37 protein-coding genes and 3 pseudogenes (1 of these 40 running past the window's edge) are annotated in these 52,201 nt (G+C 54.6%); 9 read left to right on the forward strand and 31 right to left on the reverse strand.

Annotated features, from left to right (window positions below; genetic code table 11):
- From D3H35_RS01650 to zwf, 21 genes and pseudogenes are all read right to left on the reverse strand, one after another.
- Positions 1-1,219: the 5' portion of a PfaD family polyunsaturated fatty acid/polyketide biosynthesis protein gene (locus tag D3H35_RS01650; RefSeq protein WP_119147483.1), read on the reverse strand. 395 nt of this gene lie to the left of the window's left edge; the window shows 1,219 of its 1,614 coding nt (coding positions 1-1,219); the start codon lies at positions 1,217-1,219; the stop codon falls past the left edge of the window.
- Positions 1,203-1,502, reverse strand: a complete 300-nt coding sequence (locus D3H35_RS01655) for a hypothetical protein (RefSeq protein WP_119147484.1) — start codon at positions 1,500-1,502, stop codon at positions 1,203-1,205. The genes D3H35_RS01650 and D3H35_RS01655 overlap by 17 nt, the downstream gene beginning before the upstream one ends.
- Positions 1,492-2,598, reverse strand: coding sequence for a lysophospholipid acyltransferase family protein (locus D3H35_RS01660; RefSeq protein ID WP_147355706.1), 1,107 nt, complete (start codon positions 2,596-2,598; stop codon positions 1,492-1,494). The genes D3H35_RS01655 and D3H35_RS01660 overlap by 11 nt, the downstream gene beginning before the upstream one ends.
- Positions 2,598-3,137 carry a hotdog family protein gene (locus D3H35_RS30225; RefSeq protein ID WP_147355707.1) on the reverse strand — a complete coding sequence of 180 codons (540 nt, stop codon included), beginning with the start codon at positions 3,135-3,137 and terminating at the stop codon, positions 2,598-2,600. The genes D3H35_RS01660 and D3H35_RS30225 overlap by 1 nt, the downstream gene beginning before the upstream one ends.
- Complete coding sequence (locus D3H35_RS01670) at positions 3,049-3,642, reverse strand: polyketide synthase dehydratase domain-containing protein (RefSeq protein ID WP_158593895.1); 594 nt, start codon at positions 3,640-3,642, stop codon at positions 3,049-3,051. The genes D3H35_RS30225 and D3H35_RS01670 overlap by 89 nt, the downstream gene beginning before the upstream one ends.
- Positions 3,540-6,142 (reverse strand): annotated as a pseudogene (locus D3H35_RS01680) (hypothetical protein). The gene D3H35_RS01670 and the pseudogene D3H35_RS01680 overlap by 103 nt, the downstream one beginning before the upstream one ends.
- Positions 6,109-10,095: a beta-ketoacyl synthase N-terminal-like domain-containing protein gene (locus D3H35_RS01685; RefSeq protein ID WP_119147489.1), complete on the reverse strand. Its 3,987-nt coding sequence runs from the start codon at positions 10,093-10,095 to the stop codon at positions 6,109-6,111. The pseudogene D3H35_RS01680 and the gene D3H35_RS01685 overlap by 34 nt, the downstream one beginning before the upstream one ends.
- A gap of 3 nt (positions 10,096-10,098) precedes the next feature.
- Positions 10,099-11,982, reverse strand: coding sequence for an SDR family oxidoreductase (locus D3H35_RS01690; protein WP_158593898.1), 1,884 nt, complete (start codon positions 11,980-11,982; stop codon positions 10,099-10,101).
- Positions 11,895-12,350: a hypothetical protein gene (locus tag D3H35_RS30550; protein WP_158593899.1), complete on the reverse strand. Its 456-nt coding sequence runs from the start codon at positions 12,348-12,350 to the stop codon at positions 11,895-11,897. The genes D3H35_RS01690 and D3H35_RS30550 overlap by 88 nt, the downstream gene beginning before the upstream one ends.
- Before the next feature lie 77 nt (positions 12,351-12,427).
- The gene (locus D3H35_RS01695) at positions 12,428-16,360 is read right to left on the reverse strand and encodes a type I polyketide synthase (protein WP_119147491.1); all 3,933 of its coding nucleotides are present in this window, start codon (positions 16,358-16,360) and stop codon (positions 12,428-12,430) included.
- A gap of 331 nt (positions 16,361-16,691) precedes the next feature.
- Entirely contained in the window at positions 16,692-17,378 is a 687-nt protein-coding gene (locus tag D3H35_RS01700; protein WP_233567706.1) for a response regulator transcription factor, read from the reverse strand.
- A gap of 4 nt (positions 17,379-17,382) precedes the next feature.
- Positions 17,383-19,518, reverse strand: coding sequence for an ATP-binding protein (locus D3H35_RS01705; protein WP_158593900.1), 2,136 nt, complete (start codon positions 19,516-19,518; stop codon positions 17,383-17,385).
- Positions 19,519-19,788: 270 nt separating this feature from the next.
- On the reverse strand, positions 19,789-20,337 hold the full coding sequence (locus tag D3H35_RS01710; RefSeq protein ID WP_119147494.1) for an NADPH-dependent FMN reductase: 549 nt from the start codon (positions 20,335-20,337) through the stop codon (positions 19,789-19,791).
- Between the two features lie 214 nt (positions 20,338-20,551).
- Positions 20,552-20,986, reverse strand: a complete 435-nt coding sequence (locus D3H35_RS01715) for an SRPBCC family protein (RefSeq protein WP_119147495.1) — start codon at positions 20,984-20,986, stop codon at positions 20,552-20,554.
- A gap of 458 nt (positions 20,987-21,444) precedes the next feature.
- The gene (locus D3H35_RS01720; RefSeq protein WP_158593901.1) at positions 21,445-22,446 is read right to left on the reverse strand and encodes an LLM class flavin-dependent oxidoreductase; all 1,002 of its coding nucleotides are present in this window, start codon (positions 22,444-22,446) and stop codon (positions 21,445-21,447) included.
- A 432-nt stretch (positions 22,447-22,878) separates the two neighbouring features.
- Positions 22,879-23,979, reverse strand: a complete 1,101-nt coding sequence (locus tag D3H35_RS01730; RefSeq protein ID WP_119147498.1) for a Ger(x)C family spore germination protein — start codon at positions 23,977-23,979, stop codon at positions 22,879-22,881.
- Between the two features lie 30 nt (positions 23,980-24,009).
- Positions 24,010-25,080, reverse strand: coding sequence for a GerAB/ArcD/ProY family transporter (locus D3H35_RS01735; RefSeq protein ID WP_119147499.1), 1,071 nt, complete (start codon positions 25,078-25,080; stop codon positions 24,010-24,012).
- On the reverse strand, positions 25,077-26,402 hold the full coding sequence (locus D3H35_RS01740) for a spore germination protein (RefSeq protein ID WP_119147500.1): 1,326 nt from the start codon (positions 26,400-26,402) through the stop codon (positions 25,077-25,079). The genes D3H35_RS01735 and D3H35_RS01740 overlap by 4 nt, the downstream gene beginning before the upstream one ends.
- A gap of 161 nt (positions 26,403-26,563) precedes the next feature.
- Positions 26,564-27,229, reverse strand: a complete 666-nt coding sequence (gene fsa, locus D3H35_RS01745) for a fructose-6-phosphate aldolase (RefSeq protein ID WP_119147501.1) — start codon at positions 27,227-27,229, stop codon at positions 26,564-26,566.
- 43 nt (positions 27,230-27,272) lie between these two features.
- Positions 27,273-29,264 (reverse strand): annotated as a pseudogene (gene tkt / locus D3H35_RS01750) (transketolase).
- Complete coding sequence (gene zwf / locus D3H35_RS01755) at positions 29,242-30,771, reverse strand: glucose-6-phosphate dehydrogenase (RefSeq protein ID WP_119147502.1); 1,530 nt, start codon at positions 30,769-30,771, stop codon at positions 29,242-29,244. The pseudogene tkt and the gene zwf overlap by 23 nt, the downstream one beginning before the upstream one ends.
- A 121-nt stretch (positions 30,772-30,892) precedes the next feature.
- Between zwf and D3H35_RS01760 the strand changes: the two are divergent.
- The 7 genes and pseudogenes from D3H35_RS01760 (at position 30,893) to D3H35_RS01790 (ending at position 38,300) form a co-directional block, all read left to right on the forward strand.
- Positions 30,893-31,770 (forward strand): annotated as a pseudogene (locus D3H35_RS01760) (LysR family transcriptional regulator).
- 68 nt (positions 31,771-31,838) lie between these two features.
- Entirely contained in the window at positions 31,839-33,416 is a 1,578-nt protein-coding gene (locus tag D3H35_RS01765) for a spore germination protein (RefSeq protein WP_119147503.1), read from the forward strand.
- Between the two features lie 6 nt (positions 33,417-33,422).
- Positions 33,423-34,631 carry a Ger(x)C family spore germination protein gene (locus tag D3H35_RS01770; protein WP_325049986.1) on the forward strand — a complete coding sequence of 403 codons (1,209 nt, stop codon included), beginning with the start codon at positions 33,423-33,425 and terminating at the stop codon, positions 34,629-34,631.
- A 6-nt stretch (positions 34,632-34,637) separates the two neighbouring features.
- Positions 34,638-34,889, forward strand: a complete 252-nt coding sequence (locus D3H35_RS01775; protein WP_233567703.1) for a hypothetical protein — start codon at positions 34,638-34,640, stop codon at positions 34,887-34,889.
- Between the two features lie 20 nt (positions 34,890-34,909).
- Positions 34,910-36,010 (forward strand): GerAB/ArcD/ProY family transporter, encoded by a 1,101-nt coding sequence (locus tag D3H35_RS01780; RefSeq protein WP_119147505.1) that lies wholly within the window; start codon positions 34,910-34,912, stop codon positions 36,008-36,010.
- A gap of 2 nt (positions 36,011-36,012) precedes the next feature.
- Positions 36,013-37,110, forward strand: coding sequence for a GerAB/ArcD/ProY family transporter (locus tag D3H35_RS01785; protein WP_119147506.1), 1,098 nt, complete (start codon positions 36,013-36,015; stop codon positions 37,108-37,110).
- Positions 37,111-37,262: 152 nt separating this feature from the next.
- Positions 37,263-38,300, forward strand: coding sequence for a trypsin-like serine peptidase (locus D3H35_RS01790; protein WP_119147507.1), 1,038 nt, complete (start codon positions 37,263-37,265; stop codon positions 38,298-38,300).
- A 715-nt stretch (positions 38,301-39,015) separates the two neighbouring features.
- Here D3H35_RS01790 and D3H35_RS01795 read toward each other — a convergent pair.
- Together D3H35_RS01795 and D3H35_RS01800 are read right to left on the reverse strand one after the other, a co-directional pair.
- Complete coding sequence (locus tag D3H35_RS01795) at positions 39,016-39,348, reverse strand: FGGY-family carbohydrate kinase (RefSeq protein ID WP_147355709.1); 333 nt, start codon at positions 39,346-39,348, stop codon at positions 39,016-39,018.
- A 210-nt stretch (positions 39,349-39,558) separates the two neighbouring features.
- Entirely contained in the window at positions 39,559-41,271 is a 1,713-nt protein-coding gene (locus tag D3H35_RS01800; protein WP_119147509.1) for a proline--tRNA ligase, read from the reverse strand.
- Between the two features lie 459 nt (positions 41,272-41,730).
- Between D3H35_RS01800 and D3H35_RS01805 the strand changes: the two genes are divergently transcribed.
- A complete protein-coding gene (locus tag D3H35_RS01805; RefSeq protein WP_233567704.1) occupies positions 41,731-42,321 on the forward strand; it encodes a DUF2238 domain-containing protein in 591 nt (196 codons plus the stop codon).
- 132 nt (positions 42,322-42,453) lie between these two features.
- Positions 42,454-44,136: a ribonuclease J gene (locus D3H35_RS01810; protein ID WP_119147510.1), complete on the forward strand. Its 1,683-nt coding sequence runs from the start codon at positions 42,454-42,456 to the stop codon at positions 44,134-44,136.
- Here D3H35_RS01810 and D3H35_RS01815 read toward each other — a convergent pair.
- The 8 genes from D3H35_RS01815 to D3H35_RS01860 form a co-directional block, all read right to left on the reverse strand.
- Positions 44,127-45,266 (reverse strand): amidohydrolase family protein, encoded by a 1,140-nt coding sequence (locus tag D3H35_RS01815; RefSeq protein ID WP_119147511.1) that lies wholly within the window; start codon positions 45,264-45,266, stop codon positions 44,127-44,129. The genes D3H35_RS01810 and D3H35_RS01815 overlap by 10 nt on opposite strands.
- Positions 45,267-45,471: 205 nt before the next feature.
- Positions 45,472-46,482: a hypothetical protein gene (locus tag D3H35_RS01820; protein WP_119147512.1), complete on the reverse strand. Its 1,011-nt coding sequence runs from the start codon at positions 46,480-46,482 to the stop codon at positions 45,472-45,474.
- On the reverse strand, positions 46,464-47,363 hold the full coding sequence (locus D3H35_RS01825) for a caspase family protein (RefSeq protein ID WP_119147513.1): 900 nt from the start codon (positions 47,361-47,363) through the stop codon (positions 46,464-46,466). The genes D3H35_RS01820 and D3H35_RS01825 overlap by 19 nt, the downstream gene beginning before the upstream one ends.
- Before the next feature lie 16 nt (positions 47,364-47,379).
- The gene (locus tag D3H35_RS01830) at positions 47,380-48,447 is read right to left on the reverse strand and encodes a hypothetical protein (RefSeq protein ID WP_119147514.1); all 1,068 of its coding nucleotides are present in this window, start codon (positions 48,445-48,447) and stop codon (positions 47,380-47,382) included.
- A 963-nt stretch (positions 48,448-49,410) separates the two neighbouring features.
- Positions 49,411-49,614: a hypothetical protein gene (locus D3H35_RS01845; RefSeq protein WP_119147517.1), complete on the reverse strand. Its 204-nt coding sequence runs from the start codon at positions 49,612-49,614 to the stop codon at positions 49,411-49,413.
- Positions 49,615-49,647: 33 nt separating this feature from the next.
- Positions 49,648-51,210 (reverse strand): hypothetical protein, encoded by a 1,563-nt coding sequence (locus tag D3H35_RS01850; protein ID WP_119147518.1) that lies wholly within the window; start codon positions 51,208-51,210, stop codon positions 49,648-49,650.
- Positions 51,211-51,241: 31 nt separating this feature from the next.
- On the reverse strand, positions 51,242-51,586 hold the full coding sequence (locus D3H35_RS01855; protein ID WP_119147519.1) for a hypothetical protein: 345 nt from the start codon (positions 51,584-51,586) through the stop codon (positions 51,242-51,244).
- 336 nt (positions 51,587-51,922) lie between these two features.
- The gene (locus D3H35_RS01860; RefSeq protein WP_147355710.1) at positions 51,923-52,147 is read right to left on the reverse strand and encodes a hypothetical protein; all 225 of its coding nucleotides are present in this window, start codon (positions 52,145-52,147) and stop codon (positions 51,923-51,925) included.
- Between the last annotated feature and the right edge of the window lie 54 nt (positions 52,148-52,201).

Genomic DNA, 52,201 nt, shown 5'->3' on the forward strand with positions numbered 1-52,201 from the left:
CCTCTTTCTCCAACTTGAGACGCACGCTCTCCGGTATGTCCTCGATCCGGTTATGGCTGCGGTACAGCTCCAGCAGGTGGAAGCCGCGGGCGCTGAACAGCGTACCGCGTTTAAGCACCTGCACTTTGACGCCTTGTTCGAACATGTCGGCGGCGGGTGCCATGACGACGTCGGCGAGTCCCGCGATAGCCAGCATGGCGCGCCCCTCATCGGATAGACCCGACTCGATTGCCGATTGATTGACGGAGCCGGTCATCACATACGCCGCCCCAAGCGCAAAAGCCGCGGCCACGGCAGCAGGCGTTCCGAGTCCGCCCGATGCTCCCACCCGGATTGGCGACGCATACCGGTATTCCCGCTGCAGATCGTCGCGCAAGCGCATAATCGCCGGGAACAGAGCCGTCAGCGGACGGTTGTCGGTATGTCCGCCGGAGTCCGATTCGACCGTAACGTCTTCGGCAAGCGGAACGTATGCGGCAAGCCGCGCTTCCTCTTCGGTGAGTAGTCCGCGGCTTACGAGCTCCGCAAGTATTTTTCGCGGCGCCGGAGACATGAACGGTCCCGCTACTTCGGGCCGCGAAATTTTCGCGAAGAGGTGGTTCCGGCGGCGGATCGTGCCCGAGTCATCGAGAGTCAGACCGCTGCACGCATAGCGGACGATGCTTGGGGTCAAGCCCATAAACGCGGAAGCCGACACCCGGCGTACGCCTCGTCGAAGGTACAGATCGACGATCCGCTCCTCCATGGCCGGCTCGTTCGGCGTATGGATCAAATTGATGCCCCACGGCAGTCCCAACGGATCAAGCTCGGCCTGGATATCGTCCAGATTCATCTCGACGCGCTCCAGCGGCAGGCCCGCAGCGCCGAAAAATCCGAGCATACCGGCCTTGGCCATCGCAATGACCATACGCGCGGTCGCAATACCGTTCGCCATCTCGCCGGCGATATACGCGAAGCGTACGCCGTGCGCCTGCCTGAACGAGACGTCTCCCAACCATTCGGGATAGAGCGCCGGCAGCATCGCCGCAAGCGGATAGCCTGCCGCGTCCGAGCCGATTGCCGGAGCCGCGGAGCCCCCCAGACCGAGGCCAAAGGCGCCATTCTCGCCGTAACGGACAATATAGGCAGGCTCGCGCACGCGCGCGGCAAGGACCGTCATTTCGTCCGGCCGAAAGGCTGGCGCTTCGTCGCCGGGCGTCCATCTAAACATTGTCTGCATGCATGGATTTCCTCCGTTTCGTGACTTGGACCTTCGGTCCGGCGGGACCGTACAGCCAGCTCGCAATCTCTGCGAGCCATCGGCTTGCGGGCTCGTCCGGCAGTCGCAGCCTCCCCTTCGACAAGCCTTGCAGCAACGTTTTCCCTTCCTCGCTGCATATATTCAAGCGCGCAAGCGCCGCGAGCATCACCGCTTGCTCGTATGGCATGCCGCCTTCTTCCGTCAGGGCGCGAATCTTCTCCTCCAAGCCGGGATTGCCGATTGTTCCGGACTCAACCCGCACGGGCAGGCGCCCCCGTTCCATTCAGCGCATCCAGAATTATCAGTTTGCGTGCCGGCAAAGGGAGCGCTCTAAGCTCGTCCGGAAAGATCGGCCGGCCAATCAGGTAGTCCTGCTTGCCGTATCCGACCGGGAACTCAAGCCGAGTCGCCGCCGCTTCCTCGGGCAAGCCGCCCATAAACCGAACGGGCACGATCGGGATATTGGCATGAATCGCCAAATCCGGCCAGACGGCGCTTAGGACAGAAACGTCCTGCCCCTCGGTTAGCGCGCGCGTCCCCTCGACATGTACGAGAATGGATTCCTTCCCCTCTGTCATCCGATCGGCAAGCTCTTTTACGGTTTGCAGCATCGATCCCTGGTTCTCGCGATCGACGTAAATGATCGGGGACGGAAACCGTGCATCGGGGTATGCTCCCATATGGGAGAGAAGCTGACCGATCCATGACTCGCGATGCTCTTTTTTGGCGATAGCTGCCACAGGCCTTTCGGTAAGCCCTTCTGCCAAACAAGCGAACAGGAGCGATTCCACGGCTGTCTGATGGTTCGCGAGATAGAGAACCGGACCGCGGCTCGCTTTTTCGAACTGGACGGGGTCCTGCACGACAAATCGGCCGACGAAGCTGCCGATCATAGCGCGATAAAGGTCCTCTCCCAGCCAGCTCTCGCTTCCGAGTCTTCGCCGCCAATATGCCATAGCTTGTTCGATGTCGTTTTCGGGCGTTTTCGAGGCGACGCGGAATTCCCCTTGCAGATCCTCCGCCGCAATCGGAAACCGAACGTACGGATAGACAGAGCTGGAAGCCGAGCGAAAGCTCTCGTCGGGGATTACCGTAGACGGATGGACCTCTGCGATACGCGCGACATGATCTTTGATCGCCGCCAGCCGCGTCAAATCCCGGTAGCTCGCCGCGTGATCGACGCCGTATACGGCCGCCACAGTGCCCGCGAACCAGTCGGATCCGCGAACCTCGGTTTCCGTCAGCTTCGTAAGCTCCCCCTCATGACGAGACAAGCCCATTCCCTCTATATAAACGCCCTCCTGCAAAAAGGCTTTCCGATCCCGTCCATCGCCACGGCTAATCTGTCCCTTGGGCATCAGCACCTCGACAAGCCGAAGCTCGGCCCACAGCTTTTCTTGCTCATAGAGACGGATCCGGAACGCCGGGTAACGTTCTTCTCCTCCTCGAAGCCGTCGAAGCGAACCTCGCAGCGAACCTCGCCCGACGCCGGCGTCTTGCCGTAGAAACGGCAAGACGTCAAACGGTGCGGGTATCCTACCGTATCTTTGGCGACCGCATCCGACCACAAGGTCAGTTCGTCATGCGGAATGGCATGGGTGGCCCCGTCCAGCAGGAGCGGATTCAGGCAGCCCGTCGGAATGGCCGTACCGCCAGCGCCTCCGTCAGCCGCGAGAATCGAAGACGCCCCGTTCGTCCCAAGCGTCCATTCCTTCGCGATCCAAAAAGCAGGTCCGTGAAACAGCCGTCCGGATCGGTAAGGATCGTCGCCGGCAGCGAGTTCGTGAGCGGTTGAAGCGCTGCTTCGGCTATAGCCGGGTAGCGGAGTGCCAGAGCGAATCGGCCGGCGGCCACTTCCTCGAACCGCGACAGCCGGGGGTCTGCCGCATCCCGCCAAGCAAGAAGAACGGCCTCATACCATGCGGTGCCGTCGTCATCGACCTGATTGCCGCCCGGCGCACTTCGGTGCGCAGCCGGCGGGGACGATCGCAAATCAGCCAGCGCTTAAACTGTACGTCCGCCACGCCGACGATCCGAAGATTCGGCTCTTGCTTTTGCACGGCGGCTGCCATGAACTCCAGCATAAATGTCGACGGCATGGCCGGCGCCGTGTAGGTCGGACAATGATCGCGAATCCACGGCTGTTGATTGGGATCGAACAGCGACTCGGCGATTGCGGGCTCCGCCTCGTTCGTGAGCGTCGACAGCTTCGCGCCGCTTCCGTCGTCCTCTACTAGCCGCATCCCCATGCGCGGCACGTAATAAATTTGCAGCCCATCCGCCCATAGCGACGCTTCGGCTATGGCATAAACACCATGATCGTCGCGGCCCGTCTCCAGAATATCGAGGTCAACAACGATTTTGTCGTTCCGCGGCGTGACCTGGCCTCTGTATTTCCACACGATCTCCATCCCCGTACGAGCGGCTCAAAGCGCGCCCGTGTCATACCCGCGTCCATCTCTTCTTGCAGCATATGAAACTGTAGAAGCTGGAGCATCGCCTCGATGCCCAGCGATCCCGGCTGCACGGGTCCTGATAGAAGTGGGCTTTGAAAAACCAATCGCCCGTATCGACCCGTTTTTCGGCTCTCGACCGGCCTTTGCCATGCTTGCCTCCCCGGCTCCAATGTCCGGTCACGCGGTCGATCATCCTGAGCTTGCCATTAGCCAATTTCGCCGCGGAAGCGGGTCGGCCGGCGATCAGGGTGTCCGCGCTTCGCAAATCCGCATCGAAATCGGAAGGCTCCCGCAGCCGCTCCAGTTCGGCGGCATCCGCGCCGAGGCCGACCTGATTGGACAGGTCCGCAAGCGTGAAGTGGCCAAATACCGTCGACATCGTGAAGATCGGCGTTTCAGGCGCGTCTTTGACGAAACATTCGACATGGAACGATTCGATATAGGTATGGCCCATTCGCGACAGACTTGTCAGGATCACGCGGGTTCTCAACGTTCCCGCATGCGGGAAAATCTCGCGGTGCAGCGTCGCCTTGCCGTCCAGGTTGCGGAAATAGGCATCCTGCTCCGGCGATTCCGGAATGCCGAGATAAGACGTCAGCCAGCCGCACGGCTGCAGCGCCGCTTCCAGCAGAACGCAGAACGGCATCGTCCGGCTTCCGTTCTCCGCAAAATACCAGGCATCCGGCGGGATGTCGTATTCCGCTTCGATGACCGTTCCGGTCTTCGGTACGCCGAGTTGTCCTCCCGCCTCCGTAACCCGCGTCATAAAATGATACGGCGGACCGGGCAGACGAGGAACGTGTTTCCCCCCGTCGTAGGCGGCGTAACGGCTGCCGAATGCGTGCGACGGTTTGCCGAAGGCGCAAGCCAGCAACGAGTAATAATCGAACGTCACGCCTTCCGCCGAAGCCGCCCGGGGATCTCCGGACGCACCCGCCGCCAGATGCCGCAAATCCGTATGCAGCGGAAAATCGGCAACCAGGCGGACGGCGAGTCGGCTGCAATGGAACGCTTTGAGCCCGTCCACCGTCAGCAGCACGTCCGCCACCACCGTCGGCTCCGCTCCGTCGATGACCTCCTGAACGAACACCTCGTAGCGGAGCTTCCGGGATGCCGGCGTCACCTGGCCGCGGCAAATCATTCGGTACGGCATATCCGGCACCGGCTCGAAGCGCCAGCCGTCCTTGCGCAGCGTGTACCCAAGTCCCGCCAGGTAGAAGGACATCGCCTGAACGCAGCCTTCCAGCATAAGCGTTCCGGGCATGGCAGGATCATTCTTGAAGTGTCCGGCAAAAAACCACTCATTCCCGCTCAGATTCGTCTCCGCGCGGAGATAGCCGCGTCCCAGCGGTCCGCCATCCGGCGCGAACGCCGTCACTTCGTCCAGCAGCAGCATACGCCCGTTCTGAATCGAGGGCGAGCACGTATGGGTTTGAGCGAAAGCGTAGCCTTCGCCAAAGCAGCCGTACAGGTCTCCGTCCGCGAAAGCGCGGACTTCTTCCGGAACAAAGCTCGTCTTGGTCGAGCGGACGTGCGGCGGGTCAAGCCGGGCTTCCGGGCCGACCTCCGCCGCTGCCGGATCCCAAATGACCCCGCCGGATTCTCTCAGCTCCTCGTCGGTGAAAAAACCAGCTTGCCCGTGCCGCATGGTCATCCGCCGTCGGCCTTGATCATCCCTGCAATCGTACTGGAAGAAAAAGAGGCGAATATCCCCGTGCTTCGCATGGGAATCAACGCGAATATCATAGCGCAGCGTTTCCCCTGGCGCGGGCAGCGAGCCGTGAAACGTCAGCTCGCAGCCGAGCAGCCGGTAGACCCGCTCGCCCCGGTTCAGCCGGTCGATGCCAAGCCACGAAATGAGCAGAAGATCGGCCTGCCCGGATTCAATCATGATTCCGAACGGCATGCGTCCCTTGTGCAAATACCAAGAATCGGGCCGAACGTCGGTTTCGGTCTGAATCGAGCCAAGCCCCATGGACAGCGGCTCGCCGTACAGCTGGACGACCCGATCCGCCAGCAGCAGCGGCGGCTCCGGCATGCGAACCTGCCGCGCGAAGCCGTCCTGCTCTGCGAAAGCAGGCCCGAATACGGCCGAGATGTTCCCGGAAGCCAGCACTTCAAGCTCCTCGCGGGTAAACCGGACGGCCGGCGGCGCCAAGGACGGCAACTCTGGGGAAAGAGCCGTACGCGTCACGTCAACCAAAGCCGATACAGGGACAGGAGCCGCGTCCGGCAAGAGGACTGCAGCACGCAACGACGAATCGGCTGGCGACAGGACGAACCCCCTGTCCGTCTGCCGTTCCGGTACAACCGGTTCCGGCGGGGCGAACGTCGCAACCGTTTCGCGTGCGGCTTCTCCCGTTGCATGCGGAGCCTGAAGCAAAAGCGCCCTATTGCGTGCCAGCATTTGCATCAGTTGTCGCTGCACAACGCTTTGCAGCTCCATGTAATGGCGATGTGCGGCAGCGATCCGGGCATATTGACCAACAAGCGCGACGGCGGAGGCCGACTCCCCGACATTGGTGCTCGGGGGGCTGGCGGCAGGGGCGCCGTTTCTTCGGTTTTGTTCAATGGCTTGACCTCTTCCTGTCGATTCGGACGAACGGCGTCCGGTTTTCTTGTTTGCAGACGCGGCAGAACGACCGGAGGCAGATGTGCCGGAAACGTCATCCCTCTGCCCCGTACGTCTTGCGATATGCCGGAGGCAAGTTCAGAGAGACGCTCCTGAAGACGACCGGTATCCAAATTCGTTCCGGAGGCGAATAAACGGGCGGCCGACGACGCAGCCTGCTCTAGCGGGTTGACCCCAGGCTGATCCAACGCGACGCACAGGTGCTCGCGGCCGGCTAGAATCTGTCCGATCCAACCTGAGCAAAGGCTGCGTGGTCCATGCTCGACGAAAACCCGTACCCCATCCTCCCACGCCTGCAAAATCGTGCGCGGGAAATCGACTGTGCCGCTCGCCATTTCAAGAAGCGCGTCGGCCGCGCGGTCGATGTCCGGCGAGTAATGCTTCGCCGAGACGCCGGAGTAAAAGCGAACGCCGGGTACGGGCGCCGTCGGTCGGCGGTGAATGTCCTTCCACAGCTCCGAAATGCCCGTAAGTTCCGGACTATGCACGACCATGTCGTAACCGAGCGGGTAGGACAGCGCCGGCTTGAGCTTGTTCAGTACGCGACTGCACGCAGCGGGGTCGCCTCCGATTACGCAGTCCTTCGGCGCATGAATCATCGTAAGATGGACGCGCTCTTCCGATGACAATGCTTCGCGCACCGCGCTTGGCGACGCCAAGACGCGCCAGTTTGTCCACTGTGGATTAGGCTCTCCCCAGGCGTCTTGCAGGACGCGATACGTCCCGGCGAGCTCCCGGGTATAGATACCGTGACTCTTTAAATCGCGGAACAATCCGTCGAGTTCGCGCCAAGCTCCCATCGCCGCCAGCGCGTTCGTCTCGCCCGACGACAGCCCGATGACAGCCTGCGGCCGCAGCCCCAGCCAACGCTGCGTAAACGCCGCATGGATCTGGGTCAGATACGACGCTCCGCCGAGCCTGGATAGCGGATCGGGCTCGCGATTCGGATACTCTTCATACGCCCAACCAGCGGCTTCCGCGGCCGTGCGGAAGCGATCGTGAATATCGTCGCCCAGCTCGGGAATCGCCGCTAGCAGCTCGCCGCCCATGCCCGCGTATGCAGAAGCCGCACCGGAAAAGACGAAAGCAAGCTCCCCCCCGGCCGGTTTGTCGCCATAATAGATTCCAGGCGCTTCCCTGAACGTCGAATCCGGGTCTCCGATAAGCCGTTCCAGCTCCGCAGCTGCCGCTGCGAGCCGATCCGAGAGCTCTTTCGCTCCGCTGGCGACAATGGCCAGACGGACAGCGCCCGTGCGCGATTCCTTACCTTCGCGAAGCGACTGCAGCAACTCGCGGCGGTTAAGAGCCGAATATGTATGCAGCTGATGCAAGCGGGAACCGTGCTGTACGAATGAAGCGGCGCCGCCTGCTCTTTCCTTGAGCAGCACCGTGCCGGAGACTTCGCCGAGAGCGCGAACGACGACACGGGCTGAGCGCGCTTTTTCTCCGCGCAGCCACGGCCGCATATTCCGTCCGGCGCCGAATGGCAGCAAGCCATAGTGAAGAGCCAGCGCACCGGCGGCGACATGCAGCAGACCGGAGGCCGCATGCGGGTGACCAAAGCTCGATGCCAGACGAACGGCATCTTTCTCTCCCCAGCCAAGCAGCAAATCGGGGTCAGCCGCAGCTTCCGCATGTCCGGGCAACACAGCATACACGGTGTTCCCGTCCCGCAGGGCATCCTCAAGCCGCTTAAGCGCCAGCATGACGGAGGCGTCGCCCGGAATCTGACTCCCGCTCTCCAGCATGGCCTGCGCCGCCGCTTCGTGCACGGTCTCGCAGCTCAAATCGACCGCTCCTGCCAATGCGGCGTCCAATTCGCCGTTGCGCAATGCTCGGGACGCGAGCTCCAACGCCGTAATGCCCGACAGTTCTTCGCTGGAGACGGTAAAGCCCGGACCTGCAAGCTTCAGATGCTTGTTCAGACGGTTCGCCGGCACATTCGGCAGCAGGCCGACGACCGTCGATGATTCCAACGGCCCGTAGAATGCATTCTGCAACGAGGAGGCGAACAGCGCATCCGGATTATCGGCGTCGAACAAGTCCTCATGCTTGAGCGCCCATTCGCCAACCCTCACCCGCGCAATATGGCGGGCGATCTCGGCATCGCATTGCATGCCGACGTAGACGCCGGTACGCTCGCCGGACAGCCCGCCCGCTTCTGCCGCGGCCGCTGCCGCAGTCTGCAACAGCGTCACTTGCTGGGGCAGCGCCTGTTTGAGATCGACGGGCGGTACAGTGATTTCCTTTAAAGAGAGCTCGATTTCCCGGGAGCGGGCCGCTGCCGGTTCCGCTTTTCCGTTGCGGGCGCCCAATAACGCCGCAGCCCATTCGCCGGCCGTCGAGCAGTTGCCGGCGCTTACGCCAATGCCGACGATGGCAAGGTCTGCGTCTTTGCGTATCGCGGCTTGGTTTAGGGGGTTGCGAATGGATTTCGCGATTCCGACAGGCTCATATCGCTCCACGATTAGGTGCGCGTTGTTGCCGCCGAAGCCGAAGCTGCTGAGCGCGGCCCGGCGCGGAGCCCCCTCCGCCCACTTCTCCCCGGGAGCCGGCAGCCGGAACGGCGTTCCTTCCAGAAGCCTAATCGGTCCCCCGATTTGCCGGGTGGAAGGATATACGCCTTCGTCCATCGCACGAATGACTTTCATCAGACCGGCCATTCCGGCCGCGGTCACAGGGTGACCGATATTGCCCTTGATGGAGCCGATCGGAATGCCGCTTCGTCCGGAAAAGACGTCGCTCATGCTCTGAATCTCCACGGCGTCCCCAAGCGACGTACCCGTGGCGTGGCATTCGATTAGCGAAATATCCGACGGCGCGAGGCCCGACATGTCGTAGGCCTGCCGCATGGCGCGAATCTGCCCTTCTTTGGCGGGCGCCAGCAAACCGCCATGTCCCCCATCGTTGGAAAGTCCAATGCCGCGAATGACGCCGAGAATGCGATCGCCGGTCCTCTCGGCGTCGGCAAGCCGTTTTAGCGCTATGAAGCCGCAGCCTTCGGACGGCACAAGGCCGTCAGCTTCCGAATGGAACGGTCGGCTGCGCCCCGTCGGACTGATCGCTTTGAGCGCGCGAAAGCCTGTATGCAGAAACAGCGGATCCGTTGCATTCACGGCGCCGGCAAGCATCAGATCCGCTTTGCCGTCGTGCAGACGGTCGCAAGCCAATTTGATCGCATATAGCGATGAAGCGCAGGCAGCATCCAGACAAAACGCCCCGCCTCCCAAGCCGAGTGCCTCCGCCAGAAAATGAGCCGGGTATCCCGACATGAAACGGTTGACCGCATGCGACGGTTCGCCGATCTCTTGCTCGATCAGCGCATCCGGAATACGCCCTTCCTGCCCCATCAGCCAGACGTGCTCCGCATAGCGCGACAGGGATACCGTCGGCAGAGACAAATTGCCGATCACGGCGCCGGTTCGGGCAAGCGCGGCAGTACCGGCGGCTGCTCCGCCGAGCGCGTCCGAGGCCGCATGGAGCAGCCAGTGCACCATACGGTCCATCCGGAGAACCTGTTCGGGATCAATCTTCAGTCCCATTCGGTCAAACGCGGGCCTGAAGCCTCTGATGTACCCGCCGCGGATAGACCACTCGTTTCCGTCCGGGTCCCGGCGAGACGACTCGCGGGATAGACGCCATTCGCCTTCTTCGGGCTCCGTGAGCGTCTCTCGCGACTCGGCGACGATCCGCCATAACTCCTCCGGACTCGTCGCGCCGGGGAATACGCACCCCTGACCGACAATCGCGATCGGCTCAAACCTCATGCTTTAATCTTCCTTTCCATGGTTGGCGACAATATGCATTTCAACGTCCCGCAACTCGGCAACGATTTCCCCGGCCTCGTTCAGCCATGTCAACTGCGACACCGTCTTGTAGCGTCCTCGACGCTCGCTGCGAATCCGGCAGACGACAGGACGATCCTCCGGCAGGCTTCCGTATGCGCCATACGATCCGATCGTTGTCGGAAGAGTCGGCTCGCCGAAGGTGCGGAGCCCCCACAGTCTCGCGAGCTGCAAGCCTCCGTCGATCATGGCCGGGTCGATGCCGCCTTCGCGAAGCGACCAAGCCGTCGAGTCGTCATGCCAGAATATCGCCTCCGCGCCTTCGTCAACTAAACCTGTCAGCTCCCGGATTACCCGGAAGCCTGGGCCGTGAAACAGACGGTTGCGGTCATAAATGTCGCTTAGACTCCAGCCCCAATCCGCGCCGCCGGAAGTTGATTCCGCCGCGCGGCACGTCGGGGCAACTTCGGCCTTGATGCCCATTTCGACGTCCGCCGTATAGTGCAATTGGCCGTCCGCTCCCCGCAGCTCGAAGCTCAGCGTGGCTTGCGCCAAACCGTCGCTGCGGTCTCTGCACGTTAAGATCAGTCGTTTCTCCGTGCTGCCGTTTTCGCCGGCAACGATGCCCTTCTTAACTGACAGGTTCTGACATTGCAGCACGGCAAGGTGTGGATAAGCGGCCGATGCGGCGCGCACGAACCAGTCCAACGCGATTACGGCGGGAACAACAGCCTTGCCGCCAATTCGGTGGTCGTCAAGCCACGGCGGAAGCGGCTGCTTCGGGAGAAACAGCTCCGCGCTCCATTCCTTTTCCACGGCGCCTTCGATCAAGGTTTGCCTGTCGGCGGAGCCTCCCCCTATGACGACCTCGACCGGTCCGTTCGCGTTAGACGTCTCGGCCACAAAAGCCGCGGTCCCTTCCTTCAGCGGAATCAGATTAACGCCGCGCTGCTCGAAATGCTTCTTTAGAAGCGGACTGACCATGCCCCCGTCCCACGGCCCCCAGTTGATCGACTTGACGGTGCAGCCGGGTCCGCGCCGCTTGGCTTCCGCCTGGGCGCACTTGTTCAGCACCTCGTTGGCCATGGCGTAATCCGCCTGCCCGGCGTTGCCGCTTCGCGCGGATACCGAAGAGAACAGGCAGATCAGCGCGAGCGGATCCTCCTCCGTGACGGCAAGCAGCGCCCTCAGGCCGCCTACTTTCGTATCGAACACATAATCGAACTGCTCCACGGACTTGTCCGCGATCGCTTTGTCGGCAAGCACGCCTGCGCCATGTACGATGCCGGTAATAGGTCCCCACGCGGCGCGGATCGGACGGAGCGCTTCCCGCAGCGCCGACGTATCCTGCACATCTGCCGGCACATAGACAACCTCGGAGCCGAGCTCCCGCAACGACTGAAGATTTGCGGCAATCTCCCGATTCATCAAGATGCGCTGCACGCGTCTTCCGAGCTCGGGCAGAGCCACAGCGGCTCCTTCCGCTTTGACCTGTTCAAGCAGAGCCCGCTTAAGCCCCGCATCGTCTTCGATGCCCCTGCAGACAATCGGCTCCTCTTCCAGCGGCGTCCGGCCGAGCAGAATGAGACGCAGCCTTTCCGCGCGGGCGAGTTCCGTAACGGCCGAGGCCGTTACGCCCCGAGCGCCGCCGGATACAAGCAGGACGGCAGGGCCGCCTGTGCGCGCGCCGACCTCGGCTTTTAAAGGAGCAAGCTCCAGCGCCGGCGTCATGCGTCCGCCGTCGATCTGCAAGCCGACCTCGTATTCGGGCCCGCCGGCGATCAATTCCCGGAAAATACGTTCCGCGGCATCCTCCGCCGACAGCCCTGTCCGGTCGAGGTCGATTGCCTTAACGGATGCCTTCGGCACTCGCGAGCCGCCGTCTTGACAAGTCCCGTCAGCCCGGCTGTCCACACATTTCGTTCGGGCAGCGAACCCGATAGACCGAACGAGCCACCGGTATCCTGTACGGTGACAAAGACGCCTCCCTTCTTCGCGCATTTTTCGGCGATCGTCTTTGCAGCCTCGAAGGCGCGTCGGTTGACCGAGATTGCCTCCTCATCCGTCTCCATCGTCTTAAGAGCATCCAGCCAGACGACCGCATCGGCTTCCGGGGAAATGCGGGGGACTACCTGTGCATGGGCGCCTGCTTCGCGCATGCGGCGAACGAGCGCTTCTGCTATTCCGTTTCCGTCATCCATGATTTCAACGGCCGCTCCATCCCACAGACCGGGCATCGCCAAGCCGGCGGCTGGCGATGAGGCGGCTTTCACCGCATATCGGACGATGGAGGGCTGATTGCCGTCATGGAAAACTACTTTTTTTCCGCAGACTCCCCGCCCTTGCCGAGCGCACGATTCATATAATCCACGATTTCGCCCAACGTATTGAGCGCCGCGAGCTCGCCCGGCTGCACGTCCGGCAGTTCCGGCAACCGATCCTGCACGGCGGATAAAATCTCGACGCGTTTGATAGAGTCTATCCCAAGTCCTGCCTCAAGCTCCGTATCGAAATCCAGCATTTCCACCGGATAACCCGTTTTCTCCGCTACCACTTCGAGCATGACCGATCGCACATCGCCGGCTCCGGCATCCGAAGCCGCTCCGGCAATGTTCGGAGCCGCGGATGGCGATACCGGCTGTTCAGCCGCAAGCGGCTGTGCAGTCACGGCTGCAACGGGCTGCACGAATGCCGCAGCCGCAACAGGCGGAGCTGCGGGAACAACCGGCGCAGCCGGCACGAATGCGGCAGGCGCGGGATTCGGCGCTGCATAGACCGGTGGCGCAGCCAACGCCGGAGCTGGGGCCATAAAGATCGGCGCAGGCGGAAGAACGGGTGCGGCAGGCAGGCGCTCCACCACGGACGCGGGCACAGGCGTATGCGGTGTAGCCGTCAAGGGAGCCGCCAGCTGCGGCGTATAGAGGGCAGGAGCCGCCGGAAGGGCAGCTCCGGCGCCGAATCCCCCGGCAGCAAGCGCGTTCAAACCGGCGAGCGATACTTCCGCGGTACGCAAGAATGCAATATGGCTGTTTGCCATTGCGCTCTGATAAGCGGCATGCGCTTCGACCGTTTGGCGCTGCAGCTCGGCGATGGCGCTGAGCAGGACGGATTGGTTAGTAGCCTGATAGTAGTTGGACATGGGTTCCTCCTGATATTCGTAATAAAGGGGCATAGAAGTAGATGAAGCGAAAAAAGGCTGCTCCGCAGGATCGGCTCCGGCGGCAAAGACGGCGTTCGCCGCAAAATCAGCCCCCCCGGCCGCGATTCCCGGTTCCGGCCATGCTGCTTCGGGCTGTGCTCCGTCTGGCTTGGTGACCGAAGGAGTCGTCTTCCCCTGCGTCTCGAAAGCCGGCGCCGCGAAATCGGGCACGCTCGCCGCGTTCGGTTGCGGCAGCGCTGCCGCGCCGCCTTCGGGCGGATAGGGCCGACCGACGTTGACGCCGCTGATCGAGATCGTAAAGCCCGGCTTTTTCCGGCTGCGCGGGTCGTCTTCGGGCTTGTAATCCGCCCAGAAGCGCTTTAAATCGAGCTCGACTCCCGCAACCGCAAGGCGGCCCAATGCATGCCACAGAGAATGGGCGCCATGCTGCCCCTTCCGATCGGTCGGCACGACCAGAACGTCTCTGCCCTCCAGGCACTGTTCTACGAGTCCGGACAGCACCGCGCCCGGACCGACCTCGATGAAGGTACGAACGCCGCGCGCATAGAGCTCCTCCACCGTCTCTGCGAACAGGACCGGCTGCGCGATTTGCTCCGCAAGTCTATTACGCACGCCATCCGGCGAAGAAGGAAACGGCTGGCCATCCGCGTTCGACAGCACCGTTAAACCGCCTTCCCCTACGGGACATTCCGTCAGATAGGCGCGGAAAGCCGGAACGGAGGCCGCAACCAGCGGCGAGTGAAACGCCGTCGATACCGGCAGCCGACTATAGCGAATGCCTGCGGCAGACAACTTTTCCTCCAGTCCGCGTATCTCTTCCGTCTCGCCGGAGACGACCGACTGGCTGGGACTGTTGTGATTCGCCGCCGTCACGCGCAGGCCGCTTTCGGCTATCAAGCCGCGTATTCGCTCCAACGGTGCGAATACCGCGCTCATGGCACCGCTGCCGGATGCGGCCTCCGATGCGGCTGCCATCAGCTCGCCGCGCTTTCTCGCCGCTCGCAGCATGTCCGCTTCGGCCAACATGCCCGCCGCGCACAGTGCGCTTAGCTCGCCGAAGCTGTGGCCGGCAAACAGATCCGACCGTACGCCCGCCGTACGCAGCACTCGTAAGAGAGACAGGCTCATGGCTCCAATCGTCGGCTGCGCCCATTCGGTCGCCTGAAGGCGGCTTCGCTGTCCATCCCGCTCTTCCTTTGTGAAGACCGGCCGCGGGAATACCGCCTCTTGCATCGTACATCTGTCGTTCGTCTGGAGGTCAGCCGCGCAGTCCCAAACGGCCCGGGCTTCGTCGAACGCCAGAGCCAGCTCGGCCCCCATTCCTACATACTGGCTTCCTTGTCCGGGAAACAACATCGCTACCTTGCCGGGATTCGCGCCGTATGCATAATACATTCCGCTGCCATCATCGATTCCTCGCTCCGGATGGCTGCGCAGCTCCGCTATCGCCTTCTCCAGCTTTAAACGCAGTTCACCCAGGTTTGCAACCACGAAAGCCAGCTTGGCAGGCAGCTTCGGATCGAAGTCCGTTTGCGTCTTACGAGCCTGATATGCGAGCAGTCCCTCATCGTCTGTCAGGCCGGCCAGCAGCTCCTCGCACTGCGCCAGCACCGGCGCCGGGGCGTTCGCGCTGAACAGAAGCAGCTCGGACGGCATCGTCCGCAGCTTCCATGCCTTCTTGCCCGGTCCGACGTATTCCTCCAGAGTGACGTGGAAATTGCTTCCTCCAAACCCGAATGCGCTAACCGACGCCCGTCTCGGATGCGAAGAGCCGCGGATCCAAGGCCGTGCGGCCGTATTGAGATAAAACGGGCTATTCGCTATATCGAGGCTCGGGTTGGGCCGCACGACTTTGATCGTGGGCGGCAATGCTTTGTGACGCAGCGCCATAATGGCCTTGAACATCCCCGCAGCGCCCGCCGTGCCCTTGGTATGGCCGATTTGCGATTTGACGGAGCCGAGCGCGCACCACATCTTATCCTCTCTCGCTTCATTATCGAACACGGAAGCAAGCCCGGCGAATTCCGCCGCGTCTCCCGCTTTCGTGCCCGTTCCGTGCGCCTCCATGAGCTCCACGGTAGCGGGCGAATAACCCGCCATCTCATAGGCTCTCCTCAGCGCCTTGGCTTGTCCGGTCGAGACTGGCGCGTATACGCTCTTCGACTTCCCGTCGGAAGAGGTGCCGAATCCCTTTAACACGGCGTAAATCCGGTCACCGTCGCGTTCGGCGTCCTCCAGACGCCTCAGCGCGAACATGCATAGCCCTTCGCCGAGCATCGTGCCGTCCGCCTGATCCGAGAACGGACGGCAGTCGCCCGTAGGAGAGAGAGCCGGCGTCTGGCTAAAACACATAAACATGAAGATATCGTTCAGCGTATCGACGCCGCCTGCAATGACGAGGTCGGACTTTCCGGCCAGCAGCTCCATCGCGCCCATCGAGATCGAGGTGAGCGAGCTGGCACAAGCCGCGTCCACAATGCAGTTCGTACCGCCGAGATTAAAGTGGTTGGCGATCCGTCCCGCCACGACGTTGCCGAGCAAGCCGGGGAAGGAGCTTTCCTTCCAGGGCACGTACTGAGAGGCGATGCGGTCGCAAATCTCCTGCACCTGGTCTTCCGGCAGCCCGCTCTCCCGCAGCGCCTTCACCCAGACCGGCCGCTGGATCCGGCTGCCAAGCTCAACGGTAAGCTCCGAAGCCGACGCCGTGCCGAGAATGACGCTGATCCGGTCCTTGTCGACGGAGCTGAAGGGCCCTTGCGCCGCGTCCTCAAGCACATTTTTGGCGACCATCAGTCCGAGCAGCTGGCTTGTATCTGTCGCCGGAATGTTGCTTGGGGGCATCGAGAATTCCTTCGGATCAAAGGGGACTGGCGAGAGGAAGGAGCCTCGCTTCGCATAGGTTTTGTCGGGCGTCATGGGAGTCGGATCGTAATAATCCGGAATGAGCCAATGGGTCTCGGGAATATCGGTCATCAGATCTTTGCCGGCCATGATGTCGTTCCAGAAGCCGCCGTTGTCGGTCGAGCCCGGAAACAACGCGCTGACGCCTACGACCGCAATCGCGCCGTTGCTTGTCTTGTCGTTCACTTACGTTCCTCCTTGTTTACATCCAATGAAGCCGTTAAGTCTTTGCCGGTCAACAGTTTGAGCTTCTCGGTGAAAGGGGCCGTCTCTTCCGCGCGAAGACGACTCTGCACTTCGGCCATCCCGGACGCTCACGGATCAAGCGTTGGATCGGTGTCTCAACCGCCAGCGGTTCGATCAACTGCATCGAGAAGATGTCGGGCATGGACAGTCTCCCTTCACAAATAATGGTTAATTATAGAGTCGGAAGGTTAAAACGCGGTTAAAAACCGCAAAAAACGACAGCTCTCTTCAGAGCTGTCGCCGATGGGAAAACCGTTGGTATTCGTTTCGTTTAGGAAAGGCGAACGAACTTATACCCGAACCCTCTTACGGTTTGAATATAATTGGAGCGCACCGGGTCGTCGTCCAGCTTTTTGCGAAGCGTGCTTATATGCACCTTCACGGTCTGGTCCTCGCTGTCCCCGCCCATTCCCCATATTTGCTCGTATAGCTGTACGGCACTAAAAACCTGGCCGGCATGCTTCATTAGAAAGAATAGCAATTGCAGCTCCTTGGCAAACAGCGGGATCGGCTCCCCGTCGAGAAAAATTTCGCGGCTTCCGAAATCCGCCTGAAGCCGGCCGACGCGCAGGATATCGCGCTTCGGCATGCGCACCGGAACACGCCGAAGTCCGGCCCTCACCTTTGCAGCCAGTACGGCAGGATCAAACGGCTTGGTCATGTAGTCGTCGCCGCCGCAGTCATGTCCGGCAACGATGTCCTCTGCGTCCCGCCTGCAGCTCAAGAACAGTACGGGTACGTTGCTGCTGCGTCGCATCTCCGCACATAGCTGCAATCCGTCCATGCCGGGGAGCAAAACATCCAGGATGACGAAATCCGGTCGGTCCCGATCAAACAACCGGATACCTTCTTCGGCGTTCTCCGCCGTCAAGACCCGGTAGCCTTCGTTCTCAAGAATCAATCGGATGAGCCGGCGAATATCCGTTTCGTCTTCTACGACAAGTATTTTGAACTTCATCAAGCTAAACCGCTCCTTCTTCGGCATGCCGGAGAGGCAACAGCATATAAAACGTGCTTCCCTCTCCGTGCCGGCTCTCTACGCCGATGACGCCGCCGTGCTGCTCTACGATCTGTTTGGCAATGGCAAGGCCTAGACCCGCTCCATCTTCACGTTTTCCCGCGGACGGGCTTCCTCTGTAAAAACGGTCGAACACAAAGGGCAGGTCGTTGACTGCTATTCCAGGCCCCGTATCAGCGACAGAGAGACGGATGGCAGGTGCTTGCGTGACTGGCATAGCGCCTGGTTTGAGGCTTGTCCGGATCGTGCCGCCAGGCAACGTAAATTTCTCGGCGTTAGTTACGAAAATGGCGATAACTTGTTCCAACCGAACCGGGTCTGCAGCGATCACAGCCTCAACGTCGACTTCGCCTAACTCAAGCTCGTACCGCAGCCCGCTCTTCTTAAACTGGACGGTATACCCCTCTGCCAGCCCGCGGAAAAAAGGAACAATCCGGATGTCGCCAAAGCGGAACTGTAATTGTCCCGCTTCCAGCTTGGAGAGCTCGAATAGATCCTGAATGATGCGGTCGAGAATCTTCGTTTTGTTGTAGATCAGTTGCAGCGACTCTCGGTCGTCTGCGGGAAGCACGCCGTCGATCATCAGTTTGACATATCCTTGTATGGACGTAAGCGGCGTTCCCAGCTCGTGAGATATGGCTGTCAATAGCTGTTTGCGTGACTGTTCGAGGCCGGTAAGCTCCATATTGATTCGTTCGAGGCGGTCATGGCTTGCTCTCAACTCAGCCGTTCGATCCCGAACTTTGTCCTCCAGTTCCTCGTTTACTTGAACGAGTTCATGCGCCAGTTGCTCGGACCGTCCAAATTCTCTTGATAATCGGCCTGCCAGATTGAGTGACTGGGTGAACATGAAACCGAGGAGACCGTAAGGAATAAAGTTCCCGCTTGGAATCAGGTGGTTGTAGTAGAGAACGTCGCCTCCCACCGTCAGGCCGAAGAAACCGGAGCCTATCCCATTCAGAAGCGAGCCATCCCGGCGACGGATTGCCGCCAGCACGTACACGACGAGCACGTAGAGCACCGTCGGCAGCGCAACCGTCAGCTGATAGGGCAGCATGAACTGCGTAAAAATCGAAGGCGGCGCAACTGTGACAAGCAGGCCGAATCCTGCGCAAGCAATCAACGAAATCCACCGTACCGCAGGGGAGCATTCTCTTGGATACTGCGAATGAATATAGCGGATAAGTAAATGAAAGGCGATAATAGCCGTCATATATTCGATTCGAACCGCCGTCTGCCATGTCATATCAGGCAACAGGTATGGCAGCAGCGTTTGGCCTAATACGGTCATTCGCAAGCCGACCGCCAGGCAGATGGCGCCAAAGTAAAGCGGCGACGGATCTTTTTTGCGAAACCGGTACAGCCCGATATGATAGAGTCCCATGATGACCAAACAACCCAAGATGCAGGCTTCTTCCAAAATGCTTTTAGTACGCAGGTAGGAAATTTGCTCTTCATTGCCAAGCCGCAAGGCTTCCCACAGTCCGCCTTTGCGCTGTACGAAATTGGACACCTGGATGACGAACTGCAGCTCTCTGCCCTTCGGTACGAATCGGATGACGTCCGGAACGTTACGAGCGGTCATCTCCTCTTTGGAACGGCCAACCTTGCCGCTTGCGGCGGCTAAGTCTTCGTTTATCCAAAGCTTGTATGCCGTGGCGACGCTAGGCATGTACAGCGCCAAGGTTCGACCAGCATCCGCCTTGTCGAGCTTGACCGTCAGCCGGTAAGTCGCGTATCCCCGATTCTTCAACGCCTTTCCGTCCTCCCGGTAAGCGCTCCAAATACTTGGTACCCGCTCGAATTTCATCCCGACTGCCCTGCTCTCGTATACCGGCAGATCGTCGGGCTCCAGAAGCCGGGTCCAATAAAATTCCCATTCACCGTTCAGCAACACGGTGCCGTCTCCGGCTAACGAATGGCCTGTAAGGTCCAGGATTCCTTCTGTCGCCTCGGGTATTTGACCGTCGGCATTGCGCTCTCCGCCCGCGTTCGCCATTGCCGTCTCAACGGCTGACGACACAACAGCCGTCGTAAGCAGCACCGCAAGCAAACAGAAGCGCATCCATCTTCTAGTCATGTCGCCAGCCGCACATCCCATGTGTTTTGTCTGCTTTTATTATTATAGAATATACAATATTAGCCGGAAATGCATTTAATCGAATTATATCACCTATGGTCGTGTTCAAAATGAAGGAATAAGCAATAAAAAAAGGCCCTCCCGAAGATAAAACGGGATGCGCCAATTTGTTGTTACGCATGATCAAACGATCGTGACAACAAGCTGGCCCCGGTTCGCACCGAGGCCAGCTTGTGTTGGATAGGCTTTCTCTTGTTTGCTCTTAACGGCTTAACGCAACGTCTTCAGCGCGCCGCTCCAAGCGACAACTTGATCGAGCATTGCGTTCACGTTGGTCAGATGAAGCTCTGACGGCTTGAACGTAGAGTAATTCTCGAAATCGGTGAACAACGACAGCGTCGGATGTACGCGCACGTCCGCGATTAGCAATTCGCCCAGAATGCCGCGCAGATGCTCTGCCGCACGAGCGCCGCCCGTTGAGCCGTAGCTTACGATACCCGCGGCTTTGTTGTTCCAAGCGTCGCGTGCGGAATCCAGAGCATTCTTCAGTGCGCCTGTAATGCTATGGTTGTATTCCGCGACGATGAAAACGAAGCCGTCCAAGCTGCCGATTTTTTCGTTCCACGAAGCGAGCGCAGGCTCTTGTCCCGTTCCTTCGCCGAGAAATGGCAATTTAAATTCCGCGATATCGACGATTTCATATTCGGCGTCTCCGCGCTGATCAGCGATTTGTTTCACCCATTGGCCGACTTGCGGACTAACGCGTCCTTGGCGAGTGCTTCCGAGAACGATCCCGATTTTCAATTTTTCGTTTCCCATTATCCATTCCTCCTAATCCTAATTAAGCAAATAATATTTTTTTCATTACTTTATAAAGTATAGCTTATGTCGGATGCGATGTAAAGTTACCGCGCTTTAGACGCTGCAGTTCGATTTCGCCCAATCCGAAAGTAAATGTTAAAGTAGACCCGGCCGAAGCCGGGTCTACTCGCTGTGTTTTGGTGCATGAAGGTCAGTCATAATTTGTTGTTATCTAATCTTCTTTGCAGGCTTCACTGTATTTTTTGAAATTGTCCATAAACGCCTGCCAGCCTGCTTTTTGCATTTCAATGGGATTGGCAGTTTCCGCTTCAAAAGCTTCAATTATTTTAGTGTCGTTTTCTTGGCTAATAAAAGTAATCGCCACTTTTCTTCCATCGTCCAATGTGTAAGAAATAAACTCGTTTATTCTCACTTCATCATAAACGCCGCCAAAATCAAAGCCAAAACTGCCGTCTTTAGCTTCCATTCTAGTAATAAACTTCCCGCCAGCCCTTACGTCGTTTTCGGCATTTGGCGCATGCCAGTCTTCGGAAGCAAAACTCCATTTTGTTATATGCTCTGGCTGCGTCCAATAGCGCCACACTTCTCCAACCGGCTTTTGAACGGTCGTTTCCACCGTTATTGTTTCATTTTTACCCGTTTCCATTTTAATTATCCACCTCAGAAAAATAATATAGCTTACTGGTCAGCATTTTATTCGAATTTCTTAAAGTGGAACGGCCCCCTCTCCATTCTTAATAGATCGAACACTTTTAATATACACAAATCGGAATATTCCTGTAAAGGAATATTTATTTTTGAGCCTGCAATTGACGCGCGCAACGGAGTACTTTTCCACACTTCTCCAATTGAGAACAAGACAAAGACGAGATCGAAGGTGTCTCGCTATGCCTTTTTCTTATTGCGGAACCAAACAGCGCTGCTTCTCGGGTGATTCCGCGTATTCCTTCAGCGGCTTTGACATGCGCTTATTTAAACCACAAATAAGCCGATCCCCTATACCCGAATTGGCTTATTTGTGCATCGTATTGATTATCAAGGAATGCCTCCAGTTAAGTATTCGCACCCACTCTGGCACTCCATCGATCATCGACAACGTTTCCTTCAGCCATTGGCATAGGGTAGGACATATTGCCCGATTCTTTCGATCTCGCGGTCATTCCTAGATCCAGATACGATGAAATAATCCGTTCCGGCCTCTTCGTATCTCTTCAGCGCGGTTATTACATCCAGGTAGCTGCCTACAATCGAAAGAGATACGGAATCACTGATTTGACTTAGCCCGGCCCACAGATGCTGATCAACTTTGTAATCGTCCTGAATGAAATATTTGCCATGGTTTCTAACGCCTATCGAGTCTGCTTGATGAACATACGCCTTGTTAAGCCTTCGTTGAATATAGGTAGAGTCGGCAACCATTTTTTCTGCACAAGCCCAGGCCTCGCTCGCCGTCCGCCTGGCGATGATATCGATAAATATTCCGCACTTAACCTGCCTGGAGCACGAGTCTCCCATCGCTTTGACTTTGGCGAATTTGTTCCGGATAGTATTAACGTCATCAGCGTACACGACATACCGATCGCCAACAAACGCAGCTACCGTCTCGGCGTCCTGCGAGCTTCCAGCCACAAAAATATTGCCGCTGTCTTCCGCTTCAAAGGGAGGGGTAACATCGGCATGATTAATTTGAAAAAAATCGCCGTTAAAGGATGTTTTGCCCTTTTTCAATAACTGTAAAATTTCGACAAATTCATAGGTTTTCTTATAGCGGTCGGAATGGTTTAGCGGTTTTCCGTGTTTGGCTAGTTCAGGGAGATAACTTCCGGTGACGATATTGAGGTCTGCCCGGCATCCCGTAATCGTCTTCAACGAATTCCAAGCCTTTGCGGTTACGGTGGGAAGTGTGTAATTTGTATTTTGGGCTATCAGTAGGCGTATTTCCTTTGTCCGCTGCCCGATCGCCGTGGACAAGACCCAAGGATCCATCCCTTTGGGCAAGCTGGAAACCAAAACCGCTCCGTACCGATGGCTTTCAGCCGCGCATGCCTGCTCGATACTTGCGGCGAATGAATTCGGATCTACCGGTAAAGTCCAACAAAATTCCATTAAGCTCATCCCTCGGGAAAAAATAATTGTTTAAGGCCCGGAGGCCACTCCTCCAAATCGGTACCGTGTTTCAACAAAAGAGCATAGGCCCACCTGTCAATCCCAAAGGCGACGCATCCCGAATTCAGGATCGTTCCCTCCTCGTTGCGAATTTCGAACGATTCGCACAGTGTGTTCCCCATATGATTAAATGAAGCGATGTAGAAGATCTGGTTCTCTATTTCGGCAATAAGTTCATATTTCATATTGGCCATCAATTGGTGTTGACTTTTATGCGCGTCCTTAGGAGAATACCATACTCCGAAAAGACGTCGTTCATTAATATAAAATTACATATTTATACATTATCATGCTTTTTTCTAGTTGTAAAGTTTTCCATATCAGGACCCCTTCCTCGTCCGGCGCCAGTGAAATGAGCGTCCATACCAATCTTTAATTTAACAATCCATGATTCTCAATCTTGATTTCGATATGGGGAACCATTTTGATTTGCGGATATTCTTTGCCCCAATCAAGCTTACGCCAAAGCCGATTGTGCGTCGCTTTAATTCTTTGGCCAATGCCTAATCCGTCGCACTTCGCTTGCTGCAGCTGGCTAATCGTTTCTTCCGCGCGTTTCGTCAGTATGTCTTCCAGCTTTCTTTCAAGCAGATTAATTTCCGACTTATCGATCCGAATGCCGGATGGATTATCGATCAGCTCGCCATTTATTTTCACGTAAATGTCCGCTTTGATACGCCCTTCCGTATTCAACTTGTACCGATGACTTGCCGTATCGAACGTTAATGTCACATATGTGTTCTTCGGTCCGATTTTTTCCGTCATTGTCCCGTATGTTTTTTTGTTCGTTAACAACACGTACGTTCTAGCATGAATATCGTCTAATTTCCCAGTCATTTTCGCTTCGTGAAATAACGCGACGCCGTTAATCTTCGCCCGGTTTTTCACGTTGGCCTCGATAAGAAACGGCAGTACGTTATCGATACCTGCGGTAAACATGATCGGCGTAATCAAATAGGGCGATTCCTTCGGAATCAGCCCTTCCTCTTCCCCGCTAACGAGCAAGTCATACAAGTATTCGCTGATCAGAGACCGATCCTCGACTTCGAGTTGAACGATTTTCTGCGCGGACGGATCGGTAACGGCTATGTAGACATTAATCGGATAGTGCGCTTCGCGATAAAAGAAATCCAATCCCTCGTATAAATTTTTCTCGGCGAGCTTCCGATTGACAAGCAAAATACGGGTTTCCCGGAGATCCATATGCTGGGAGACAACCTCTTGCAAATTCATGCTGGCTTCTTGAACGCTATGCCCCTCTCCGCTCACTTTAGGCGTCACGACGGTTCCTTGAGATTCGATCGACGCTTTCACAGTCGGAATAGAAACGGTTAAACGAATCGATTCGTCGTCAATCAGATCGACGCCTGCCGTATGAACCATCCGAATGTTCTTCAGTTCCCGCTGATCCCAACAGCCGCCAAGGCAAAGGCAGATCGCAATCAGTAAAGCTGCAGCAACGAATCTGGTCATGATTTTCGCGTTCCTTTCGCGCCGATTGCTTTAAGAAGCAATAATGTGCCGGCAATTAATGCGAATGACGCTGCCGTGGCCCCAATAGTTAATGATCTCGTGAAAGCGATCCAATTGATCGGCGCTGAAGCGCCAAATGCTAGCGATAAACAACAATCCCCCGCAGACGAGGGCAAGCCAAAGAGGCACCTCCTCCTTTTTCTTCAGCATTGCTGCGATGGACGAGACGCACAGGATAAAGTAAGAGCAGAACGACGTCATGACGAATAGAATCCATACCGAAATGATGATGAGGTCCATCCGCTCGATAATATCGAACGAAACGGCTTTCATCTGGTACAGCAGCGGCTCTCGAATATAGGAGATCATCTCGGAGCCGAATAAGACCAACGATGAAAATACGCTGAACGTATAAAAAAGAACGGTCGTGCCGTTGCTCAACAATGCGATTCTAAGCACCTTTCTAGCTCCTAGATGTTTAACGTATTGCGGAATAACAAGCAAAATCTCGATTCCCGCCAGCGCCCAAAGAACGACGACCGATCCGCGCAACAGCTTCAGCGGGCCCTTATCCAAGAGAGGCAACAGATTGTAAGTATTCCAATCCTTAAACATATATACCGCAAAAATGACGAACAACGGCGCAAAAAAAGTCGTCAATACGGCAAACCTGGCGTACACGGTAACCGGCTGAATGACTAAATAACTACATAGCGCGATGAACAAAAACAGCAACACCCATTTGGGCGTTCTTTCGTATGCCCAAAGGTCCGTCGTATAAATCCAATTGGTTAAAATCACGTAAGCGATGCCGGCGTAGAATGCAGCAAGGATTGCCAGCAAACAACGTCCGAAAATACCGCCAAGACGCTGCAGAAGCATCTGAAAAACATTTGAATTCGGCGCTTTGGAAGCCAGCAGCCAAATCAAATAAACGAAGATCATGTTGGCGAGCCCGCCAATCAGACAGGATATCCACGCACTCGTGCCGGATTTATCGTTGAGATCGCTTGCGATTGAGATGACCGCGGAGCCGAATTGCGCCTGCATTAGGATGCAATATAATTGAAACGGACCGACTCGAAGCGCCTGTTTGTTCATTTGGCATGGCTCCTAATGGGCATGCAGTAAGGAACCCCGAACGGCTCCAAGGTGAAAAAATGGATCAGCAAGCCGATTGTCACAAAGACGATCCCGTAAAAACCTAATATCGAAGCACCGATCAACAGCATGATTTGAACGATTAAGACGAAATTTCGCATCTGATAGGCCGGGATCATGAATGATCCGATCATTGACAGCGCAACGATTACGATAAACACGTTCGATACGAAGCCGATCTTCACGAGCGATTCACTGATGATGATTCCACCGGCGACGCCTACCAACTGAGCTAATTGCGAAGGCAAACGAACGGTGGCTTCCGCGATCAATTGGAATATCAGGATCATGATAACCGCTTCGACAACCGGCGGATAAGGGACGTTTTCCATGGAGCTTTTGATATTGATCGTCATCTTGGCGGGCAGGATTTCGTGGTGAAACATCGTCGTGGCGATATATAGGCTGCATACGTACAAGCTAAGCAGCAATCCGATGGCTATCATGCTATGCAACAACCATGCCGTTCCACGGCCGAGCAACAAGGCGTCGACCGAATTCAAGAACGAGTAGAACGACACGGGAACGACGAGGCAAGTGGAGCTTTGGTCGGTTAAGACGGCGATTCGTCCATGCATTAGAAGGCTCGTCGCTGTGTCTATCCTTTCCGTGCTATAGATCTGCGGGAAAATCGAACGCTTGGCCGTCAATTGCCGTTGAAGCTTCCCCGGATGGACCTCCATGGACGAATGGAAACGGGAGATGCGATCGATCGTTTCGCTTACGATGGATTTCTCCGCGACGCCCTCGATCCATACGACCGCGACTTTATGGGTAGCGTGTTTTCCAATCGCGAAATATCGAACTTTAACGAGGCTAGAGGAAGCTCGGTTACGGATGAGATTCAAATTGACGGATAATTGCTCCACGAAGCCCGCGCGTTCGCCTATGATCGATAGCTCGTTGGCCGGCTCTTGAATCGATCGTATGTTCGATTGCTCCGCGTTAAACGCGTAAAGCTCGTCCGAATCGTCGAATCCGATTAGTCCCTTCCCTTGCAGAAGATAATGGACCGCCTCCTTCGCGTCGCTTACCGTTTCGATGTTCGCAGCCGTCAGCAAATAATTGATTTCGAGCTTTGAATACGTATTGGATCTGGCACGAAACCATTGCTTAAAAAGGCTGATTTCCAGCTTCGTCGCATCGCATAGCGTCTCGATATAAATCAATTTTGCAGGTTGCCCCTCCAATTCGAAGGGCCTGATCATTAAGTCTTCGGTATGAAATAGCTCGTTCTTGATTTGTTCCAGGCGCTTTTGCATGGCTGAACCTCCATCCGAGCATTTTTCCAATGATGCCCAGATGTATCCCTTTTATGTCACGAGCGAACCGTAATTTTCTCGATGGCTATCGTTCTCGTTAGCTGAAAAAAAGAAAAACCCGCCAGTTGCGCGGGTTCGCTCTTGAAAAAACGGTTCTCCATTTACTGAACGGCTTTCTTCCAATCGGCGGCGAATTTCTCCAATCCTTGATCCGTAAGCGGATGTTTGGAGATTTGTTCGATGACCGCGAACGGAACGGTGGCGATGTGCGCGCCTGCCATTGCTACGCGAGTTACGTGATCCGGATGGCGAACGGAAGCGGCGATGATTTGAGCGTCCAGATTGTGAATACGGAACAATTCGGCGACTTTGACGATCAATTGGACGCCGTCTTCCGAAATGTCGTCCAAGCGGCCCAGAAACGGAGATACATACGTGGCTCCTGCGCGAGCGGCCAACAACGCTTGGTTGACCGTGAAAATCAACGTGACGTTCGTTTTTACGCCTTTCTTGGTCAAGTAGCGGCAAGCCTCCAATCCAGCCAGCGTCATCGGAAGCTTGATGGTGATGTTCTTGTCATAGTTGTTGATTTTGATTAATTCGTTCGCTTGCGAGATCATCTCTTCCGCCGTGACCGCATCGGGCGTCACTTCGGCGGATACCGATTCAACCTCGGGTACTTCCTTCAATATTTCTTCGATTCTGTCTTCGAATTTGACGCCTTCCTTCGCAACCAAGGAAGGATTCGTCGTCACGCCGGACAAGACGCCGATTTGATACGCTTTTTTGATGTCCGCCAGGTTTGCGGTATCGATAAAAAATTTCATTGTGAACAACCTCCAATTTAATAGGTTTTGGGTGAATGAAGGATTATTTCAGCAATTGTTGCGCTAAACGAACGACATTAGCGACGGAGAAGCCGAAATGTTCCATGACCTCGTTACCCGGTCCCGAAGCGCCGAACGTATCGATCGACAGCACTTTCCCTTCCGGTCCCGTATAGTGTTCCCAGCCGAGCGAGATGCCGGCTTCGATGGCGATCCGCTTTGTTACGGAAGCGGGCAGAACGCTTTGCTTGTAATTTTCGGATTGACGATCGAACAGTTCTCTGCAAGGCATGGCAACGACCCGAACGGACAAATTCATCTTCTCAAGCTCCGCTTTGGCATTCACGGCTAGTGAAACCTCCGAACCGGTACCGATCAAGACGACGTCCGGGTGCTCGTTCGTCTCCGTCAGGACGTAAGCGCCTTTGGCGACTTCTTCCTTATTGGCTTTGTCCCTTCGTAGATCGGCAGGTTCTGTCTGCTCAGCACGAGGGCAACCGGGCCTTCTTTTTGTTCCAGCGCATAGGCCCATGCGCTTGCCGTCTCGTTGGCATCGGTCGGCCGGATGACCGTAAGTCCCGGATCGTGCGAAGCGCGGTCAATTGCTCAACAGGCTCGTGCGTTGGTCCGTCTTCCCCGACTGCAATAGAATCGTGGGTGAAGACATAAATGACTGGCAGCTTTTGCAGAGCGGCCAAGCGGATAGACGGGCGCAAATAATCGCTGAATACGAAGAAGGTGCTGACGAACGCGTTGACGCCTCCATGGAGCGCCATACCGTTGCCGGCCGCGCCCATCGCATGCTCGCGGACGCCGAAGTAGACGTTGCGTCCGGAATAGGTCGCGATGGCGAACGTACTCTCCCCTTTAATGTCCGTCATCGTCGAATGCGACAGATCTGCGCTTCCTCCGAAGATGGAAGGTACGGTTTTCACGTAATGGTTGATCGCTTCGCCGCTCGCTACGCGGGTCGACACGGTTTTGGAAGCGTCGAACGTCAGGATATCGCCGGCATCGATCGATACGTTGCCGCTAATTGCTTGAGAAAGTTCTTTGCCTTGCGAAGGATATTTAGCCGTATAGGAAGCGAACAATTTGTTCCATTTCTCTTCCTTGGCCGCTCCTTGCTTCTTCAATTGCTCGAAATGCGCTTGAACACGATTCGGAACGGTGAATTCTTCCTCGTATGGCCAACCGTATACTTCTTTGGTCGCTTTGGCTTCGTCTTTGCCGAGCGGATTGCCGTGAACTTTGTTCGTGCCCGCTGCCTTGCTGCCGTAACCGATAATGGTGCGAATCTCGATAAGCGTCGGCTGCGAATCGTTATGCTTGGCAGCCGCGATCGCTTCGGAGATCGCAGCGATGTCATTGCCGTCTTCGATCCGCAAATATTGCCAATTCGCCGATTCCGCTCTCTTCCGAATATTTTCGCTGAATGAGAGGTTAAGCTCTCCGTCAAGCGAAATATCGTTGGAATCGTACAGCACGATTAATTTGCCGAGCTTCATATGTCCGGCCATGGACATCGCTTCGTAGGAAATCCCTTCCATCAAGCAGCCGTCTCCGACAAGCGCATACGTATGATGATCGACAACGGGGAACTGTTCCTGATTGAATTTGGAAGCCAGATGCGCTTCGGCCATCGCCATCCCTACCGCCATGGCAAGACCTTGTCCCAAGGGCCTGTAGTAGCGTCCACGCCATCGGTATGCCCATATTCGGGATGTCCGGGAGTTAGGCTGTTAAGCTTGCGGAACTGCTTCAAATCGTCGATCGACACCCGATAGCCGGACAGATGCAGAAGACTGTAAAGCAAAGCCGAGCCGTGCCCTGCCGACAGAACGAAACGGTCGCGGTTGAACCATTTGGAGTTGCCGGGATTGTGGTTCAAATGGGACGACCATAAGGCATACGCCATCGGAGCGGCTCCCATCGGCAACCCCGGATGGCCGGATTTCGCGGCGTTGATGGCATCGATAGACAACGTTCGGATCGTATCTATCGCTAACTGATCAATGGTTTGCGTTGTAGGCATATCGTTCTCCTTCGTTAACTTCGGATTTTGGTTCTGGCTTGGCATCGAACCACCAATGATTGCCGTCCTTCGCGAGCAGCGCGTCGGAAGCGGCAGGCCCGTAAGTGCCTGCCTCGTAAGGAAGAAGCGGAACGAGATTTTCTTCGAAAGCATCCAGAATCGGTTGCACCCACTGCCAGGACAATTCGACTTCGTCCCAATGCGCGAAGAAGGTAGAGTCTCCGTTCAACGCGTCGCCGATTAAATTTTCGTAAGCTTCGGGAGAATCCGCCTGTCCTGCTTGAAGGTCGATCCGGATTGGCTTGAATCGGCCGCCGTTCGGCCCGGGCTCCTTCGTATTGATCTGCAGCGTAATGCTCTCTTCTGGCCCGATCTCGATAACGAGAAGATTAGGCTCGATGCCCTCCTCGATTTTCATCCAAGGCTGCTTTACCGGCTCCTTGAACTCGACTACGATTTTCGTCGATTTCTCCTTCATTCTTTTGCCCGTTCGAATATAGAAAGGAACTCCCCGCCAATCGTTGTTATCGATCAGCAACCTGGCTGCGATGAACGTATCGTTCATAGAGGAAGGCGCAATGCCTGGCTCGGAAGCGTAGCCGACGACCGGCTTTCCTTGAATGCTTCCTTCCGAGTACTGACCGCGAATCACGCTCGCGCCGACATCCTCTTTTTGCACCAGTTCGAGGGACTCCATTACTTTTTTCTTCTTAAAGCGCACCTTCTCGGAAGAGCTGTCGTGAGGAAGGTGAATCGCCGTCATCATCAGCAGTTGGAGCATATGGTTTTGGAACATATCTCTCACGGCGCCTACATGATCGTAATATCCGGCTCTCTCTTCGACCCCTACCGACTCAAGGGCCGTTATTTGCACGTTGGAAATGTAGCGATTGGTCCATAACGCCTGCATGACCGGATTGGTCTGCTGAAGAGACTCCATCCTCTGCACCACGGGCTTGCCCAAATAATGATCGATTCGGTATATCTCTTCTTCCGCGAACGCTTGGCTCAATTTCCGATTCAGATCGCGGGCCGATCGCAAATCGTGTCCGAACGGCTTTTCGATCACAAGACGCTTCCACCCGTTCGCGGAGCCCAGTCCGCTAGCCTGAATATTGGCCGCGATCGTCTCAAAATATTCAGGTCCGACGGATAGATAAAACAAGCGATTCGACGGAATGCTCAGCTCGTTCTCTCGCCCCTCGACCAGCTTCAGCAGCTTCCGATAATCGTCTTCGCGCCCGATATCCAGAACGCTGTAGCGGAATGCCCGTACAAATGCTTTCACCGATTCGGCATCCTTCGCACCGCGTCTGGAGAACTGATGCAAAGATTGCTCGACGTTGATCCGAAACGATTCATCGGTCCATTCTCTTCTTCCGAGGCCGAACAAGGTGAACGCTTGCGGCAGCTTTCCATCGACGTACAAATTATATAGAGCAGGGTATATTTTTCTTTTCGCCAAATCCCCCGTTGCTCCGAACATAATAAAAGTGGTCGGTTCCATCTTCCTTCTCCTTCCCGACGAGCTTATGCGCGCTCTGGTTTCTGTTTCTTAGTTTCACTATAATACGTTTAACAGCCATATAAGTAATTAATATATTTGACAGGAGATATAGACAGTATCTATGAACAACAATTTCGAACTATATAAAGTTTTCTATTGGGCAGCGAAAACGGGAAGCCTAACGCAAGCAGCCAAAGCTTTGTACATTACGCAGCCGAGCGTCAGCCACGCCATCAAGCAGCTGGAAGAAAGCTTCGGAGTTACGTTGTTTTATCGCAATTCCAAAGGCGTTGCGCTGACGCAAGAGGGCGCCGTGCTTTACTCCTATATCGAGCAGTCGCACATTCTTATTACATTGGCCGAGGAAAAAATGGCCGCGCTCAAAAACTTGGACAGCGGCGAGCTGCGGATCGGCGGAAGCGACTCGCTGTTCAAGCATTATTTGCTTCCGTATTTGGAACACTTTCATGAGAACCACCCGGGTATCAAGCTTCACCTGAACCACGGAACGACACCGGAGACCATTACGTTCTTAAAAGAAGGCAAAATCGATTTGGGCGTCGTTCGCATGCCGATTGTCGATTCTCAGCTTGAAGTAAGAGAGAGCTTTCAGCTGCAGGATTGCTTCGTAGCGGGAGCCCGTTATGCCGAGCTTAAGGAGACGGTGCTGTCGCTGGAAATGCTGCTTCAGCATCCCATCATCCTCTTCTCCCGGAATAGCAGAGCCGAATGACGATAACGGAATTATTTCAAAGCTACGGGTATTCGATCAAGCCTGAAATCGAGGTTGGAAGCGTGGATCTGCTCATCGAGTTTGCGCGGAGAGGACTCGGCATTTCTTATGTGACGAGGGAATTTGTGTCGAAGGAGCTGGAGGAGGGCTCCCTTTTCGAGATTCAATTAAACGTGCCGCTGCCTCCTTCTCACGTAGGGATTCTGACGATGCGCAACATGCCGCTTTCCAGTGCGGCAAGCGGTTTTATTGGCTTGGTTCGGTAAAAGCATATTGGCGTTTCCGGTTGACCATACTGGTTGTGTTGAGACGAACCTCCGGAAGGAAGACGCCGATGCCGTTCTGGAAAACGCACAGATCGCCTGCTCAAAACGCCGGTACTCCCGATAAAGCTTTCGTCAAGCCGCTGCATGCAAGCCTTGAGCAAAATATTCTCGAAATCCGACAATCGCTAGGCAACAGTACCGATATCCTCATCCGGGAAATCCGGCTTCCCCATACCGCCGACGGCAAAATTGGAGTAATCTACACTGACGGATTGGCGGACGTCCAAGCGATCTCTGATTTTATTATGGAATCGACGCTGCTGGATGTCCGATTCACTCCGGATTCGGATGGGGAACCTCCTCTCTCTTCTCAAGTCTTTCATGCTCTGAAAGATCGCGTTCTAACAATCGGCAGCATTCGAGCGATAGCCGACTTCAATAACTTGTTCCATGCGCTTCTGTCCGGAGATACGATCATTCTAATTGACGAGTATAACGAAGGAATGGCAGCCAGCACACGGGGATGGAAGGATCGCGGCGTCAGCGAGCCTTCCTCGGAGGCCGTTGTTCGCGGTCCCCGTGAAGCGTTTACGGAAAGCCTTCGAACCAATACGGCTTTGCTGCGGCGCAAAATTAAAGACCCGAATTTGTGGCTGGAGACGAAGCCGATCGGGAGGGTAACCTTCACCGATGTAGGGATTATGTTCATTAAAGGAATTGCGAACGACAAAGTCATCGAAGAAGTTCGACTGCGCTTAAACCGGATAGACATCGACGGAATTCTGGAAAGCGGATATATCGAAGAAATGATACAGGACGATAGATGGTCTCCTTTCCCAACCGTCTACAACTCCGAACGCCCAGACGTTATCGCCGCTGAGCTTCTGGAAGGCAAAATTGCGATCGTGGTCGATGGAACCCCGTTCGTCCTTGTCGTTCCGGCATTGTTCGTCTCCTTCCTTCATTCCGCGGAAGATTATTATCAGCGCGCGGACATCAGTATGCTGATCCGGCTCATTCGTTATGTCGGACTTATGATATCTCTATTAGGTCCGTCTTTATATGTAGCCATAACAACATTTCATCAGGAAATGCTGCCGACCGAGCTATTGATCAATTTGGCCGCCCAGCGAGAAGGCGTTCCTTTTCCCGCTTTCATCGAAGCGCTCATGATGGAAATCACTTTTGAAATATTGCGTGAAGCCGGAATACGGATGCCAAAATACATTGGCGCGACTATTTCCATTGTCGGCACGCTAGTTATCGGACAAGCAGCTGTCCAAGCGGGAATCGTGTCCGCGGCCATGGTCATTGTCGTCGCCATTACGGCTATTTCCAGCTTTGTATTGCCTGCCTACAATATGTCCATTTCTTTGCGGATGCTGCGTTTCCCTCTGATGGCGCTCTCGGCATCCTTCGGCTTGTTCGGGGTAATCGTCGGAATTATAGCTTTGGTGCTTCATCTGTGCAGTCTACGATCGTTTGGAGTTCCGTACATGAGTCCTTTCGCTCCGTTCATTCCGGAAGATCAGAAGGACGCCATCTTTCGTTTGCCGCAATGGATGATGTTAACCCGCCCTCGATTAATTAGCCAGAGCAATCGAACTCGCAATTCGTCGACGCCGCCCCGAAAATCACGGAAGTAAGGAGGGGTGCCCTTGATACGGAAGGTGTCTTGCGTGCTTTTGGCCATCGCTCTGGCTTCAATCTTGAACGGCTGTTGGAACCGTCGCGAAATGAATGAGCTCGCGATCGCGGTCGGTATGGGAATCGATAAGATCGGAGAGCAATACCGGGTTTCCGTACAAGTTGTCGTTCCCGGAGAAGTGACGTCACAAAAAACGGCGGGCCGCTCCCCCGTCACTCTCTATAAGACCGAATCGGCGACTGTGTTTGAAGCGAGCCGCAAGCTGACCACGATCAGTCCTCGCAAAATTTACTTTTCTCACCTCCGCCTCTTCGTGGTCGGCGAATCGCTCGCTCAAGAAGGATTGGGAGAAATTCTGGAATTCATATCCCGAGACCATGAATTCCGCAACGATTTCTACGTCGTAATTGCAAGAGAAACAAGCGCGGAAAGCACGCTGAAAATAACGACCTCTTTGGAGAACATTCCGGTAACTAAGATGTTCGCGTCCCTGGAGACGTCCGAGAAAAATTGGTCGCCCACGATGACGGTCAATACGGATGAATTAATTGCCTCTTTAGTCAGCGATGGCAAACAACCGGTTTTGCCGGGACTTCGGGTTATTGGAGATCAAGAAATCGGAGGTTCGAAGACAAACACCGAGAGAATCGATTCTCCGGGCAATCTGCAACTATCGGGGCTAGGGGTATTCAAAAACGACAAATTAATCGGCTGGTTAAGCGAAGAAGATAGCCGAGGCTATAATTACATTCTGAACAATGTGCGAAACTCAGTCGGTCATATCGGTTGTCCGAACGGAGGCAAAGTCACCTTGGAAATTACGCGAGCGCATTCGAGCGTCAAAGGGACAATGATTGGGGAGCGGCCCCGTATCGAGATTGGCGTGCGCATCGAAGGAAGCGTAGGAGAAGTCGAGTGCGCAGGTCTGGACCTGACCAAATCTGCAACCTTGTTTGACCTCGAGAAAAGAGCGGAGCATAAAGTAACCGAAATCATGGAATCGGTCGTCGAAAAAGCTCAAAAAACGTATGAGTCCGACATCTTCGGGTTTGGAGAAGCCATTCACCGAACCGATCCACAGGCTTGGAAAACGCTAAAGGAGCATTGGGATGACCGCCACTTCGTCCATCTACCGGTCACAATTAACGTGGACTTCAAAATTCGGCGTGTCGGGACGGTCGGCGATTCATTCTTGAACAAACTTAAGGAGTAGACATAGATGCTGACCTACTTGCCGGCCCTCCTTGGAATTTGGGCTGCAGCCGCAGCCATTGTCATGATCGATCTACCCTATATCCGCAAAAATCGGTTAGTCGGGGAGCTATGGATATTTACCCTTCTCCTGCTCCTTGGACTCTGGCTGGCGACGGCTAAAGCTTTGCGCTGGTACTTACCCAATCCGATGGACTGGATCATAGCGTTCTACAAACCGTTCAGCGATTTACTCTCCCGTTTCGGTCTACTACAGTAAAAAAAGAGGTGGCGAGACCTGTGTCGGAGCAAAGCAAACTATCCGCTCACCAATTAATGGTCATATCCGTTTTCTTCACCATCGGCAGCGCGATTCTGGTTATTCCCGCCGTCATGGCCCACTTTGCCAAACAGGATGCCTGGATAGCAGCCGTTATCGGAGTGGGAGCCGGAATGCTGTCGGTGTGGATCATTACCGCAGTCGGAGTTCAATTCCCCAAGCGGACATTGATTGAGATTATCGAAGCCGCGTTGGGAAGATGGCCGGGGAAAATCATTTCCCTGTGGCTTTTCGGTACGATATTCTTGTGCAGTCCCAGCGTAGTGTTATTCGTATTGGGAAATTTCATGGTTACGCAAATGATGCCCGAAACGCCCGTTCAATCGCTCCAGATTCTTTTTGCGCTTATCGTAGTCATGGGAGCGCGCCTTGGGCTCGAAACGTTAGCTCGCGCCGCCGAATTGCTTTTCCCTTTTTTCGCAGTTCTATATGTTTTGTTGGTTGTTTCCGCATCGCCGGAAATCAAAATCGCAAATCTGCAACCGTTATTTGAGACTGATCTAGCCTCTTTAGGTTCGGCTTCCTTGTTTTTTATGTGCACGCTAAATATGCCCATCGTTGTTCTATTAATGATATTTCCGTCCATGAGCCCTCCCCTTCGAGCTCGAAAAGCCATCTTCACCGGGAGCTTGATCGGCAGCCTTGCGATGGCCGTCATCGTCCTGGTGACTATTTTAGTTTTTGGACCCGATTTTACGGCAGGACACTTTTTTCCAAGCTACGAGCTGGCCCAAAAAATCAGAATCGCAGGTTTTTTTCAGCGGTTTGAGGTCATTATTGCCTTCTTGTGGATTCTTTCGCTTTATTTCAGGTTGACCCTCTATATTTACTGTACGGCGACAGCAGCAGCCCAAATCTTTCGTTTGAAAGATCATCGCCCGCTCATTCTGCCTATAGGGATGCTCCTCGTCGTCATGCCGACCCTCATTTTTCCGAATATCGCTTACGAACAAACCTATGAATTGAAAACGTGGATTCCTTATACGCTGTCCGTCGGATTGTTATTGCCGCTGCTCTTGCTGATTGTACACGGATTGAGAAAAGCGCTGGTGAGTCGTTAAAGATGGAAAAAGCGAAATTGGGCGTTTCACAGCTGTTTGCGTTGATCTGCCTGTTCGAATTCGGAAGCGCAATCGTCGTCGGGCTGGGCATGCAGGCCAAACAAGATGCGTGGCTCGCTATTTTGATCGGCATGATTGGCGGTATGGCTTTATTTGCCGTATACAACAGTCTTTTTCGTCTCCATCCCGAGATCCCGCTTACCGGCTATATTCCGAAAATCGTCGGCGTCTGGATCGGCTATCCGCTGTCCGTCGCTTATATTCTGTATTTCATGTATATCGCCGCAAGGGTTCTCAGGGATTTGGGAGCTTTGCTGCTGACCTCGAAGTTGGACAGAACCCCTATGTCGGTCATCAATTTGATGATCATCCTGATCGTCATTTACGCTATTGTTTTGGGGATCGAGACCTTGGGGAGAGCCGGAGAATTTTTTTTAGCCGTTATGATCCTATGTTTGGTTGCCGGTGCGGTCTCTGCATTTGCTTCGGGAATCATTCATCCTGAAAATCTGGCACCGGTACTGGAAAATGGCTGGAAGCTTGTGCTTACAACGGCATTTCCGTTAACGTTGACCTTTCCTTTCGGCGAGATGATCGTTTTTACTATGCTGCTTCCCTACTTGAATCAACCGGCAAGGAGCGCAAAGACGGGAATGACCGCCTTGCTGTCATGCGGCTTGATTCTCGGTTTTATTCGCGCTGTCGACATCTCCGTATTGGGCCTGCAAAAAGCCGGCACCAGTCTGTTTCCTCTGCTCGAAACGCTTAGCAAGGTAAACATCGGAAATGTCATTCAGCGGCTGGATGCCATCGTCATCATGATTTTGGTCATCGGCGGCTTTTTCAAGATCGCCGTCTTTACTTACGCAGCCGCTCTCGGCATCTCCCACACATTCAAATTACGAAATCGCAGCCTTCTCGCCATTTTCGTCGGTCTCGCCGTATGGGTTGCCTCATTGTTCATAGCGAGGAACGTGCTTGAGCATCTGGAGACCGGGCTTAGCATCGTTCCTTTCTATCTGCATCTTCCTCTCCAGGCGGGAATTCCGGTATTGCTGTTGGTTTTGGCTTGGATTCGAACCAAAATGGGGATGCGATAGTCCCCTCTCTGACTCATCTGCTTCTTATGTCCGACAATTCGCCATAAAGATAATTCCATAGTCCAATTAATTAATTCCAGATAATTGTTATAATTACCGTATACTACCTTCGGAAATCGGCAAAAAAACAATCTGATCGAGGAGAAAAAGCGATGACGAAACAGGACGACAAGTATGCCGCACTTACGTTGGACGAGCTTTTCAGTAAACGCGACAATCCTGCTGCCGAGCCGATACCGCCAAGAGAAGATGAGCATGAATTCGTTTTTGAAGGAAGCCCCAAGTTCGAAACCTCTTGTGAATCCGATGGGTCCCAGATCCGAATCCGTGGAACGGGCGATTTGAACCTTGTTGAGCCGCTTGCGCTTGTCGGCGATACACTGTCCATCGAGGAACTCATTCAATTCTCCGAAAAAGTATCCACACCAAAGGCCTTCAGACCCAATTGGCTCGACGTCATGACGGCGCCTCGCATTCGGCCGCGATTTCTCGACATCAACATTCCAGGAGTGATCAAGCCGCTTATATTTGAATCAACCGGAACGGAGTGGCCTTGGTCAGCGATCGGCAAAGTGTTCGTCACGCGACGCGGCAAACCTACCATGGTCGGCAGCGGAGTGCTCGTCGGGCCGCGACTTCTGTTGACGGCTAGCCATGTCATGCCGTGGGACACGAAGGATTCGAGCATACGATTTGTACCGGGCTATCGCAACGGCAACGATCCCCGTTTCGGTCATGCCTATGTCGACGAATGGCGTGGTGTGCGCAACACGGACAGCGTGACAGGTCTGGATTACGTCATCTGCAAGCTTAACTGGCGCATAGGCGAACGCACTGGCTGGCTCGGTTCCGAATGGCATTCTGACGAAGACTGGTACTACGACAATGCCTGGATTAGCGTCGGTTATCCGACCTCGGAGCCGAATGGCGGAGAGCGCCCCTCCATTGAAATTCCTGTATGGGTCCGCGACATCGACAATGAATCGGACGGACTCGAAATCGAGACCCACAAATTCGCTCTTGGCGGATGGTCGGGCGGCCCTCTGTGGGGCTGGCGAGGAGGCGATCCGAAAGTGGTAGGCATTGAAAGCGGGTATGAAAAGGATTTTCTTGATCCCACTCGCACGGTGTTCGCCGGCGGTCAGCATCTCGTCAATCTGGTCAAATACGGCTGGGCCAATTGGAACTGACAGCAACAAGAGGGCTATCCCGAAAGGCCTGCAAGACCATAGGGATAGCCCCTATTTCAATGTAGTCGAGCGCTCCACAGTGGTACGAGGTACCGTACATTTCGCGGAAAGTGCGGTCGAGTGCGCATCAGTGGTACGAGGTACCGTACATTTCGCGGAAAGTGCGGTCGAGTGCGCATCAGTGGTACGAGGTACCGTACATTCGACGAAAAGTGCGGTCAAGTGCGCATCAGTGGTACGAGGTACCGTACATTCGACGAAAAGTGCGGTCAAGTGCGCATCAGTGGTACGAGGTACCGTACATTCGACGAAAAGTGCGGTCAAGTGCGCATCAGTGGTACGAGGTACCGTACATTCGACGAAAAGTGCGGTCGAGCGCGCATCAGTGGTACGAGGTACCGTACATTCAGCGATAAGTGTGAACGAGCGCTCAACAGTGGTACGAGGTACCGTACATTCGGCTAAAAGTGTGGACGAGCGCTTAACAGTAGTACGAGGTGCCGTACATTCCGCGGAAAGTGCGGTCGAGTGCGCATCAGTGGTACGAGGTACCGTTTCAAGAAAGCGGCAATCAACCGAAAGCAAGAAATGGTGGCGCAGGGCTAGACCCTGCACCACCATTTCTTCATTTTTTATATGATTTTTCGTCAAGCAAGCTGAGACAGCTCCCTGTGCAGGGCGAGATCAGCTAGCTTTCACCTAAGGCTTTTCAAATTTACCCGGCGTCCTCTCGCTCCTCTTGATAAAATTCATTCAGTGCACGGTACGCCTTGCGATAACGGGAGTGAATCCGCCCGTATACCGAATGACGCTCCAATGAAAGGGCTGCGGTTCGGACGTTCTTACGACGCTTAGCGCCGACAGCCGAAGCGTCCCGGTTTGCAAGCAAAGCAATGTCCTTACCGAATACATCGCCGATCATTCGGCGCCAGACGGCATTTCGTTTGCCTCCACCGCCAAGATGAACCGTACGGATCGCGTGCCCTTCCGCTTCAAATACCTCCATGCTTTCCCGGATGTTCCGATTTCGCCCAACTCGGAGAATCAAAAACCGCAGCACCTAGTTGCTCTCTAGTCCAAATTCACACCCTTCGAGCGGCACTTTGTAAGCGGTCGAATTCGAATTGGAGCAACGCGGTGGTACGGCGGGACAATTTTAGCTCGGCAAAATCGGATTCCAGAACTTCAATTGCCGCAAAGATCAGCGTCGGCTATCCGTCCTCTTTTTCTGATTGCGAACGAAATAAAATCGACTCCATCATAAATCGCTAACAAACTCCATAATCCGAGCAACCGCATCATGTATAGAAATAGACTCTTTCTTAAGGTTTCTCCGCTCAACAAACTCAACATTTCCGTATTCCGCATCTTTGCCAATAATGATTCGGATAGGTATGCCAATCAAATCCGAATCTTTGAATTTAACGCCGGGACGTTCCTCTCGGTCATCCAGCAGCGCTTCGACGCCATTTTCAAGAAGACGATTATACAAATCATTGGCAGCTTGCATTTGAATGTCGTCTTTGCTAGAGATCGGAATGAGATGGACATGAAACGGAGCTAATGCCGATGGCCAGATCATCCCATGTTCATCATGGTTCTGCTCCAAGACGGCGGAAAGAATGCGAGAAACGCCAATGCCGTAGCAGCCCATAATCATGGGTTGATCTTTGCCCGCTGAATCCAGGAACGTCGCTCCGAGCTTTTCGCTATATTTCGTTCCAAGCTTAAACACATGACCCATTTCAATACCGCGATGAAATTTCAATACCCCCTCATTGCACGAAGGGCATCTGTCGCCTTCCGCTGCATTACGGAAATGACCAACTTGAAGAAGATCAATATCTCGACCAGCGTTAAAATGACGGTAGTGGTAATCTGCTTCATTTGCACCGGCTATCCCATATGGCATCTGAAGGACTGCATGATCGACTAAAACGGGAATCGTTAAGCCGCGAGGACCTATAAATCCTATGGGGAGCCCCGTCACCCTTTCAACCGTATCTGGGTCGGCTATGGAGATACTCTTGGCTCCCAAATGATCTTTCACTTTTATTTCGTTAATTTCATGATCTCCTCTGACTACAACTGCAACTGCATTATGATCGACCATAAAAATTACCGTCTTCATGATGTCAGCGGGCTTGATTTGCAACGACAAAACCAATTGATCAATCGTCCGAACGCCGGGAGTAAGAAGCTTCTCCAAAGGTTCTGCATCAAATCCTGCAACTGCTTCTAACGGAAGGATGCCGGGCTCAGCCTTCTCAAGATTTGCGGCATATTCACAACAGGTGCAAGCAGCAATCGTATCTTCGCCTATATCGGCCAACGCCATAAATTCATGTGTTCCGCCCTCGCCTCCTATGGCACCTGAATCGGCTTCAACAGCGCGAAAGTTTATTCCGCAACGCGTGAAAATTCGGTTGTACGCATTAAACATCTTCGTATAGGATTGATCCAGTCCGTTCCAATCGGCGTCAAACGAATACGCATCTTTCATTAAAAACTCCCTGCTCCGGAGTAACCCATAGCGGGGACGCCGTTCATCGCGAAACTTGGTTTGAATTTGATACAGCGTAAACGGCAGTTTTCGATAAGAGTTGATTTCTTCTCGGACTATTGAAGTAATGACTTCTTCATGGGTCGGACCCAGCGCAAATTCTCGATCATGCCGGTCATGCAAACGGATTAGCTCTGGTCCATACACCGAATATCTTCCGGACTCTTTCCACAATTCCACAGGCTGCATCGCAGGCATCAACAGCTCTTGTGCGCCCGCCCTGTCCATCTCCTCCCGAATAATTTGTTCAGCCTTGCGAAGAACGCGTCTTCCGAGCGGCATATAGGTGTAAATTCCTGCAGCCAGCTGCCGGATAAACCCTGCTCGCAGCATCAACTGATGACTGACGGCTTCGGCGTCTGCCGGTGATTCACGTAACGTTGTCAGTAATAATTGGCTTTGGCGCATTCGATGCAGCCTCCTTGGATATATGTGGATGTGGCAAAATAACAAAAAGACACATCCGTCAGGGACGAATGTGTCGTGTTACCACCCTATTTTTGACCGCAGCCATTTCGCTGCGGCTCTCATTCTGATAACGGCATATACCGGTAACGGTTTAATTATTCCCCGTTACAGCTCGCAAGGCGGGAGGCCATTCGCTCGCTGTGAGAAACCTTTCAGCCCATGGGTTTCTTCTCTGTACGGCGATGATAGAACGGTTTGTCCTTGGTCTAAGCTATTACTATCTATTAACAATTTTCACTACTTTACATTAAAATCTGGCGGCAGTCAAGCACACTATGTTACTCGCGTATTTCTCCGCCGAAATCGGGAACGCTACCGTCAAATGGCAAGGAGGAATCTTCGCTGATATCCAATAGACTGAAATGGACAAGCACCCGCATCCCTTTCGCACGAAATACCTTGCTGCATTTTCTTATCTTTATATTTATCCTATTTTTTGCTTACATGGCCCTATCGCCAACCAAACGCAATCAATGGGCCGCCGATAGCGCACCGCTTGCCGTCATCATTCTGACTCTTGTATTCACTTACAAGCGATACCGATTTACTAACCTGTCCTATTTCGTCATGTTCGTTTTCTTTTGTCTTCATACTTATGCGGCCCATTATACTTACGAAGGCACTCCGTTCGACCATTGGCTAAAATCATCGTTTCATACGAAGAGAAGCTATTACGACCGGGTCGTTCATCTTTTTTTCGGATTGCTCTGCTCCATTCCGTTCCTCGAAATTTTAAAATGCAAGGCGAAGCTGCGCGGGTTTTGGTCCTATTTTTTGACTGTTGTCGCCGTTCTCGGTTTCAGCGCCGCATTCGAAATTCTGGAAATGCTGGCTGCCCTGGCAGCCGGAAAAGGCGGCGAAGCCAAATTCGTCGGCATGCAGGGGGACATTTTCGATACGCAAAAAGATATGGCCTTGGGGCTGCTGGGCGGGGCTGCAACGATGGGCATAGCCGCGTGGATCAACCGGAGAAAAAAGAAATCCGTTTAACCGAACACTCATCCGACAGCGGCAGCTTTCATCCTGCATCGCCGCCAACAATGTCGAAAGAATAAACAGCCGCTGCAAGGGGAAAAACATGGATATCCAATAAAAGGTACCCACATCCTTCGGAGGCTGATTATGAACGAAGTTGCAAATAGACTGTCGATCATCGCTCTCGGCGGTGTTCATGAGATTGGCAAAAATATGTACGTTATTCAATACGATGACGACATTATCGTCGTCGATTGCGGCTCGAAGTTTCCGGATGAGAGCCTGCTCGGGATAGATTTGATCGTACCGGACATTACCTATTTGCTTGAAAATCAAAATCGCGTCAGAGGCTTGGTCGTTACGCACGGTCACGAGGATCATATAGGGGGCATTCCTTATATTATCAAGCAATTGAACATGCCCATTTACGCTACGCGGCTAACGCTCGGCTTAATTAAAATAAAATTGAAAGAACACGGACTGCTAGGTACGACAACGCTCCATCAGATCGATTCCGATACGAGACTGCGCTTAGGCTCCGTTTCTATAAGCTTCTTCAGCACTAATCACAGCATACCCGATTGTCTGGGGATCGCCTTCCATACTCCGCAAGGCACCGTCGTGCATACCGGCGACTTCAAGTTCGATTTGACTCCGGTTAACAACCAATTCGCGGATATTCACAAAATGGCGGAAATCGGCATGAACGGCGTGCTCGCCCTATTGTCCGAAAGCACAAACGCGGAGCGTCCAGGCTTTACGCCATCGGAACGTTTGGTCGGCGGGCATATCCATGAAGCGTTCACAAACGCGGACGGGAAAATATTTATTACCACTTTTGCCTCCAACGTGCACAGACTTCAGCAAATTATCGACGCTGCAACGGCTGTGAATCGTAAAATAGTTCTTCTGGGCAGGAGCATGGTCAACGTTGCGGACGTCGCTTCTTCTCTCGGCTATTTGAATATACCTTCGAATATGCTGCTGGATGTCGCCGAGGCGGGCAACTATAGGCGGGATGAGCTTGTCATTCTGTGTACGGGAAGCCAAGGCGAGCCGATGGCGGCACTGGGCCGCATAGCCGGAGGCAATCATCGACAAATCGAAGTGAACCCGGGCGACACGGTTATTTTCGCATCCTCGCCGATCCCGGGCAACGAACGCAACGTAGCTCGCATCGTCGATAATCTTTTTGCAAAAAAAGCAAAAGTGATTTACGGACCGGGTTCGGCGACGGGAATGCACGTATCGGGCCATGCAAGCCAGGAAGAACTGAAGTTGATGCTTACTCTAATGAAGCCTCAATACTTTATTCCGATTCACGGCGAATACCGAATGCTCCACCAGCATCGGTTGTTGGCCGAAGCCGTCGGGGTTAAGGCGAGCAACATTTTTATCGTTAACAATGGCGATGTCGTGGACATCGTAGGCTCGGAAGCCATTCAAGAACGCAAGGTGCCGAATGGGAATACGTTCGTAGACGGCCTTGGGATCGGCGACGTCGGGAATGTCGTATTGCGCGATCGCAAAGTCTTGTCTGCGGACGGTATTCTGATTATCGTACTGACACTCGGAAAATCGGACAACAAGATCGTGTCGGGACCCGATATCATCTCGCGAGGTTTCGTCTTCGTCAAAGAATCCGAAGGATTGCTCGAAGAGGTTCATCGCATTACGTTAAAAGAAGTAGAGCAGCTTCAGCAGGAGTACGCGAAGATGAACAATTCCTGGAGCATCTATAAGCAAACGATCAAAGATTCCGTCGGCAAGTTCTTGTATGCGAAAACCAAGAGAAGACCGATGATTTTACCTATCATTATTCAGGTGTAGCCCAGCTTGAACAGAAGCTTGTTCATTTCGTGCCGGCTTAGCGCTGTCAGCTTGGCGACATCCTGCTCGGTTCCGCCCAGCTCCTTGTAACGCTGCAATTGTGTCTTTGTGGGCTTTTCGGCATCAATGATTTTCTGAAAATTGCCGCTGGCGACCTTTTTCCTCGTCTCTGGCTTCAGCATTTCAAGCGTTTCGTACATCGCCGGGATCGCCTCGTCGTAGGTCATGTCGAATGCGCCGTCCGTACTTAGGAAAAACCGATCCGGATACCGCTCGATGACATCAATGTAGGCTTCCGTCCTATAGGGACTGCTTATGCTATAGGAAGTGAAGCCGGCAAAAAAGTCGATGTAGAGGTTGGAATGCTCCTCCAATAAATCGTCGATTGCAACGGCGCCCTGATAAGCGTTGGCATGGGCGAAAATGATCTTCGTATCCGGATAACGATCAAGCGCCTCTTTAAGCTTCTCGACAGGAGTGCCGTTAGGAGGATCGATGTGCAGTAAAATCGGGACGTTATACTCGGCGCACAGTGCATAGACGTCCGGCAAATTGCCGTCCATAGGGTCCTCCGCTTTCCAGATGACATTCTGCAGCACAGGCGATAAAGTAGAAGCCGCAACCGTCTCTCCGATACCCAAGTACCCTTTCTCCAACTGATCTCTTACCGTTTGAAGCCCCTCTTTCTTGAACATGTCGAAGCCGGAAAAGAACGGATAAATACGATCGGGATAACTTCGGTACGCTTCCCAAGACATCGCATCCGTGAGCATCGCGGAAGGCTCCGAAATATCGCCGAACAGCACGACTTTACCGACATGATAACGATCCCAGGTACGAAGAGAGTCGGCATACCGGGGAGCGTCATGATTGTGTACGTCAATGAGACCGAGATCGGCATACTTGGCCGCAAGCGCTTCTTTAACGCTTATGGGACTTGGAGTCTCCGCAGCGGGAGCCGAAGGCAGAGCGCTTGGCGATGACGTTGGTTCGCCGGATTCAGCGGAAGCTTGAGCGGTTGCTGCCGGCGGTGTCTCATCCGGCTTCGTAAAGATCATAATAGCGGCCGCAGTGACGAGTCCCGCCGCTGCAATAAGTGCCGTTTTGCCCAACTTCTTCGTTCCGATCATCTCAACACGTCCGATCGCCTAGTTATAAATATTGAAACATAATCCGATAAATAGCTGCCGCTTTCAACAAAAGAAATCATATCACAAATATGTCATTTATGGATTTAAATATACGATTAAGAAACGTAACAAAGCCGTTTCTAATTCATTCAACGCCAAAACACCTTCAATGCTCGAAAGTCATTGAAGGTGTTTTCACATTTAATTATGGTCTAAGGCCTACGTGCAATTGAACCGAATTTTCCGGCGCGGCAACAAACGATAGGATGCCGTGCTTCGTTCTCGTCCCTTCCCGATCCGCCAACGGAGCCGATATCGCCTCGTAATGCTTAAGTGGCCAACCTCGCCGAGCGGCGATATTAAGCAGCTTGCCGCGTATTCGACCGTCTCCGCCCGCCAACCTTTTAGCGAGACAAAACAGTGAGAACACGGAAGGAGCCCCATTCGCGTCTGTGGAGATGCTGAATCCGTTGCGCGTACAAGGCAAACTCGTCGCGACGGATCTTTCGGCGAACTCCTCGACGAGTCCGAGCAGCTGCTCCCCCTGCTCCGACTTGCCGAGCATCCCCATTATCCGACTGATCTCCCACGGCTCCATTCGCTCGACTCGAAAATACCATTCGATACGGCCGGAATCCGGCTCCAGTCCGACCATGCGAAGGATCGGCGGCCGTCCGAGCAACAGCGGCCTGTCTCCAAGGACGCTCCGCACCCATTCGTCGGCCTCCGTCGAGCTTCCTTGCGGCACCTCGGCATAGAGCTTGAATCGATCGCCGTCCGAATCGTGACGGCCGCCAATCCATGCGCCGTACGCGAGCCCGCCGCCTGACGATTGGATTCGCAGAAGCCGCTCTGCATGAGAATAAAAATCGCCGGCGCCGGCAAAGCTCGGACGAATCCGTTCCGTCGTCGCGGACGAATTCGTCCCCCGCAGCTCCTCGATGACGGCGAGCGCCCGCCGAAGCCGCATAGACGAATCGATTTCCGGTCCGGAGGGGTCCACGACATACCGGATCGCTTCCCCGGTGGAGGTGAAGGCCAGTTCAACGGGAAAGCCGTCTCCGGTAAGGCTGCTGAATTGCCAAGCCACCTCGGGCCATAGCGATCGTTCGACTCCGGCCAGCAGCCGCTTGAGCGCGGCGGCCGCCCGCTTAGCCGGTTCGGGCGATTCCGCGCGATATCGCTCAAACGCTATTTCTATCGGCTGTCTCTCCACCCCAGTAAGAAATCCTCCTCCATCCGATTTTGTTGGCCGCGAATTTGCGGCGTTTGGGATGACCCGGTTAACTGGTGAACCCGCTCGACCACCTTCTGATGCAGACTGCGGTGATCGATCTGGAAGCCGCTTTGGTTGACCAGGTCCAACAGAGCTTGAGTAAAATAACCGTGATTGGCTGTGGCCGACGGAACTTTCGGCTCGCCTGCGCTTTCGTCCCATCGGCATGCGGACAACAAAGTCGATTTCGCCAGCGGAATGAACAGCTGATTCGGGTCTTCATCCATGCATACAAGAGCGGCATCTCCTTGTCGCACATTGTTTACATTGGAGCTGTAAGCCTGTACGTTCGGAACGGTCACGCCGAAGGGAATGACTTTCTGCAGCGAAGCGATAAGGCGGTTGACGAAATCGCTCGCATAACGAACGGATTTAATAGCATCCGGATGCTCGGATTCCTCGTGCATTCCGCCGGATTGACAGCTGTCGAGAATGACCGTGAAGTTGACCTTGGAAGGCTCAAGCGACTCGGCTGCCAATGCCAAATCCCAATCGCTGATATAGGAGCCGGAATAAGGAATGATCGTTTGATAGTACGTATCCGCAGTAATTGAGTGCAAGCCTCCATGCCCGGAAAAATACAAACACGCAACGTCTCCCGGCTCCGAAATCGACAGCATATACCTGATCGCTTGGCGGATATTCGACGATGTCGCTTTGCTGTCAAGATACACCCAGATTTGGCTCGGATCGAACAGAAAAGCGTCGACCAACAGGTGATAGACGGCTTGCGCATCGGGAACGCAGCATTTCAGATTCGAGAAAGCCGGGCCTTGCACCGAGTAATCGTTGACGCCGACGACGACGGCTCGCTTGGTCAATTAGCATTCCTCCTTGTTAGACATCTTCTCTCACCGGAATGAGAGTCTCGGCCGTTTCGACGAACGCCCCGCGCCTCATCGATCGATCCGTTCCAATAAAAGTTAGCCGGTATCGGAACGCTTTTAACGCCGGATTTACGATAGCAAGAGTCAAAGGAACAGAGTCGGTCATCTCTTTTTTGATTTTCAACTGCTCTTCGCGTTCGTAGCGATTGTCCGGATCGGAATACGCCACGTCGATGAAGACGGCTTCGACTTTCTCGGTATCAAACAACGGCAAAAATTGAATGCGAATAGATGCCGGGAACGGATCGTCGACGGGAAGGAGCGAAGCTTCGCTTGAGAACGTTTCCGTTTCTCTGTTCGTCCCGTCTTTCAGACGATGGACGAGACGGTAGGTGTACGTTCGCTTCGTCTTGTCGTCGAGACGAATATTCCATGACAGTGTACCGGCCTGCTCGGTTAGAATAAGTACCTTGCTCAGAAGCTCTCCGCCAGGCTGCCGGTATTCGAGACGAACTTCTATCGAGTCGACGACGCCCCAATCCACATTCGAAGCTTTCACTTGCAGCTCAAGAAACCCGATGTCCTCGAAAGGATTGAGCAGCAGCGTCCGATCTTCCTTTCGCCGGGGCGGCTGCTCGTAGCTTGTCTTGCTTCCTTCCCACCCCGATAAAGGATCAAAATGGTATTGGACGGAATACTCGTAATCGGTGTCCAGCCGTTCGTTCATGAAGACTTCAAAGCGGCGGGCTTCGGCGCGATCCTTGTCGAATACGAAATCCGCATGCTTCAGCGTGGCCGGATCGGCCGGATTTCCGTAATCGAGCGACAGGTGCGCCGAATGCAAGCCGATCCGCCCGAAGTCAATGGGCGCCTCCGCCGAGACGGTAAAGACGCGGAAGAACGGATCGTCGAGATCGACTTCGACGAAATGCTTGCCTTTTTCGAGATCGGCTACGAGCAGCCCGATAAAGCTTTGCGGAGCGTAAGTCCGCTGCGTTGCCTCGGAACGGTCATAAACGAGTTTAATATGCTTGCGCTCCTCCTGATGAACAATTCGAAGCTTGAAAGATACGAGCACCGGACTGCCCGCTCCCCGGGAGCGGAGGCTACCCCTGCGGGCAGATTGACTGCCCGCGAAGGAGGAATATTGACACCGACAGCGACGGCAGCTATCGGTTTATCGGAAGCGATGGGGAAGCCGGTTCCTTCGGTCGGACTTGTCGAAGCGGCGGGCGGCGATTCCGGAGTCGGCGGATTGTGGCCGCCCGCTGCATCGCCGTTGCCGGTTCCTTCGGTCGGGCTTTTCGATTCCGGCTTAGCCGTTGTCGAGCCTGTGAATTCGGGGCGCGGCGGGGCTGGTGTCGCGGCCGGCCGCAGCTCGTTGCCGCGCTTGAATACGCTGTCGAGAGATTCGGGCTGAACGAAGCCGCCCGTGACTTGTCCCGGCGTAAGCGTAGGCTCGAACCATTGCCGGAGAAGGTTTTCCTTGAAGAAGTCGAGCGCCCATTTCTCCTTCTCCTTCTCGTCCTGCTCTCCGGTGAAATCGACCACTTTGATTTTAATAGCCCCGTCCTGCACCAGCTTTTCGAACGCGGCGTCGATGCCGGCGCGGACGAAATAGACTTGCGCCTCGACGCCCCGCTAATCTGCGTGTATACGCGCTCCAAATCGGCCGTAATCTCGACGTTCAGAGCCGACGCATCCCGGTGAACTTAAGATCGTAAATGACGCCTACCGGTTCGGTCCCTTGCTCGAACGCTTTTTCCAGCAAAGTGGCCCTTCCTGGCTAAGGGTGAGGCTGAATACCGCGGTGTTGTCTCCTTGCAGCGATGGGATGGACGAGCCGAGAATTTTCTCGACCGCGTTGAACGACCCCGGACCGGCCGGCTGCGCCAATGCTCCCCCCGCCCTTGCAAATTAAGAGCGATGCATTGGACGGTACCTTCGTCGAAAGGAACGACGGCTAGATTGGGCTTATCCTTCGCGATCGAACGCAGCTTGGACAATATTCGACGCTCCAGCGCCGGATCGAGCCGCAGGTTCACTTCAAACATGAGGAACCCGCCGCCCTTCGCCCGCCGGTTACGGCTGCCGGTTTGTACTTAATGAAAGTGAATGCGGCCCGACCGTCGCGGCGGGCAAGCTGAACCGGTCCGGGCAAGTACCAGAACTGGTCGGGGTCGGCGTGATCGGGGAAAATCGTTATTCCCTCAATCGTAATCGTTCGGCTGCCTAATAGGAGCATGCTGCCGTTCCTCCTTCCCTATCTTAGGTTTCGCTAGTTCAACGGAACGACGACATCCGGCTCATCGCTCGTTTTCCAGTCGATCATATTGCTCAAGCCGTTCGTAAAGCGGCGAACGATCTGGATTTGGTAACCGGCAGGACCTTCGGCGGTATAGTCGTACTCGAAGCTCGCGCGGTCGGCGGCGGATTTGAATGCGAACTCGTCGGCGAAGCTCAAGCCGCGTTCCGGGTCATCGTATCGGAGTTTTACGATAATCTCGCGAAGTTTGAGCTCCGCGAAATCGCCGTCCCCGGGCCGGATAGCGACGACTTTATGCCCGTTCATATCCTCCCTTACGGTAAGACGTCTCTCGAGGGTATACGACTGCGGAACCTCGGACAGCGTTCCGTCTTTGCGAATAATCGTCGCTTTGAATCCGACCTGCCTCCGGTTTGCGTCCTGGAGTGCAACGACAAAGCGCCCGGTCGCGACAGACTTATCGTTGAATTCGAAAGACTGCTCTTCGAGCACGCCATTATTCGGGTCCTCGTACGAGACGTCCACGAAAGCCCGGTCCACCTTCGTCCAGTCGAACAGCGGAACGATTTCCAGCGTGCGCTTCGTCGGAAAAGGATCGCGGATCGTCAGCCGTTCCTCATCCGTCTCCATCCAGGGCAGCTCAACGTCCCGAAAATCAACCGCGCGATAAATGATTTTGTAGCGGAAACGGGTTTTACCGGAGTCCATGACGAACATTTTCCAGCTCGCTTCGGTGACGGTTTCCTTGCTCAGCACAAAGCTGTCCGCTTGGCTGATCCGATGCTCGGGATCCTCGTATTGCGTCCGAACCTCGACATGCGAATAACGCTCCCATGGAAAATTCAACGCCTGAATCGGGACCGGGACGATGGAATACAGCTCTCTTGGAAGGATTTCCACAACGTCGCCTCGTTCGATAATGTCGGGAGATTGCAGCGAAAGCGGGCGCTCGGTCCCGTCGACATGGCGAAAGAGAACCTTGTAGCGATACACCGCTTGACGCCGCACCTCACCGTTGTCAAGAATGCTGTTCCACTCAAGGTTAAAGGTGGAAGCCGACGAATCCAGTAAGACGGATTTCACCTGATTCCCGTATTCCAACGTAACGTGGATCGAAGCGATGTCATCCTCCTGGTAATCGGCTCGGGAAATGACCTGGATTTTCCGGAGCTCGAACCAAGGATCGATCAGATCGACCGACAGGACGAAGCGGCTCAGATCGATGCCCGGCTCCCGCAGCGATTTGAACAGGCCGCTCAAGTGGCCTTGCGGATAGATGGATTTCTTGACCGCGGTCCGTTCGCTGAAGTTGACGTTCAGTCTTTTGCGATCGATACGCGTGTAATCGATTTGACGATAAGAAAAGCTGACTAACGAGCCCCATCCGCCCGTTACGGCAAGCGCGGAAGAGGTTTTGGCGAGATGTTCGATCTTGTCCCAGGTATCCTCTTTTTCCGGCTCGATCGGATTTAAGCTCGGCGTGAAGAAAGCGTCGGTAATCATGCTCCGCACTTCGTCAACCGCTTGCTCATGCCGGGCCGTCAGCCCTTCGTCCTCGCCTTCGACGACGAACAAATCGTCTTCGATAACGATGACCGGTTGTCTATCAATTTATCGACGGCTTCCGTAATTTGGGATTGATAAAAATGGAATCGGAGCCGAAAGTCTCGTCAAGATGGTTCTGCACTCGTTCCCAGTCGATGCTCAGCCGAACGGAATAAGCCGGGCGAAGCGCCAAATAATCAAGCGAATAAATAATTCCGATCGGCGACATCTCCCCTTGCAGCGCCTCTCTCAGAGCAATGACGCCTTCTTTGGTCAACTGCACCGAGAATGCCGACTGATTGTCTCCATACAAGGCAGGCTTCGCGTTATGGCTGAAGCTAAGAGCGAAAGATATCTTCGGTCCTGCAGGCGATGGCGCATCGCCGGTTTGCTTGTCGAACAGCATTAGCTTTACCGTTCCGTCGATTAACGGAACGGAGCAAGCCGCGGCGACTCGCGCAGATGCTCCGAGCGCTTGATCTCATCCCGGATCTCCTCCAGCACGTCGGGATCGACTCCCAGGTTGACATCGAAATTGAGGAAGCCGCCGCTGTCTGGCCGCTCCGAAATTGGATGACCTGAAGCTGGGGAACGGAAACGCCCGTTTGTTCGTCCGTAACCTCGGTCAGTCTAGGCGGTGCTGGCAGGTAGTACCATTGCAAGGGATCCTCGTGATCGCGAAAGACCGACACCCGGTTGATCATATAATAAGGCGGAGCCAGGTACAGCATTTTATCGCCTCCTAGGCCGGCGTTTCCGGCAATACGATCGTTTTTTCCGACGTGTTGCCAGGCTCGATATTTTTCACCGATCCGTCGACCATGAAGTAAGACGCTCTCCATTCGTAAACTTGCTTGGATTTGTCTTTGTAGGTAAACTCCCACTTCGCTTCCTGGGCGCCCTTCTTGAACAAGAAGTCTTTGGTCTCGTCGATGCCGTTCGCTTCGTCCGCATAATGGAGCGTCACCTTAACGAGCTTCACCAGATCGAAGTTGAATCAAATCGGGCACGAGCTGGATAC

Source organism: Cohnella faecalis (genome assembly GCF_003570905.1).
Lineage (GTDB): Bacteria > Bacillota > Bacilli > Paenibacillales > Paenibacillaceae > Cohnella > Cohnella faecalis.

Excerpts from the sequence above, each read along its gene's own strand:
- D3H35_RS01660 (WP_147355706.1), bottom strand. The coding sequence starts at position 2,598 with ATGCCCAAGGGACAGATTAGCCGTGGCGATGGACGGGATCGGAAAGCC.
- D3H35_RS01685 (WP_119147489.1), bottom strand. The coding sequence starts at position 10,095 with ATGAGGTTTGAGCCGATCGCGATTGTCGGTCAGGGGTGCGTATTCCCC.
- D3H35_RS30550 (WP_158593899.1), bottom strand. The coding sequence starts at position 12,350 with ATGCCCGGTCTGTGGGATGGAGCGGCCGTTGAAATCATGGATGACGGA.
- D3H35_RS01700 (WP_233567706.1), bottom strand. The coding sequence starts at position 17,378 with ATGAAGTTCAAAATACTTGTCGTAGAAGACGAAACGGATATTCGCCGG.
- D3H35_RS01705 (WP_158593900.1), bottom strand. The coding sequence starts at position 19,518 with ATGACTAGAAGATGGATGCGCTTCTGTTTGCTTGCGGTGCTGCTTACG.
- D3H35_RS01710 (WP_119147494.1), bottom strand. The coding sequence starts at position 20,337 with ATGGGAAACGAAAAATTGAAAATCGGGATCGTTCTCGGAAGCACTCGC.
- D3H35_RS01715 (WP_119147495.1), bottom strand. The coding sequence starts at position 20,986 with ATGGAAACGGGTAAAAATGAAACAATAACGGTGGAAACGACCGTTCAA.
- D3H35_RS01720 (WP_158593901.1), bottom strand. The coding sequence starts at position 22,446 with ATGGAATTTTGTTGGACTTTACCGGTAGATCCGAATTCATTCGCCGCA.
- D3H35_RS01730 (WP_119147498.1), bottom strand. The coding sequence starts at position 23,979 with ATGACCAGATTCGTTGCTGCAGCTTTACTGATTGCGATCTGCCTTTGC.
- D3H35_RS01735 (WP_119147499.1), bottom strand. The coding sequence starts at position 25,080 with ATGAACAAACAGGCGCTTCGAGTCGGTCCGTTTCAATTATATTGCATC.
- D3H35_RS01740 (WP_119147500.1), bottom strand. The coding sequence starts at position 26,402 with ATGCAAAAGCGCCTGGAACAAATCAAGAACGAGCTATTTCATACCGAA.
- fsa (WP_119147501.1), bottom strand. The coding sequence starts at position 27,229 with ATGAAATTTTTTATCGATACCGCAAACCTGGCGGACATCAAAAAAGCG.
- zwf (WP_119147502.1), bottom strand. The coding sequence starts at position 30,771 with ATGGAACCGACCACTTTTATTATGTTCGGAGCAACGGGGGATTTGGCG.
- D3H35_RS01765 (WP_119147503.1), top strand. The coding sequence starts at position 31,839 with ATGCCGTTCTGGAAAACGCACAGATCGCCTGCTCAAAACGCCGGTACT.
- D3H35_RS01775 (WP_233567703.1), top strand. The coding sequence starts at position 34,638 with ATGCTGACCTACTTGCCGGCCCTCCTTGGAATTTGGGCTGCAGCCGCA.
- D3H35_RS01785 (WP_119147506.1), top strand. The coding sequence starts at position 36,013 with ATGGAAAAAGCGAAATTGGGCGTTTCACAGCTGTTTGCGTTGATCTGC.
- D3H35_RS01790 (WP_119147507.1), top strand. The coding sequence starts at position 37,263 with ATGACGAAACAGGACGACAAGTATGCCGCACTTACGTTGGACGAGCTT.
- D3H35_RS01800 (WP_119147509.1), bottom strand. The coding sequence starts at position 41,271 with ATGCGCCAAAGCCAATTATTACTGACAACGTTACGTGAATCACCGGCA.
- D3H35_RS01810 (WP_119147510.1), top strand. The coding sequence starts at position 42,454 with ATGAACGAAGTTGCAAATAGACTGTCGATCATCGCTCTCGGCGGTGTT.
- D3H35_RS01815 (WP_119147511.1), bottom strand. The coding sequence starts at position 45,266 with ATGATCGGAACGAAGAAGTTGGGCAAAACGGCACTTATTGCAGCGGCG.
- D3H35_RS01845 (WP_119147517.1), bottom strand. The coding sequence starts at position 49,614 with ATGCTCCTATTAGGCAGCCGAACGATTACGATTGAGGGAATAACGATT.
- D3H35_RS01855 (WP_119147519.1), bottom strand. The coding sequence starts at position 51,586 with ATGCTGTTCGACAAGCAAACCGGCGATGCGCCATCGCCTGCAGGACCG.